General features: G+C 60.4%; 48 protein-coding genes and 1 other RNA gene (2 of these 49 cut by a window edge). 33 read left to right on the forward strand and 16 right to left on the reverse strand.

The features are described 5' to 3' along the window. The 3 genes from ftsH (ABID12_RS17365) to ABID12_RS17375 all read left to right on the forward strand — a co-directional run. Positions 1 to 735 carry the end of an ATP-dependent zinc metalloprotease FtsH gene (gene ftsH, locus ABID12_RS17365; protein ID WP_106301492.1) on the forward strand. Its footprint begins 1215 nt before the window's first position, so only the last 735 of its 1950 coding nucleotides appear in the window; the start codon falls outside the window, past its left edge; the stop codon is at positions 733 to 735. Between the two features lie 235 nt (positions 736 to 970). Then, on the forward strand, positions 971 to 2329 hold the full coding sequence (glmM, locus tag ABID12_RS17370) for a phosphoglucosamine mutase (RefSeq protein ID WP_106301489.1): 1359 nt from the start codon (positions 971 to 973) through the stop codon (positions 2327 to 2329). A gap of 47 nt (positions 2330 to 2376) precedes the next feature. Next, positions 2377 to 3123 carry a hypothetical protein gene (locus tag ABID12_RS17375; protein WP_354435400.1) on the forward strand — a complete coding sequence of 249 codons (747 nt, stop codon included), beginning with the start codon at positions 2377 to 2379 and terminating at the stop codon, positions 3121 to 3123. 135 nt (positions 3124 to 3258) lie between these two features. On the opposite strand, the gene ABID12_RS17380 is transcribed toward ABID12_RS17375, so the two are convergent. Next, positions 3259 to 4020: a hypothetical protein gene (locus tag ABID12_RS17380; RefSeq protein ID WP_354435401.1), complete on the reverse strand. Its 762-nt coding sequence runs from the start codon at positions 4018 to 4020 to the stop codon at positions 3259 to 3261. 268 nt (positions 4021 to 4288) lie between these two features. On the opposite strand from ABID12_RS17380, the gene ABID12_RS17385 reads away from it, so the two are divergent. From ABID12_RS17385 to ABID12_RS17395, 3 genes are all read left to right on the forward strand, one after another. Then, complete coding sequence (locus ABID12_RS17385) at positions 4289 to 5458, forward strand: phosphoserine transaminase (RefSeq protein ID WP_354435402.1); 1170 nt, start codon at positions 4289 to 4291, stop codon at positions 5456 to 5458. A gap of 91 nt (positions 5459 to 5549) precedes the next feature. Then, on the forward strand, positions 5550 to 7145 hold the full coding sequence (serA, locus tag ABID12_RS17390; RefSeq protein WP_354435403.1) for a phosphoglycerate dehydrogenase: 1596 nt from the start codon (positions 5550 to 5552) through the stop codon (positions 7143 to 7145). Between the two features lie 196 nt (positions 7146 to 7341). After that, positions 7342 to 7614 carry a hypothetical protein gene (locus ABID12_RS17395; RefSeq protein WP_354435404.1) on the forward strand — a complete coding sequence of 91 codons (273 nt, stop codon included), beginning with the start codon at positions 7342 to 7344 and terminating at the stop codon, positions 7612 to 7614. Positions 7615 to 7707: 93 nt separating this feature from the next. Here the strand turns inward: ABID12_RS17395 and ABID12_RS17400 are convergent, their stop codons facing one another. Continuing rightward, positions 7708 to 9141, reverse strand: coding sequence for a DUF1254 domain-containing protein (locus ABID12_RS17400; RefSeq protein WP_354435405.1), 1434 nt, complete (start codon positions 9139 to 9141; stop codon positions 7708 to 7710). Positions 9142 to 9257: 116 nt separating this feature from the next. Beyond that, the gene (locus tag ABID12_RS17405; protein ID WP_354435445.1) at positions 9258 to 9515 is read right to left on the reverse strand and encodes a YjhX family toxin; all 258 of its coding nucleotides are present in this window, start codon (positions 9513 to 9515) and stop codon (positions 9258 to 9260) included. Positions 9516 to 9825: 310 nt separating this feature from the next. On the opposite strand from ABID12_RS17405, the gene gatB reads away from it, so the two are divergent. The 6 genes from gatB (at position 9826) to ABID12_RS17435 (ending at position 14751) form a co-directional block, all read left to right on the forward strand. Further along, on the forward strand, positions 9826 to 11328 hold the full coding sequence (gene gatB / locus ABID12_RS17410) for an Asp-tRNA(Asn)/Glu-tRNA(Gln) amidotransferase subunit GatB (RefSeq protein ID WP_354435446.1): 1503 nt from the start codon (positions 9826 to 9828) through the stop codon (positions 11326 to 11328). Positions 11329 to 11332: 4 nt separating this feature from the next. Beyond that, a complete protein-coding gene (locus ABID12_RS17415; RefSeq protein WP_354435406.1) occupies positions 11333 to 11836 on the forward strand; it encodes a GNAT family N-acetyltransferase in 504 nt (167 codons plus the stop codon). Then, complete coding sequence (locus tag ABID12_RS17420) at positions 11829 to 12305, forward strand: GNAT family N-acetyltransferase (protein ID WP_354435407.1); 477 nt, start codon at positions 11829 to 11831, stop codon at positions 12303 to 12305. The genes ABID12_RS17415 and ABID12_RS17420 overlap by 8 nt, the downstream gene beginning before the upstream one ends. Before the next feature lie 101 nt (positions 12306 to 12406). Beyond that, positions 12407 to 12805, forward strand: coding sequence for an NADH:ubiquinone oxidoreductase subunit NDUFA12 (locus ABID12_RS17425; protein WP_106301462.1), 399 nt, complete (start codon positions 12407 to 12409; stop codon positions 12803 to 12805). A 93-nt stretch (positions 12806 to 12898) separates the two neighbouring features. After that, positions 12899 to 13309: a DUF2155 domain-containing protein gene (locus tag ABID12_RS17430; protein WP_106301459.1), complete on the forward strand. Its 411-nt coding sequence runs from the start codon at positions 12899 to 12901 to the stop codon at positions 13307 to 13309. Between the two features lie 26 nt (positions 13310 to 13335). Beyond that, the gene (locus ABID12_RS17435; protein WP_354435408.1) at positions 13336 to 14751 is read left to right on the forward strand and encodes a pectinesterase family protein; all 1416 of its coding nucleotides are present in this window, start codon (positions 13336 to 13338) and stop codon (positions 14749 to 14751) included. A 6-nt stretch (positions 14752 to 14757) separates the two neighbouring features. On the opposite strand, the gene aat is transcribed toward ABID12_RS17435, so the two are convergent. The 5 genes from aat to ABID12_RS17460 all read right to left on the reverse strand — a co-directional run bounded on the left by aat (position 14758) and on the right by ABID12_RS17460 (position 18591). Continuing rightward, entirely contained in the window at positions 14758 to 15375 is a 618-nt protein-coding gene (gene aat / locus ABID12_RS17440) for a leucyl/phenylalanyl-tRNA--protein transferase (RefSeq protein WP_106301453.1), read from the reverse strand. 10 nt (positions 15376 to 15385) lie between these two features. Next, entirely contained in the window at positions 15386 to 16732 is a 1347-nt protein-coding gene (gene accC, locus ABID12_RS17445; RefSeq protein WP_354435409.1) for an acetyl-CoA carboxylase biotin carboxylase subunit, read from the reverse strand. 14 nt (positions 16733 to 16746) lie between these two features. After that, a complete protein-coding gene (accB, locus tag ABID12_RS17450; protein WP_106301448.1) occupies positions 16747 to 17220 on the reverse strand; it encodes an acetyl-CoA carboxylase biotin carboxyl carrier protein in 474 nt (157 codons plus the stop codon). A 22-nt stretch (positions 17221 to 17242) separates the two neighbouring features. Next, positions 17243 to 17680, reverse strand: coding sequence for a type II 3-dehydroquinate dehydratase (gene aroQ, locus ABID12_RS17455; RefSeq protein WP_106301445.1), 438 nt, complete (start codon positions 17678 to 17680; stop codon positions 17243 to 17245). Between the two features lie 107 nt (positions 17681 to 17787). Further along, positions 17788 to 18591: a DsbA family protein gene (locus ABID12_RS17460; RefSeq protein ID WP_354435410.1), complete on the reverse strand. Its 804-nt coding sequence runs from the start codon at positions 18589 to 18591 to the stop codon at positions 17788 to 17790. A gap of 208 nt (positions 18592 to 18799) precedes the next feature. On the opposite strand from ABID12_RS17460, the gene ABID12_RS17465 reads away from it, so the two are divergent. Further along, positions 18800 to 19960 (forward strand): pyridoxal phosphate-dependent aminotransferase, encoded by a 1161-nt coding sequence (locus ABID12_RS17465; protein ID WP_354435411.1) that lies wholly within the window; start codon positions 18800 to 18802, stop codon positions 19958 to 19960. Positions 19961 to 20297: 337 nt separating this feature from the next. Here ABID12_RS17465 and ABID12_RS17470 read toward each other — a convergent pair whose 3' ends face one another. Next, on the reverse strand, positions 20298 to 23390 hold the full coding sequence (locus ABID12_RS17470; protein WP_354435412.1) for an Rne/Rng family ribonuclease: 3093 nt from the start codon (positions 23388 to 23390) through the stop codon (positions 20298 to 20300). 731 nt (positions 23391 to 24121) lie between these two features. Here ABID12_RS17470 and ABID12_RS17475 point away from each other — a divergent pair. The 3 genes from ABID12_RS17475 to prfB all read left to right on the forward strand — a co-directional run bounded on the left by ABID12_RS17475 (position 24122) and on the right by prfB (position 29293). Next, the gene (locus tag ABID12_RS17475) at positions 24122 to 25381 is read left to right on the forward strand and encodes an N-acetylmuramoyl-L-alanine amidase (protein ID WP_354435413.1); all 1260 of its coding nucleotides are present in this window, start codon (positions 24122 to 24124) and stop codon (positions 25379 to 25381) included. Positions 25382 to 25611: 230 nt separating this feature from the next. Further along, positions 25612 to 28062 carry a penicillin-binding protein 1A gene (locus tag ABID12_RS17480; RefSeq protein WP_106301433.1) on the forward strand — a complete coding sequence of 817 codons (2451 nt, stop codon included), beginning with the start codon at positions 25612 to 25614 and terminating at the stop codon, positions 28060 to 28062. 99 nt (positions 28063 to 28161) lie between these two features. Further along, positions 28162 to 29293 (forward strand): peptide chain release factor 2 gene (gene prfB, locus ABID12_RS17485; protein WP_354435414.1). Its coding sequence is split into 2 segments (ribosomal slippage): positions 28162 to 28230 and positions 28232 to 29293, totalling 1131 coding nucleotides; the frame shifts between segments, so codons are not numbered across the junction. 414 nt (positions 29294 to 29707) lie between these two features. Here prfB and ABID12_RS17490 read toward each other — a convergent pair. The 7 genes from ABID12_RS17490 to ftsH (ABID12_RS17520) all read right to left on the reverse strand — a co-directional run bounded on the left by ABID12_RS17490 (position 29708) and on the right by ftsH (ABID12_RS17520) (position 38849). After that, entirely contained in the window at positions 29708 to 30904 is a 1197-nt protein-coding gene (locus tag ABID12_RS17490; RefSeq protein ID WP_106301426.1) for a lytic murein transglycosylase, read from the reverse strand. 87 nt (positions 30905 to 30991) lie between these two features. Beyond that, positions 30992 to 31684 carry a class I SAM-dependent methyltransferase gene (locus ABID12_RS17495; protein ID WP_354435415.1) on the reverse strand — a complete coding sequence of 231 codons (693 nt, stop codon included), beginning with the start codon at positions 31682 to 31684 and terminating at the stop codon, positions 30992 to 30994. Between the two features lies 1 nt (position 31685). Further along, positions 31686 to 32933, reverse strand: coding sequence for a BtaA family protein (locus tag ABID12_RS17500; RefSeq protein ID WP_354435416.1), 1248 nt, complete (start codon positions 32931 to 32933; stop codon positions 31686 to 31688). Positions 32934 to 33055: 122 nt separating this feature from the next. Then, on the reverse strand, positions 33056 to 33691 hold the full coding sequence (locus ABID12_RS17505) for a hypothetical protein (RefSeq protein WP_354435417.1): 636 nt from the start codon (positions 33689 to 33691) through the stop codon (positions 33056 to 33058). A gap of 50 nt (positions 33692 to 33741) precedes the next feature. Beyond that, positions 33742 to 34956, reverse strand: coding sequence for a pyrophosphate--fructose-6-phosphate 1-phosphotransferase (locus ABID12_RS17510; RefSeq protein WP_354435418.1), 1215 nt, complete (start codon positions 34954 to 34956; stop codon positions 33742 to 33744). Positions 34957 to 35157: 201 nt separating this feature from the next. Continuing rightward, complete coding sequence (locus ABID12_RS17515) at positions 35158 to 36540, reverse strand: autotransporter outer membrane beta-barrel domain-containing protein (protein ID WP_354435419.1); 1383 nt, start codon at positions 36538 to 36540, stop codon at positions 35158 to 35160. A gap of 479 nt (positions 36541 to 37019) precedes the next feature. Further along, positions 37020 to 38849, reverse strand: coding sequence for an ATP-dependent zinc metalloprotease FtsH (gene ftsH / locus ABID12_RS17520; protein ID WP_354435420.1), 1830 nt, complete (start codon positions 38847 to 38849; stop codon positions 37020 to 37022). A gap of 240 nt (positions 38850 to 39089) precedes the next feature. On the opposite strand from ftsH (ABID12_RS17520), the gene ABID12_RS17525 reads away from it, so the two are divergent. The 17 genes from ABID12_RS17525 to ABID12_RS17605 all read left to right on the forward strand — a co-directional run. After that, a complete protein-coding gene (locus tag ABID12_RS17525) occupies positions 39090 to 39800 on the forward strand; it encodes a TerB family tellurite resistance protein (protein ID WP_354435421.1) in 711 nt (236 codons plus the stop codon). A 124-nt stretch (positions 39801 to 39924) separates the two neighbouring features. Beyond that, complete coding sequence (locus tag ABID12_RS17530; protein WP_354435422.1) at positions 39925 to 40491, forward strand: DUF1176 domain-containing protein; 567 nt, start codon at positions 39925 to 39927, stop codon at positions 40489 to 40491. A 177-nt stretch (positions 40492 to 40668) separates the two neighbouring features. After that, positions 40669 to 41856 (forward strand): NAD(P)/FAD-dependent oxidoreductase, encoded by a 1188-nt coding sequence (locus tag ABID12_RS17535; protein WP_354435423.1) that lies wholly within the window; start codon positions 40669 to 40671, stop codon positions 41854 to 41856. A gap of 61 nt (positions 41857 to 41917) precedes the next feature. After that, positions 41918 to 42348, forward strand: an RNA gene (gene rnpB, locus ABID12_RS17540) — RNase P RNA component class A. A 367-nt stretch (positions 42349 to 42715) separates the two neighbouring features. Further along, positions 42716 to 43153: a division/cell wall cluster transcriptional repressor MraZ gene (gene mraZ, locus ABID12_RS17545; protein WP_106301406.1), complete on the forward strand. Its 438-nt coding sequence runs from the start codon at positions 42716 to 42718 to the stop codon at positions 43151 to 43153. Positions 43154 to 43170: 17 nt separating this feature from the next. Next, positions 43171 to 44199 (forward strand): 16S rRNA (cytosine(1402)-N(4))-methyltransferase RsmH, encoded by a 1029-nt coding sequence (rsmH, locus tag ABID12_RS17550; RefSeq protein ID WP_354435424.1) that lies wholly within the window; start codon positions 43171 to 43173, stop codon positions 44197 to 44199. After that, entirely contained in the window at positions 44199 to 44576 is a 378-nt protein-coding gene (gene ftsL, locus ABID12_RS17555) for a cell division protein FtsL (protein WP_106301400.1), read from the forward strand. The genes rsmH and ftsL overlap by 1 nt, the downstream gene beginning before the upstream one ends. Further along, entirely contained in the window at positions 44573 to 46318 is a 1746-nt protein-coding gene (locus tag ABID12_RS17560; protein ID WP_354435425.1) for a peptidoglycan D,D-transpeptidase FtsI family protein, read from the forward strand. The genes ftsL and ABID12_RS17560 overlap by 4 nt, the downstream gene beginning before the upstream one ends. 59 nt (positions 46319 to 46377) lie before the next feature. Next, entirely contained in the window at positions 46378 to 47841 is a 1464-nt protein-coding gene (locus ABID12_RS17565; protein WP_354435426.1) for a UDP-N-acetylmuramoyl-L-alanyl-D-glutamate--2,6-diaminopimelate ligase, read from the forward strand. Beyond that, positions 47838 to 49244 (forward strand): UDP-N-acetylmuramoylalanyl-D-glutamyl-2,6-diaminopimelate--D-alanyl-D-alanine ligase, encoded by a 1407-nt coding sequence (locus tag ABID12_RS17570; protein WP_354435427.1) that lies wholly within the window; start codon positions 47838 to 47840, stop codon positions 49242 to 49244. The genes ABID12_RS17565 and ABID12_RS17570 overlap by 4 nt, the downstream gene beginning before the upstream one ends. A gap of 132 nt (positions 49245 to 49376) precedes the next feature. Then, on the forward strand, positions 49377 to 50477 hold the full coding sequence (mraY, locus tag ABID12_RS17575; RefSeq protein ID WP_106301388.1) for a phospho-N-acetylmuramoyl-pentapeptide-transferase: 1101 nt from the start codon (positions 49377 to 49379) through the stop codon (positions 50475 to 50477). 11 nt (positions 50478 to 50488) lie between these two features. Further along, entirely contained in the window at positions 50489 to 51901 is a 1413-nt protein-coding gene (murD, locus tag ABID12_RS17580) for a UDP-N-acetylmuramoyl-L-alanine--D-glutamate ligase (RefSeq protein ID WP_354435428.1), read from the forward strand. A 3-nt stretch (positions 51902 to 51904) separates the two neighbouring features. Continuing rightward, the gene (gene ftsW / locus ABID12_RS17585) at positions 51905 to 53065 is read left to right on the forward strand and encodes a putative lipid II flippase FtsW (protein WP_106301383.1); all 1161 of its coding nucleotides are present in this window, start codon (positions 51905 to 51907) and stop codon (positions 53063 to 53065) included. 3 nt (positions 53066 to 53068) lie between these two features. Beyond that, entirely contained in the window at positions 53069 to 54181 is a 1113-nt protein-coding gene (murG, locus tag ABID12_RS17590) for an undecaprenyldiphospho-muramoylpentapeptide beta-N-acetylglucosaminyltransferase (RefSeq protein WP_354435429.1), read from the forward strand. Beyond that, positions 54178 to 55578 carry a UDP-N-acetylmuramate--L-alanine ligase gene (gene murC / locus ABID12_RS17595; RefSeq protein WP_354435430.1) on the forward strand — a complete coding sequence of 467 codons (1401 nt, stop codon included), beginning with the start codon at positions 54178 to 54180 and terminating at the stop codon, positions 55576 to 55578. The genes murG and murC overlap by 4 nt, the downstream gene beginning before the upstream one ends. Before the next feature lie 13 nt (positions 55579 to 55591). After that, entirely contained in the window at positions 55592 to 56560 is a 969-nt protein-coding gene (gene murB / locus ABID12_RS17600) for a UDP-N-acetylmuramate dehydrogenase (RefSeq protein WP_354435431.1), read from the forward strand. 204 nt (positions 56561 to 56764) lie between these two features. Beyond that, positions 56765 to 57671: the 5' portion of a D-alanine--D-alanine ligase gene (locus tag ABID12_RS17605; protein ID WP_354435432.1), read on the forward strand. It continues 17 nt past the right edge of the window; only the first 907 of its 924 coding nucleotides appear in the window; the start codon lies at positions 56765 to 56767; its stop codon lies beyond the right edge, outside the window.

Consider the following 57671-nt stretch of genomic DNA (forward strand, 5'->3'; position numbering starts at 1 on the left):
CGTTCCTCCGCGATGACCGAGGCGGAAAAGAAGCTGACGGCTTATCACGAGGCCGGTCATGCGATTGTGGCGCTGAAGGTGCCGGTAGCCGATCCCGTCCACAAGGCGACGATCATTCCGCGCGGCCGTGCGCTGGGCATGGTCATGCAGTTGCCCGAGGGTGACCGCTATTCGATGAGCTACAAGTGGATGATCTCGCGGCTGGCGATCATGATGGGCGGCCGTGTTGCCGAGGAACTGACCTTCGGCAAGGACAACATCACCTCCGGCGCTTCGTCCGATATCGAGCAGGCCACCAAGCTTGCCCGGGCGATGGTGACGCAATGGGGCTTTTCCGATGAACTCGGTCAGGTGTCCTATGGCGAAAACCAGCAGGAGGTCTTCCTTGGCCATTCGGTTTCGCAGAGCAAGAATGTCTCCGAATCCACGGCGCAGAAGATCGATTCGGAGGTTCGTCGCCTGATCGACGAGGCCTATGTCGAGGCCACCCGGATTATCAGGGACAACAATGACGGCTTCGTTGCGCTGGCCGAAGGGCTGCTCGAATACGAGACGCTGTCCGGTGACGAGATCAAGTCGATCCTTCAGGGCGAAAAGCCCTCGCGTGATCTGGGTGACGACACACCGCCTTCGCGCGGGTCTGCGGTGCCCTCCATGGGTCCGAAGAAGGATACGCCATCAGGCAAGCCTTCCGACGGAACGGAAGGCGACGGTTTCGAGCCGCAGCCCAACTGAGACAAGGACCGCCGGTTTCCCCGGCGGTTTTTTCTTGTCCGCGTGTGGGTGGTCGGCAAGACAGGGCTCTTTCTTTCGGCCCTTTGCGGCACTGAGGCGCGCTTTCCGGTAACGTCGTGTTAGCGTTGTTGACGTTATTTTAGGTGCCCTGAAGCCGATTTTCTGCCATGAGAGCGCATTGATGGCCCGGCAGAGACACGACCGTCGCCCGCGGGCGGCTGAGATGAGGAACGACATGGCACGCAAGTATTTCGGAACCGACGGTATTCGCGGACAGTCCAACACTTTTCCGATGACGCCCGATCTGGCCATGCGCGTCGGCATCGCTGTGGGGACGATCTTCCGTCGCAATGACCACGCCCGCCGGGTGGTGATCGGCAAGGATACGAGGCTTTCCGGCTATATGCTCGAAAACGCGCTGGTTGCGGGTTTTACGGCGGCCGGCCTCAATGTTTATCTTCTCGGCCCGATCCCGACGCCGGCCGTTGCCATGCTGACGCGCTCGCTCAGAGCCGATGTCGGCGTGATGATTTCGGCGTCCCACAATCCCTATGCCGATAACGGTATCAAGCTTTTCGGCCCCGACGGCTACAAGATGTCGGACGAGATCGAGGCCCGGATCGAGGCGCTGGTAGACCGTCAGGATTTTTATCCCCAGCTTGCCCGTGCCAACGAGATCGGCCGTGCCAGCCGCGTCGAGGGCGACATTTATCGCTATATCGAGTTCGTCAAGCGCACACTTCCCCGGGATGTGACCCTGCACGGCCTGCGCGTCGTGGTCGACTGCGCCAATGGCGCGGCCTACAAGGCGGCTCCGACCGCGCTTTGGGAACTGGGTGCCGATGTGGTGACGATCGGCGCGGAGCCGAACGGCCTCAACATCAACAAGGAATGCGGCTCGACCTATCCGAAGACCTTGCAGGCCAAGGTGCATGAAGTGCGCGCCGATATCGGCATTGCGCTCGATGGCGACGCCGACCGGGTGATCATCGTCGACGAGAAGGGCAACATCATCGACGGCGACCAGCTGATGGCGGTGATTGTCGGCAATATGGCCGATGACGGAGCGTTGAAGGGTAATGGTCTTGTGGCCACCGTCATGTCCAATCTCGGGCTCGAGCGGCATCTCAACAGCAAGGGGCTGGAACTGGCCCGCACCAAGGTCGGCGACCGTTATGTCGTCGAGCACATGCGCCAGCACGGCCACAATGTCGGCGGCGAACAGTCGGGCCACATCGTGCTTTCCGACTTCGGCACGACCGGCGACGGACTGGTGGCGGCTCTGCAGATACTTGCTGCGGTCAAGCGCGCCGGCAAACCGGTGAGTGAAGTCTGCCGCAAGTTCGAACCGGTTCCCCAGCTGCTGCGCAATGTCCGCATTCAGGCGGGCGCCGCGCCGCTGGAGAATGGCAATGTCAAAAAGGCGATTGCCGACGCCGAAGCCGAGCTGAAGGGCAGGGGCCGCCTTGTCATCCGTCCGTCCGGCACGGAACCGCTGATTCGCGTGATGGCCGAAGGTGACGACCCGGCCCAGGTGGAACGTGTCGTCTCGGGTCTCATCGACGTGATATCCAGCGTGCGCGACGCGGCCTGAGGGGGACCGGGGCGACAAAACAGGCGTGCATAGCTGGCAGGGGGCCAATGAAAGTTATCTCTTATTATACCCTCGATACGCCTTATGCGGCCGAGGTTCGGGCGCTTGAGGCAAGTCTCAGGATGCACGGTCTTGACTATGCCATCGAAGGCCTGCCTGCGAGAGCCAGCTGGGTTGAAAACTGCGCGCAGAAATCAGCTTTTGTTCGCGACATGGCGCAGAAGTTTGACGAGGATTTGTGGTGGCTTGATGCCGACGCTGAATTGTGCGGATCACTGCCCGACCTCGGTCGCGAGGGCGTGGATATCGCCGCTTATGCCACGGATGGCTGGAGCCTGAACAGCGGCACGGTGTTTTTTGCCAACACGGATGGGGCGCGCCGGGTCATCGATCTCTGGTGCAGCTATTGTGAGACCTGCCCGTTTGTATGGGACCAGCTGCTTTTGATGATTGCAGTCCACAATGTCCGTTGTGATGGTGATCTTGTTTTCCGGGATCTGCCGGAAACCTACTACAAGCGCACCAAAAGCAGGCCAATGAAACGACTGAAGCACCAGCTTTTTATGGCATTGGGTTTTGAAAAGCGGCCGGTCGTGCGCCAGAATCAGGCATCAAGGCGTTTTAAATCCTCAGCGCAGACAAAGGGTAAGATGCGGGAGTTCTCCAGCGATGATGCCCCGGCTGACGTACGCGCGGCTCTCAGGAACCGTTCATCCGAGAAAATCAGCATGGAAGAACTTCTGCGTGGTTCCGTCTTCGACCTTTCGCGAGAGGAAACTTTGTGTGCGGAGTAAGTGTGCTTTTCCTGTAGGAAACGGCGAGCGTCCTGCCGGAAATCGCTCGGCAGACTTCGTCTGATCTTGCAGAGCAGATGACAGCGCGGCGAATGATATATTTTCTCAAGAGCCCCGGACGCTACCGGCAAAATATCAATCCGCTTTGAAAATGTCTTCAAAACGGATTCGCGCCAGAGCTTCCAGATTCCCACCGCTGCCAGCGTTGAAAATGCGCTGGCCACGCCGTTCTGATCCGGCCCTCAGCCGCGCAAAACCCAGGTTGGTGTTCTGGATCATCTTTTCCTCATCACGCCTGGCGGCGCGGAATTCGTCTTCGCTGACGGCGTAGGCATAGGGCGCCGGCGTGCTGTAATTCAGATCGCAGCCGAGAATGTATATCTCGCTATAGCCCATGAAGAGCGCGATCTGGGTTGCCGACAGCAGCACCGTCTGGCCGCCGGCGATGCTGATCCAGGGGCGTGGCGAGAACCCGCGTTTTTGTGTGCCGCCTCTGGCGCGGGTAAACCAGATGATTCTGGCCTTCTCAGTGAAGCCGACGGGAAGGAGCGGCTTGAATTCCTCTTCAAGGAAATAGACATCCGCTTCAACGGTTGGAGCACCTCCGGCATAGCCGTTGATGGCGCGCTTGTCCGCGGCGATATAAAACGGGTGCTGGCGTCCTTTTACCCAGTCTATTCTGTCGGCGTGATTACACAGAAAATAATCTTCGTCTTCAAGGCAGCTGAGGTCGATCTCGTTGAGCGAGGGGCCGTTGCCGACGATAAAAATCCGCTCTCTGCGTCGGCCTGCAGCAAGTCTCCGGAACTCTGCCTGCCGCTCCCGGTGACCGGTTATGTAGTGCGCATATTCGGAAAGAAAGTGGAGGCTCGCAAAGGCGCGCTTGATCGTGTTCATTTAGCCTCCTGATTGCTTTCCGCAGGTTCCTGGAACCTGCCACCTTATGCCCGGATGTCAAAGATTTGTCGAACCCCTGTCATGTGCCTGACCTGATTCAGGATTAACAACTGCCGGACAGCGCATTGGCATGATGACATGAAAGTGCAAAACCATCTGGCTGCTGAAGTCGGAGCTTTTTTCGCTTGCCAATGTCGGCAGGCTCCCGTATATCCGGCGGCGGGACACCTCTCCCCAACGAGAGGCTACTATCTGAAAGGGTAGAGATATGACAGATATGACCAAGCCGGACGTGCGTCCGGTCAATCCCCGCTTTTCTTCTGGCCCCTGTGCGAAGCGTCCCGGTTGGACGCCCGAAGCGTTGAATGACGCTCCGCTTGGCCGCTCCCACCGCGCAAAAATCGGCAAGGCGAAGCTGAAAGAAGCTATCGACCTGACCCGTGAAGTCCTCGATGTTCCGGGCGATTATCGCATCGGCATCGTGCCGGCTTCGGATACCGGCGCTGTCGAAATGGCGCTGTGGTCGCTGCTCGGCGAACGTGGTGTCGACATGCTGGCCTGGGAAAGCTTCGGCGCCGGCTGGGTCACCGATGTGATCAAGCAGCTGAAGCTGAAGGATGCGCGCAAGCTTGAAGCGCCCTATGGTCAGTTGCCCGACCTTTCCGCTGTCAATTTCGACAACGACGTGGTCTTCACCTGGAACGGAACCACCTCCGGCGTGCGTGTTCCCAATGCCGATTTCATTCCCGCCGACCGCAAGGGACTGACGATCTGCGATGCCACCTCTGCCGTGTTCGCGCAGAAGGTCGATTTCAACAAGCTCGACGTCGTCACCTTCTCCTGGCAGAAGGTTCTGGGCGGCGAGGGCGGTCACGGCATCCTCATCCTGTCGCCGCGTGCTGTGAAACGGCTTGAGACCTATACGCCGGAATGGCCGCTGCCGAAGATCTTCCGCATGACCAAGGGCGGCAAGCTGATCGAAGGCATCTTCGAAGGCGCCACCATCAACACGCCGTCCATGCTGTGCGTCGAAGACTATCTCGATGCGCTGAAATGGGCGAAGACCGTTGGCGGTCTCGACGGGCTGGTGGCCCGCGCCGATGCCAATGCCAAGGTGATCTTCGATTTCGTTGAAGCCAACGATTGGATCGAGAACCTGGCCGAAGTGGCCGACACCCGCTCCAATACGTCCGTCTGCCTGAAGATCGTCGATCCGGACGTCGTCAAGCTTGACGATGCAGCCCAGGCGGCCTTTGCCAAGGCGATCGTCTCCGCGCTCGACAAGGAAGGCGTGGCCTATGACATCGGCGCCTATCGCGATGCGCCGTCCGGCCTTCGCATCTGGGCCGGTTCCACGGTGGAAACCGCCGATATGGAAGCCCTGATGGGCTGGCTCGACTGGGCCTTCAAAACCGAAAAAGCCAAGCTCGCGGCTTAAGCGAGGCGAATTGACAAGGCTCGCGCCGCCTTGAACGGAAAGGCGCGGGCTCATCATTCCCGACAATTATTCTTTTTGATGGAGGCCTATCATGGCACCTCGCGTACTCGTATCCGACGCCCTGTCGGAAGCTGCCGTTCAGATTTTCAAGGATCGCGGCATCGATGTCGACTTTCAGCCGAAGCTCGGCAAGGACAAGGAAAAGCTCCTCGAGATCATCGGCCAGTATGATGGTCTGGCGATCCGTTCGGCCACCAAGGCCACCGAAAAGCTGATCGAAGCCGCCACCAACCTCAAGGTCATCGGCCGCGCCGGTATCGGTGTCGACAATGTCGATATTCCGGCCGCCTCGCGCCGCGGCATCATCGTCATGAACACCCCGTTCGGCAACTCGATCACGACGGCTGAACATGCGGTCTCGCTGATGCTGGCCGTTGCCCGTCAGATCCCCGCCGCCGATACCTCCACCCAGGCCGGCAAATGGGAAAAGTCGAAATTCATGGGTGTCGAAATCACCGGCAAGACGCTTGGCGTCATCGGCGCCGGCAATATCGGCTCCATCGTCTGCGACCGCGCCATCGGCCTGAAGATGAACGTGATCGCCTATGACCCCTTCCTGTCGCAGGAACGCGCTGAAAAGATCGGCGTGACCAAGGTCGAGCTGGATGAACTGCTGGCCAAGGCCGATTTCATCACCCTTCACGTGCCGATGACCGACAAGACCCGCGGCATTTTGAATGCCGCGGCGCTTGCCAAGACCAAGAAGGGCGTTCGCATCATCAACTGCGCCCGCGGCGGTCTTGTTGACGAAGCGGCTCTGGCGGAAGCCATCAAGTCCGGTCAGGTTGCCGGTGCAGGCTTTGACGTGTTCGAAACCGAACCGGCCACCGAAAGCCCGCTTTTCGGCCTGCCGAATGTCGTTTGCACGCCGCATCTCGGCGCGTCGACCACGGAAGCACAGGAGAACGTCGCACTTCAGGTTGCCGACCAGATGTCGGATTACCTGCTGAAGGGCGCTGTCACCAACGCGATCAACATGCCGTCGATTTCGGCCGATGAAGCGCCGCGCCTGAAACCGGTGATCAAGTTGGCGGAAGTGCTTGGCGAATTCGCCGGTCAGGTGACGGAAAACGCGATCAAGGAAGTCGAGGTTCTCTACGACGGCAACTTTGCCCAGATGAACACCACGGCGCTGACGAGCGCGCTTCTGGCCGGTCTGCTGCGCCCGCTGGTCGCCGACGTCAACATGGTGTCCGCACCGATCATGCTGAAGGACAAGGGCATTATCCTGCAGGAAACCAAGCGCGATAAATCGGGTGTCTATGACGGTTACATCAAGCTGACGATCACCACCGAAAAGCAGACCCGTTCGGTTGCCGGTACGGTGTTCTCGGATGGCAAGCCGCGCTTCATCCAGATCAAGGGCATCAACATGGATGCCGATGTCGGCCGCCACATGGTCTACATCTCCAACACCGACGTGCCCGGCATGATCGGCTTCATGGGAACGACGCTCGGTCAGGCCGGTGTCAACATCGCCAACTTCCAGCTTGGTCGCGACAATGAAGGCGGCGATGCGATCGCGCTTCTTTACGTCGATGAGCAGCCTTCTGACGAGGTTCTCGACAAGCTTCTGGCCAATGAGGCCATCAAGCAGGCCAAGCCGCTCGAATTCTCCGTCGAATAAAGACGGTTCCCTCTTGGGTGCACTGGCCCGGTTTCTGTTCGCAGAGCCGGGCCTTTTTTTATTTTGTCTGTCACGCCGAAGCGCGGTTCGTTGTCTCCGATGGGCTGTTTGCCGGGTTGAATAGCAAAGGATTTGCGTTGCGCGGCTTCGTTGGCGTAGCGTGTGTGGCCGGACGATGACAAGGGAGAAGACAAACATGAGCGAGACCCGATTGCAGGCGCTGGACGACGCGCTGTCGCGGCTTTCCGAAGCCGATTTTGTCATGGGGCCGGAATGGGAAGCGGTTCACGAAATCTGTCAGGCCCATGAGGGCGAGAAACCCTTCGATGCGGCTCATGCACTTTGTCATCGCATTGAGGGCGATACCTGGAATGCCGGTTATTGGTACCGGCGGGCCGGCGAGCCTGTCGCCACGGGTTCATTCGGTGAGGAATGTGCGGCGTTGAGGGCAAAGCTCAACGGCTCGTAAATCGCCGTTTCTGGCCGCAGCGGAAACGGGGGACTGAACAGAAAGAGCCCGTGCACTGCTTGTGTAGGCGCACGGGCGCTGTTTCAGTTTATGTCAGCCGTTGACGGGCTCTATGGCGGGCGGGCTCCAGGCTCCGTCAAGAACGGAAAGTTCCGGCCAGTAGATACGCATCGTGAGGCTGAAGGGGCCGCTTTCGGGTGTCGGCAGCCAGTTCGCCTCCTTGTCCTTGCCGGGGGAGTCTCGCTGGATGTAGATGTCGACGGAACCATCTGCATTTTTCTTCAGCGGGCTGTGGCTGCCGAGCGAATGGCGGTCTATCGCGTTTTTGGCGAAATACTGTTTCTGATTATAGAGCGTCACCGACCAGAAGGCCCGGGCGGGCGGAAGCTGGCCCTTGTCGAAATGCAGGACATAGTCCCTGGAACTGTCGAGCGGGTCTCCCTTGGCGTCGACGAACGCGCTCGGATAAACGGCATCGACCGGCTTATTGGCGCCCATTCCGCCAAAAGCGACGCCGGCGCGATGCATATAGTCCGAACCATAGGTGCCAATCCCGGTGAGATTGATCCTCCAGCCATTGACCAGTGTTCCTGAATTCTCCCAGGTCTTTTCGATAAACGGCAGGACCTTCGAGGGCGCGGCGGCGATTGCGTCCTGAACGGCCTTCGGCTGGGCGGAAGGATCATAGCTTTTTCCGGGCACAAGACCGATCCGGGCCATCAGGTCAACGGCCGAATCGTCCATGGCGTGGGGCGGGTTTTTCTTCATCAGTTCGGCGAAGCGCTTGAAGAATGCCGCACCGTCGAGCTTTTCGACCTGGCTGACCGGCGAACTCATGTCGCGCGTCTTGTCGACACTGCCCGCCGGTGCGACATAGTCCTTGCCCCAGGCGCTCAAAGGCACGGCCTTCAGCTTGGACTGAAAGGCGTGAACCGCGTCATAATCGACCGGACCATTGGTTTCGACACGGCCGATCATCCAGCCCTGATCGGTCGGGCTCCTGTAGGCCCGCACGCCGTCGGGCAGTTGGCCCTGCCAATCGGGCCCGACAATCGCGAAACTGTAGGCTTCATCGCCGATGGTGCGCGTTCCCGGCGAGGCATAGACCTCGGTCCACTCGTCCATCAGTTCAAAAAGATAGTAGCGCTCGCCGATATCCGGAACCGAGATGATCAACGGTTCCTTCGAGACATCATAGACAAGGGACGAGTACAGCGTGTCGGCATTGGGACGGACGACGGTATCGAAGGAGGCATCCGGAAAGGCCGCCAGATTGGCGAACTGGTTATAGGGTGCGCTGACGCCGCCGGGCTTCGCGACATTGGTCGAGATGCCGGCGCCGATGTCCATCAGCACCATCGGATATGCCATGACATAGACCGAATCGACGATGGCGCTGGCCTGTTCGTCGGTCAGCGCGTCGCTTGAAAGAATTTGGGTTTGGGCGAAGACCGGACTGCTGCCCACGACCGGTGAAAGTGCCGTTGCGAGGCTGAGTGCGGCAACGGCGAAGGGTTTCAGCTTCATGTGACGTCCTCGGAAGATTTATTCAACCGGGTGAAACTATAGATTGAAGGTGTTTTTGTGACATGTAAACCCATAGTGGCACGGCAAATTTCAGGTGAAATTGCCATGCCTGGTCGTTACCTGTTGTCAGCCTGGCTGCGGACCAGTTCCAGCCCGCGGCCGGTGATCTGGTACGGTTTACCGCCTTTCGAGCGGATGGCGCGTTTTGCCTTCAGCTTGCGAAACAGTGTCAGATCGAGTTCGGGAAACCGCCATCCCTCTCGGGTATAGCATTCGAGCCGTGCGATCTTGCGATTGTCGTCGCGGATGAGTTCTATCCTGCCGCCCTGTGCGAGCAGGTGCAGAATGCGCTGTTCACTGCGCGAAATGTCCATGGTCATGAATTCCGGATTTGCGCCTGTCTGAGGGCGCATGAAAACGGTTTCCGTCGGCAGGGATTGCCGCGGGGCTCATCGTTTTCGGCCGCTGCGCGCATCACATCGCTGCTGCGATATTGCGGGCAGGGCCCTTACCGGGATTCCAGTCGGTTAGACATCAAGTCTCCATTTGACGTGGACGTCATACGCCCGAAAGCGGTTCCGGTCAAGGAATTGCCTTGGTTTCAGGCTGCCATCGCGCTTGCGTCTTTGCCCCATTTGCTCTACCTCACAAACGATATTTCCGTGAATGAACGATGAGCTGATCATGACCATTGTCGATACCCGTACGCCTGACCCGAAACGCATGTTGCCCGGTGTCACCGGTGATTGGGAAATCATTGTCGGCCTGGAGGTGCATGCGCAGGTTACGAGCAATTCAAAGCTCTTCTCCGGCTCGTCGACAGCGTTCGGCAAGGCGCCGAATGCCAATGTCTCGCTGGTGGATGCAGCCATGCCCGGAATGCTGCCCGTCATCAACGAGGAATGCGTCAGGCAGGCGGTGCGCACCGGCCTCGGCCTGAAGGCGCAGATCAACAAGCGCTCGATCTTCGACCGCAAGAACTATTTCTATCCCGACCTGCCGCAGGGCTACCAGATCTCGCAGTACAAGGACCCGATCGTCGGCGAGGGCACAATCACGATTTCGCTGGGCCCTGACAAGAAAGGCAATTTCGAGGATATCGAAATCGGTATCGAGCGCCTGCATCTGGAACAGGATGCTGGCAAGTCGATGCATGACCAGCATCCCACCATGTCGTTTGTCGATCTGAACCGTTCCGGCGTGGCGCTGATGGAAATCGTTTCCAAGCCGGATCTGCGCTCTGCCGACGAAGCCAAGGCCTATCTGACCAAGCTCAGAACCATCGTGCGTTATCTCGGCACCTGCGACGGCAATATGGACGAAGGCTCGATGCGCGCCGACGTCAACGTTTCCGTGCGCAAGCCGGGCGGTGAATTCGGCACGCGCTGCGAGATCAAGAACGTCAACTCCATCCGCTTTGTCGGCATGGCGATTGAAAGCGAGGCCCGCCGCCAGATCGATATTCTGGAAGACGGCGGCGAAATCGATCAGGAAACCCGGCTGTTCGATCCGGTCAAGGGCGAAACGCGGTCGATGCGCTCCAAGGAAGATGCGCACGACTATCGCTATTTCCCCGACCCCGATCTGCTGCCGCTGGAATTCGATGATGCCTTCATCGAGGAGCTGGCCAAGGATTTGCCGGAACTGCCCGACGACAAGAAGGCCCGCTTCATCAGCGATCGCGGCCTTTCCGTTTATGACGCCTCGGTTCTGGTCTCCGACAAGGCGGTTTCCGACTATTATGAGAAACTGGTGGAACTGAGCGAAGCCAAGGCTGCTGCCAACTGGGTCATCAATGATCTGCTCGGCGCACTCAACAAGGCGGGCAAGGGCATTGACGAAACCCCGGTTTCGCCCGAGCAGCTCGGCGCGATCCTGTCGCTGATCAAGGACGGTGTGATTTCCGGCAAGATCGCCAAGGACCTGTTCGAAATCGTCTGGAACGAGGGCGGTGATCCGAAGCAGATTGTCGAAGATCGCGGCATGAAGCAGGTGACGGATACCGGCGCGATCGAGAAGATCGTCGACGAAATCATCGCTGCCAATCCCGAACAGGCCGAAAAGGTCAAGGACAAGCCCTCGCTTGCCGGCTGGTTCGTTGGTCAGGTGATGAAGGCATCCAAGGGCAAGGCCAATCCGCAGGCCGTGCAGGCGCTGGTGAAGGAAAAACTCGGGGTTTCGGAGTAAGCCCTTGTTTTTCGTCCGAACCGCGATGGAAACGGATATTCCGGCGGTCTGCAGCCTGCTGGATGTCACATGGCACGCCACCTATGATCCGATCCTGGGCGTGGAAAAGGTCAGCCAGCTTGTTGCGAGCTGGCATTCTGCGCAGGCGGTCAAGGCGCGTCTCGAGCGCAAGGGCGGTGAGTTCCTGGTGGCCGATGACGGCCGCCGGCTCGGTGGCATGGCCTATGCCGCGCCGTCGAAGACCAAGGCCGATGTGATCAATCTGCACCAGCTCTATATCCATCCGGATTTTTTGCGGCAGGGGATCGGCCGCGATCTGTTTGCCGAAATCGAGACCTGTTTTCCGCATGCGAAAAAGCTCGCGCTGGAAGTGGTGATCGGCAATGACGGGGCATTGGCGTTTTATCAGGCGCATGGCCTGAGCGAGGTCTCGCGGACCGAAAACTGCGGCACCTGCGGCTCCGGCATTCCGGCAATCGTCATGGAAAAGGACCTTCCCGGTGTCTGATCTCGAAGCGCTGCTCATTCGTGAGGCCCGGCCGGGCGACCTTGAGGCGTTGATTGCGATGTTCGCAGGCGATGCGCTCGGCGGTCACGGCGACACCACCGATCCTGAAGTACGTGACGACTATCGCGAGGCTTTTGAGGCGATAGCCGCATCGGCCAATGATACGCTTTATGTCGCGGAGCTCGATGGCGTCGTCGTCGGCACGTTTCAGACCACCTTTACCCGCACGCTGACCGGCCGGGGCAGCGCGGTGCTGACGATCGGTTCCGTGCAGACCCATGCCGATTGGCGCGGTCGTGGTATCGGCGGCAAAATGATCGAGGCGGCCGTTGCCGAAGCCCGGGTGGAGGACTGCCGGCTGGTTCAGCTGATGTCGAACAGCAACCGAGTCGATGCGCACCGGTTTTATGAGCGGCTCGGTTTCACGCCGTCGCATCTCGGCTTCAAAATGAAGCTGAAAGGTCGGTGAGGCCGTTTGCCGCTCTGGACAAGTGCGGCATGACGCGCCATACACAGTGTTGAGAAATCGGAGACAGGCCGCGCCTTGCGGTCCCTGACGAAGGAAAGAGAATGGCTGGCTTTCTGACAAAGATGTTTACCTGGTGGAATGGCTCGACCATTGGCACGGATGTGTTTACCCGCCGCTTCGGCAAGAAGGTTGGCGAGGACCAGTTCGGAAACATTTATTACGAAGGCGGTATGTCCACCTATGGCCTGAAGCGCCGCTGGGTGGTCTACAAGGGCTATGCGGATGCGTCTTCCATTCCGCCCGGCTGGCACGGCTGGATGCATCACCGCACCGATACGCCGCCGACCGAGGCTGCCTACAAGGCGCGTGAGTGGGAAAAGCCGCATAATCCGAACCAGACGGGCACCGTATTGGCCTACCGGCCGAAGGGCTCGCTTGTCGTTCAGGGCGAACGCAACGAGGTCACCGGCGATTACGATGCCTGGACGCCGGGTGCGTAAGGTTTTGCCGCAATCGGACGGTAGGCTGGCGTCAATGTCAGTCTGAAATGAAGCGCGGCATCGGTCGCGCTTTTTGTTATCAAGGGATGTTCCATGGATTTCCGTGCATTGAGCCGTCTTCTTACCGTTTCACTTGGCGTGGCGGTGGCGGGCATGTCCGCCAGCCCGGTCTTTGCCGCGCGGGTTGAAAACCCGGTTGCCGTTTTCGGCGGTATCGACAAGATCACCGGCCGCACCTACACCTTCGATGCCTATGTCGGCGAGACGGTCCAGTTCGGCCGCCTGCAGGTCACGCCGCGCGTGTGCTATTCGCGCGACGATACGGAGGAGCAGCAGGTCGATGCATTCGTGCAGGTGGACAAGGTCTCGCTGCAAAACGAGATGAACCGGATCTTTTCGGGATGGATGTTTGCCGATTCGCCGGCGCTCAATGCCGTGCAGGACCCGATCTACGATGTCTGGCTGACCGACTGCGTTGAAGAGGCCGACGTTCCCGCTCCCTGAGTTTCCGATTTTTTCGAAGGTCTGTCATGTCCGATGCGCGCCCTCAACTTTCGGCCGCCGAAGCCGCGAAGTTTCACTATGCCGAGGTGTTGAAATATACCGGCCGCGCCGGCGCCGAGACCATCGATCCGTGGGACCCGAAAGCCGATACCTTCATGTGCGGCAACGCAAAGGTGCGCGCCGACTATACGGTTGGCCGGACCGGCAGTGATTTCAATTCGATCCAGATGGCCGTCAGCCAGGCGGTGGCTGATGCCGCGACCGGCGGAACGGACGATCGCATCTATATCGCGATCCGGCCCGGCGTCTATGAAGAAACCGTCATCGTCCCGCGGCTGATTGTCGGCGGCCGGACGGTTTCGCTCACGCTTTTCGGCACGGGCAGTGCGCCGCAGGAAACCGTGATCCGCGCCAATATCGATCAGGGTATGAGCGGGGCCGATTTCCTGACTGCCTTTGGCGCCGCCGTTGACCGCTATGCGCCGGAGGTTGCCGAAATCTACCGTGCCAATGCCGCGCTGGACCGCCTGTCCACGGAAAATGCCTGTGTGTTGCGGGTCGAAAATGACGGCTTTCAGGCGAAGAACCTGACGGTTCACAACGCCTATAACTGCGACAGGGAAGACCGGAACTCGAAATGCGAGGACGGCAAGGGCGGGCCGAAGAATGCGGCCGGTCAGTTCGCCAGGGGCTGGCATCAGGCCGTGGCAACGCTGGTGCACAACGCCGACCGGGTTCACTTCGACCATGTGCGGTTTTCAAGCTTTCAGGACACGCTTTATTTCAAGGGCCGCGTGCCCGGTATGACCGTGCGCTCCTATTATTCGAACTGTTATGTCGAGGGGGATATCGACTTCATTTTCGGCCGTTCGACCGCCTTTTTCGAAAGCTGTGAAATCCGCTCGCTGGGGTCGCGGGTCGGCCACACCTATGTGGTGGCGCCTTCGACCAACATGCACACGCCCTATGGCATCGTCTTCAATGATTGCGACTTTACCCATGACGGCAGCGAAGCGGCGCTTGCCGGCACCTTCTCGCTCGGCCGGCAATGGTTCCAGACGGTGCGGGCATCGCCCTATGGCATTGCCAACATCGAAGGCTATCGCACGCAGCTTGCCGAAACCTCGGAATTCGACGATCCGCCCAAGGGGACGATCTCGCTCGACGTACTGGAGGCCGTCGGCAAATGCGTGATCCTCAATTCCCGCATCGGCGCGCATATCAATGCGAGCGCGCCATGGGACGACTGGAGCGGCGGCAGGCGCAATGCCGATGGTGAATTCGTGCCCGGCGAATGGAACACGCGTTATCGCCCCGTTCAGTACAGCTCCGACGACTTCTTCCGCTATCTGGAGGACTGGCTGAAAGGCGAGGGGCTTGCCCTTCAAAAGCCCGATCCGGCCGAACCCTGGCTTGCCGAGTTCAACAACCGCCAGGCATAGCCGCGATCACGGAAACGGCTGGTCGGGCCAGGTCAGCGCTGCATTCAGCAGCGTCATGTATTCTTCCTTGGGAATGTCGATCGCGCCCATGGTCTTCAGGTGTTCCGTGGTGAACTGGGTGTCGAGTAGCAGGAAGTTGTTGGCGCGCAGCCGTTCGACCAGATGCACAAGGCAGATCTTGGAGGCGCTCGGGCGGCGCGAGAACATGCTCTCGCCGAAGAATGCCGCTCTCAGCGATACGCCGTAAAGCCCGCCGACAAGCTCGCCGTCCTGCCAGGCTTCCACCGAATGGGCGTGCCCCATGGCGTGGAGGGATTTATAAAGGGTGCGGATCTCGTCGTTGATCCAGGTCTGCGGCCTGTCGGCAGCGGGTGCTGCGCACCCTGCTATCACGCCTTCGAAATCATGGTTGAAACGGATTTCATAGGGAGACCTGCGCATCAATTTGCGCAGGCTGTGAGAGACGTGGAGGCCGTCCAGCGGAATGATGCCGCGAATTTCCGGTTCAACCCAGAAAAGCTCCGTGTCCTCGGCTGATTCGGACATGGGAAAGAGGCCGATGCTGTAGGCATTCAAAAGCAGTTCCGGCGTTATTCCGCTGCTTTTTCCGGCGTTCTTTTCCATGGCCTTTCAGCTACTTTGCCTTGTCTTCCAGATAGTGTTCCAGCCAATGGATATCGTAGTCGCCATTGGCAATATCCTGATTGGTGACCAGATCCTGAAAAAGCGGCAGGGTCGTGTCAATACCGTCGACGACGAACTCGTCGAGCGCGCGTTTCAGCCGCATCATGCATTCCACGCGGGTGCGCCCGTGAACGATGAGCTTGCCGATCAGACTGTCATAATAGGGCGGAATTTTATAGCCCTGATAAACGCCTGAATCGATGCGCACGCCAAGGCCACCCGGTGCATGAAAATGGGTGATCGTGCCCGGCGACGGACGGAAGGTCTCGGCGTTTTCAGCGTTGATGCGGCACTCGATCGCATGGCCGGAGAAGAAGATATCCTTCTGGCTGACCGAAAGGCCGGCGCCTGCGGCAACCCGGATCTGCTCATGGACCAGATCGATGCCGGTAATGGCCTCGGTGATCGGATGTTCCACCTGCAGACGGGTATTCATCTCGATAAAGTAGAATTCGCCGTTTTCGTACAGGAATTCGATGGTGCCGGCGCCGCGATATTTCATTTTGCGCATGGCGTCGGCGCAGATTTCGCCGATCTCCATCCGCTGCTCGACGTTAAGGGCAGGCGAATTGGCTTCTTCCCAGACCTTCTGGTGGCGGCGCTGCAGCGAGCAGTCGCGTTCCCCCAGATGAATGGCATCGCCTTCACCGTCGCCGAAGACCTGAACCTCGATATGACGCGGCTTGTCGAGATATTTCTCCATATAAACCGAATCATTGCCGAAGGCGGCGGCCGCTTCTCCGCGGGCCGTGCTCCAGGCTTCGAGCAGATCGTCCTTGGTCCGGGCAAGCTTCATCCCGCGCCCGCCGCCGCCGGCGGTTGCCTTGATCAGCACCGGAAAGCCGATTTCATCGGCCGTCCTGATGGCGTCTTCTTCGGTATCGACAGAGCCGCCGGACCCCGGAACGACCGGAATACCGAGGTTTTCGGCCGTGGTCTTGGCGGTGATCTTGTCGCCCATCATGCGGATATGTTCGCTGGTCGGGCCGATGAAGGTGATGCCGTGGGCTTCGAGGATTTCGGCAAACTTGGCGTTTTCCGACAGAAAGCCGTAGCCGGGATGCACCGCATCTGCGCCGGTAATCTCGCAGGCGGCAACGATCTGGTGAATGTTCAGGTAGCTCTCGCGTGAAGACGGCGGGCCGATGCACACGCTCTCGTCGGCAAGGCGCACATGCATGGCATCGGCATCAGCGGTCGAATGTACAGCGACCGTGGCGATGCCCAGTTCCTTGCAGGCGCGCTGCACGCGAAGCGCAATTTCGCCGCGATTGGCGATCAGGATTTTGGAAAACATCTGCTTTTGACCCGTTATTCGATCACGACAAGCGGCTCGTCGAATTCAACCGGCTGGGCGTCATCAACGAGGATTTGGGTGACCTTGCCGCTCTTCGGTGCCGGGATCTGGTTCATGGTCTTCATGGCTTCGATGATCAGCAGGGTCTGGCCTTCCTTGACATTGGCACCGACCTCGATGAACGGACGCGCGCCGGGGGCAGGGGCCAGATAGACCGTGCCGACCATGGGCGCCTTGACGGCCTGGTCGAGATTGTTTGCGGCAGGCGCTGCCGGTGCTTCGGCGGCAGGCGCTGCTGCGGCCGGGGCTGCTGCCGGGGCGGCGTAGGTCATGGCCTGCTGCGGCGCGGCGGTAACCGTTACTTCGCGCGCGACCCGGATATGGAGGCCGTCCTGCTCCACTTCGATTTCCGTCAGGTCGGTCTCGTTGAGGATAACGGCGAGATCGCGCACCAGCTTTGCGTCGACTGCCTTCTTTTGGTCTGCCATGGGTGGTGTTCCTTTGTTCTTTTTATTCCGTGAGTGTCTTGAGCGCACGAAGTGCCAGAAGATAGCTGTCTTGTCCGAAGCCACAGATGACACCCTTGACCGCCGCAGAGGTGAAGGTCTTGTGGCGGAAGGGCTCACGGGTATGAATGTTGGAAATGTGAAGCTCCACGACAGGCACGCTGATGGCGCGTATCGCATCGTGAAGCGCAACGGATGTGTGCCCGTAGGCACCTGGATTGATGGCGACACCGGCCGCCTTGTCATTGGCCTCGTGGAGCCAGTCGACAAGGACGCCTTCATGATTGCTCTGACGGCAGTCGGCACTGAAACCGAGCGTTTCCGCTTCCGTGCGACAGGCCGCCTCAATGGTTTCAAGGGTCAGTGCGCCGTAGATACCCGGCTCGCGCTTTCCCAGCAGATTGAGGTTCGGTCCGTTGAGAACAAAGATTGTGCGTGTCATCCGTCAATTCCAGTTTCGCCCTCACCTATAGACGTTCAGGTCTTTGAGGAAAAGCCCAAAGACCTGTGCATGAAACAGCTTGGTTAAGCTTCGTCGAGGCGGAGGTTTCAAGTGCAGGTGCCCGATCCGCAATCACGGACGTTGTCGATAACCTGCTGTATGCGGTCGACGCCGACTGCGCCGTGAAGCATGGTGTCGCCAACGATATAGGCCGGCGTCCCGGTCACACCGACCGCCTGCGCCAGAGCGAAGTGCTCGGCAAGGGCTTCTTCGGCCGGATACTCTTCCATGGCCTGGTCGATTGCGGCATTGTCGACGCCGAATGCGGCGGCTACGGCGCGCGCGGTCTGGTCCGTGGCGCGGTTGCCCGAGCCCATCAGCGCGCGGTGGAAATCTGCGTATTTTTCCGGTGCGACTTTGAAGAAGGCATAGGAAACGCGCTGTGCGGCTTCCGATTCCGGTCCCAGAACGGGAATTTCCTTGAGAATGAAGCGGACATCGTTGTTGTCGGCAATGATCTCGTCCATGTCGGACAATGCGCGACGGCAATAGCCGCAATTGTAGTCGAAGAACTCGACCACGGTGATCGCGCCATCGGGATTGCCGAGCTCGGCGTCATAGGCCGGCTGGTAGATCTTGTCCTGGTTTTCGGCAAGGGCCGCGGATGCGGCCTTTTGCTGTTCTTCAGCCTGTTTTCTCTGAAGCGCCACCTGCACATCCAGCAGCACTTCCGGATTTTCCACCAGATAGTCATGGACCTTCGTGCCGAAATCGTCACCGGCCGGGGCGGCAGCTTGTTCCTGGCTCTCAGGCTGGGCGAACCCGTAAATGGCGGCTGTGGTTGCGGCAGCGGACGCAATCGCCGTCGCGAAGACTGCGGCAACCGCAAGCGTCATTCCCTTTGAAGACATGTTTTCCCCTTCCGGCACGACAAGATCAATGTAGCTAGGAACCAATTGTGCGTAAAAGGCGGCATTGTCCATAGCCCGGGCCGCAATTGTCACCGGTTGTGATCAAAATTCCGTTTTTTGGGCCTCAAGCATTGCAGCCGGAAGGCGAATGGTCCAAGCCCGAAGAAACGCCCGTATATTCCGGGTCTTGTGACAAGGAAGAAAAACAATGCCGTCAAAGCGCAGCGAAATTGACTCGTTTCTGGCCATGGATGTTCTGGCGGAGGCCAATCGCCGGAAGACGGCCGGCCATCCCGTGCTGTCGCTGGCCGTCGGCCAGCCATCCCATCCAGCACCCGACAAGGCGCTTGCGGCGGCCCGCGCCGCGCTCGAGCATGGCCATCTCGGCTATACCGATGCTTTCGGCCTTTCCAGTCTGCGCGAGGCCATTTCGAATGACTATCGCGCCCGCATGGGCGTCGAGATCGATCCGGCGCGCATTGCGGTGACGACCGGCTCATCGGCCGGTTTCAACCTGGCCTTTCTGGCGCTGTTCGATGCCGGCGACAGCGTGGCGATCGCGCGGCCGGGCTATCCGGCCTACCGCAATATCCTGCGCGCGCTCGACCTCAATGTGGTCGAGGTCGAGGCCAGTGCTGCTCACGACTTCACGCTGACGCCGGAGGCGCTGGAAGAGGCGGAGCGGGAGCAGGGCGTTACGATCAGGGGCGTGCTGCTGGCAAGCCCCGCAAACCCGACGGGGACGGTGACGGGACGTGCCGCGCTCAAGCGTCTGGCCGACTGGTGCGCGGCGCGTAAAACCGCATTTATCTCGGACGAGATCTATCACGGTCTGGTTTTTTCGGGCGAGGAGACGACGGCGCTCGCTTTTACCGACGAAGCAGTGGTCATCAATTCATTCTCGAAATATTACTGCATGACCGGCTGGCGCGTCGGCTGGATGGTGCTGCCGGAAAAGCTGGTGCGCGTGTTCGAGCAGCTGGCGCAGAACATCTATATCAGCGCGCCCGAACTGTCGCAGATCGCCGCCGAAGCCGCACTCGATGCGCGCCCGCAGCTCGATGGCTACCGTGAAATCTATCGCGCCAACCGCGCGTTTCTGATCAACGCACTGCCGGATATCGGCCTGCCGGTTGTCTCGCCGATGGACGGCGCCTTCTATGCCTATGTGGATGTCAGCGGCCATTCCAATGACAGCGTTGAGTTTTCGCGCCGGATGCTGGCCGAGATCGATGTTGCGGCCACACCCGGCGCCGATTTCGACCCGCTGACCGGCGGGCGCTATCTGAGACTTTCCTATGCGGGCACCGAGGCCGAAATCCGCCAGGCGGTGGAGCGCATCGGCAACTGGCTGCCGAAAAAAGGGTGAGGCAGCGGCGGTCTCGTTTTTCGAAACCGTTTTTGCCGACAGAGAAAAAACGCCGCCGTTATCGAAACGGCGTCGTCGGTTCGTTGACAAAGCCGCCCCTCACTCAGAGGCATCCTCGGGCTTGACCCGAGGATCCAGGGCCACACGATATGCGTTTAATTGAAACCCTTTCTTATCAAAGGGTTGAGTGGAATGGATGCTCGGATCGAGTCCGAGCATGACACCTGTGGGAACGGCTGGTAGAGGCAACAACCCGCACGTCTTCGGGATTGCCAACAAACAAAAACGCCGCCGTTATCGAAGCGGCGGCGTTTTTATTTCAGATATTTCCCTCGGCTCAGAAGAAGCCGCGGCGCTGCCACCAGCCGCGTTTCGGCTTGGACGGCTCGTCGTCGTTTTCGCTGCCGTTGGATGTTACCACCGGTTCCGACGAGGCGACGTCCGCGCCTCGGTTGGCGCGTTTTGTACCATCGTCTTCCGTTTCAGCCTCGACCGACGCTTCCGCAGGCTCCGGTTCGGCTTCCGCGCTGACCACGGCCGTCTCCTCGACGGCAGGAGCCTCGGTCTTCGGCGCGGTCTCTTCCGCGGCCTCCGGCTTGGCGTCTGCCGTTGCTTCGGACTTCTCGGCCTCCTGCGTCACGGCCTCTGCCTTCTCGGCCTTCGGCTTGCGGCGACGGCGCGGCTTGCGGCCTTCGATTTCGGCCATGGCCTCGTCTTCCGCCGCGACAACCGGCTGGCTGGCACTGGCTTCGGCCGTTTCCTCGTCCGGCTGCAGGTTCACTTCAGCTGCTTCTTCGGAAAAGCCCGATGTCTTGCCGGCTTCCGTCTCGTTTGCGTCGGACGGCGCCTCAGCTTCGGCCACCTGTTTTTCAGGTGTCTGAGAAACCGCAGTATCGTTTTCAGTGCCCTCGACGGCAGCCGCAGCAGGCGCTTCTTCTTTTCGGGATTCGGTTTCGTTGTCCGATTCGGTCTGCTGTGCGTTGTCATCGCTGCGGTTGCGGCGTCCGCCACGCTTGCCACGGCGACGCTTGCGACGCGGCTTGTCGCTGTCGTCATCATCGTCATTCGATGCAACGTCCTGAGTGTTGTCCTCCGAACCGCTGTCGTCATCCTGCGCGTTATTGCCATTGTTCTGCTGGCCGTTGCGGCCGCGCCGGCGACGCCTCTTGCGGCGCGAACGGCCGCCGTCTTCGTCGGCGTTGTTGTCACCGTTATTGCTGTCGCTGTCGTCGGTCGAAGGCGCATTGTCGGAAACGTCAGCTGCGTCGACATCCGCTGCCGTTGCGGTATCTTCTTCCTGCTCTTCGATCAGATTGAACAGGGCTTCAATCTTCACCGGGTTTTCAACCGGATCGCGGCGGTCAATCTCGAAATGGGTGTTTTCGAGGTCGGCGTCGGCCTCGACGATGATCTCGACGCCAAACCGATTCTCGTAATCGACAATCGTGTTGCGCTTCTGGTTCAGCAGATAGGGCGCGATCTCCGGCGTCGTGCGCACGGTAATGTTATGCGTGGTGTTCTTCAGCAGGTATTCCTCGACGCCGCGCAACACATGCAGTGCGACGGAGGACTGAGACAGAACATGGCCGGTGCCGCCGCAATGGCTGCAGACCTGGGTGGTCGATTCCAGAACGGATGCACGAATGCGCTGACGCGACATTTCCAGAAGACCGAAATGCGAAATCCGGCCGACCTGAATGCGGGCGCGGTCGTTTTTCAGACACTCCTTGAGCTTCTTTTCAACGGCGCGGTTGTTGCGCTTTTCCTCCATGTCGATGAAGTCGACGACCACAAGGCCGGCAAGGTCGCGCAGCCGCAGCTGGCGCGCCACTTCTTCCGCCGCTTCCAGATTGGTCTGAAGCGCCGTGTCTTCGATCGAATGCTCGCGGGTTGAGCGCCCGGAGTTGACGTCGATGGCGACCAGCGCCTCGGTCTGGTTGATGATCAGATAGCCGCCCGATTTCAGCGTGACCTGCGGCTGCAGCATGCGGTCGAGCTGTGCTTCGATGCCGGAGCGCGAATAGATCGGGTGAATGTCACGATAACGCTGAACCACCTTGGCGTGGCTCGGCATCAGCATCTTCATGAAGTCCTTGGCTTCGCGGTAACCCTCGTCGCCGGAAACGATGACCTCGTTGATGTCCTTGTTGTAAAGGTCGCGGATGGAGCGCTTGATCAGGCTGCCTTCCTCGTAAACGAGGCAGGGCGCCGTCGATGTCAGCGTCTTGGAGCGGACATTTTCCCAAAGCCGCATCAGGTATTCGAAGTCGCGCTTGACCTCGGCCTTGGTGCGGTTGGCACCGGCGGTGCGCAGGATCACGCCCATGCCCTGCGGCACTTCGAGACCCTTGGCCACTTCCTTCAGCCGCTTGCGGTCTGCCGGGTTGGTGATTTTGCGGGAAATGCCGCCGCCGCGGGCCGTGTTCGGCATCAGCACCGAATAACGGCCGGCAAGCGAGAGATAGGTGGTCAGTGCTGCGCCCTTGTTGCCGCGCTCTTCCTTGGCAACCTGCACCAGCAGGATCTGACGGCGCTTGATGACTTCCTGAATGCGGTACTGTTTGCGCATCCGGCGGTGGCCGTTGTCGGGCACCTCTTCCATGGCGTCTTCGGCGCCGACGGATTCGACATCATCGTCGCTGTCGTCGTCGACATCTTCGGAAACCGTGTCGGCATCGACTTCGGCCGCCATATGCGTCGGGCCGCCGTTATCCTTGTTGTCGGAACCTTCGCCGTCGCCGCTGTTGTCGCTCTGTGCGTCGTCGGAAGCCGCGTCCGCGGTGTTCTCGTCTTCGGCCTTCGCCTCTTTCTTGGCAGCCGGCTTGCGGCGCCTGCGAGGCTTGGCCTTCTTGGTTTCCTCGGGCGCGTCTTCAGCGGCTGCCGCTTCGGCAGGGGCTTCCGTCACGGCGTTCCCGTCGGTCTCGGCCGCCGCGCTGTCGTCACCTGTCTTGGCTTCGGCGTCTGCCTTGGCTTCGGCGGATTGCTCGTTGTCGGTCGTTTCTTTTGTGTCGTCGGTCTTCTTCGAGCGCGACTTGGCGCGGCCGCGGCGGGTCCGGGGCTTCGGCTTGCCCTCGGCCTCTGCAGCCTTTTCCGAGGCTTCCGCAGGTTCGCTGACGGCGGCTTCGTTGTCGTCGCCGTCCTCGTCCTCGCTGGTTTCCTTCAGAAGCGCTTCGCGGTCGGCAAGCGGGATCTGGTAATAGTCGGGATGGATTTCCGAAAAGGCGAGAAAACCGTGACGGTTGCCGCCATAATCCACAAACGCGGCCTGAAGAGAAGGCTCGACCCGCGTGACCTTTGCAAGATAGATGTTGCCGCGCAGCTGTTTCTTGTGCTGCGATTCGAAATCGAACTCCTCTATACGATTTCCACGAACAACGACGACGCGCGTCTCTTCTTCATGAGAGGCGTCGATGAGCATTTTGTCTGCCATTTATGATGAGCTCCTCGGCCCAGCCGCTCGCCGGTTCCCGCACGGGCATGTGCCCTGCTGCGGAAACGGTTATCTGCGGGTGCGCCGGATGAATTTGCGTTCGACCGTTGCAACGAAACGCGGGCGGCTGCTTCTCGAATCAGTCTGTCGCCGTCTTGGGGCGTACAGGCCGAGGGAAGAAATGGACGCTTCGTTCTCATATTAAACCAGTCGAAACCAACATTAACGAGCCTCTCTTGAGAGGCGATGAATATGCTCAGCGGGGATTGCCCGAAAAGCATTGACCCTTACGCCGCAACGATTTTTGTGAAACACGTATACCGGCGAAGATATTCTGTTCAGTGGTGGAAAGGGCGGCGGACGATCCATCGCTCTTTTTTGGCGCCAATCAATTGAGACCGGCTGCCCTTGCGCGCATTCGCCCCGTCATAAATCTCCACCTAAATCACATTAGTATGTATTCCATGCTGCAATAGCAAGAAAAAACCAATCACCTGTTATATTTGAGCCGGTTCCAAAATAAGGCCGAATTAAGCTTCAATGAAGACAACGGCTGAAGGGATGGGCTGTGGCGCCACGCAGAAGCCGCCATGTGGGCCGCCCGGGCCACGTTTTCGCCATGCCTATGGCGTTATACCAAGGATCGGGCCTGGCCGGATGGCTTGCACTTGCATCCGTACACGAATTAATTGTAATTCGCGCGGGTTTTCTGCATTCAATTGAGAGGTGGCATGACGGAAAGGGATGGAACCGGCATCGTAAATCTGCGCGATCACGCATTTGCCGTTCTTGTTGCAGCGATCGGTTCGTTCCTGTTTTTCGCGGCGCTGATTGCGGCTTCGCCTGCGTTTGCCAGTGCCGAAGACGAAGACAGCGCTGCGCCGCTGATCGCCTATAATGCGCTGCTGGTGGGCGATGATGCGCGTGCGCGTCTTATCGTTGATTTCGACCGCGAACCCGAATTCAGCTATCACTATCTCAAGGACCCGGCCCGTCTGGTGATCACGCTGCCCAGCACGGCCTTCGGTTTTTCCGCCGATGCGCTCGAGCCGCGCGGCATCGTCAGCAATGTGCGTTATGGCGCCACAGGTCCCGGCCAGTCGCGCATCGTGCTGTCGGCGCGTGAGCCGATCCAGATGACGCTCGGGGAAGTCCGCCAGGAGGAAAGTTCCGGCGCGCGGCTGGTGATCGATCTGGCGATTGCCGACGATGACCGCTTCGAAGCGCTGCTGGCAAGCCAGGCCCCGGAACCGGACAACAGTTTCACCGACAGGCTTTCAATGCCCGATAGCGACGGCACCTATGTTGTGGCCGTCGATGCCGGCCATGGCGGTATCGATACCGGAGCGATCGGTGAGGATACCAAGACGCTCGAAAAGACGATTACGCTTGATTTTGCCCGCGCCTTTGCAAAACGGCTGGCAGAAGAACCGGGCTTCGAACCGTTCCTGACGCGGGATTCCGATGTCTATCTTTCGCTTTCGAAGCGGGTGGAGCTTGCCCGCCAGCATGGCGCGGACCTGTTTATCTCGTTTCACGCGGATTCGCTCAACCAGTCCAACATTTCCGGCGCCACCGTCTATACGCTTTCCGACCGGGCTTCCGACCGGCTGGCCGCAGCCCTTGCCCGGCGCGAAAACCTGTCGAACGAGATCATGGGAATCAAGGCCGATGACGAGCCGGAGGAGGTGACCGACATTCTCCTCGATCTGACGCGCCGCGAAACCCAGAGTTTTTCGATTTCTCTTGCCGATACGGTGGTGTCCTCCTTCGAAGGACAGATCGGGCTGATCAACAATCCCCACCGGTTTGCAGGCTTCATGGTGCTGCGGGCGCCCGACATTCCGTCGATCCTGCTGGAGATCGGTTTTCTCTCCAATCCCGAGGACGAGAAACGCATGCTCGATCCTGAATGGCGTGACCGGCTGGTCGACAGGCTGGTGGAGGCGGTGCGCCGTTATCGCAGTCCGCTCGTCTCGGGTGGCAAATGAGCAACGTTGCTGCCGGAATAGGCCGAAGGGCAGAAGGATATTCAAGGGGCGTCGCAAAAAGCGCACATTCATTGTAAAAAGGTGACCTGGGTGTTTCCATTCCGGCCTTTGAGCGGTATCTGCGGTCAACTGAAGATTTGGCCGCAGGCGCCACGAAGGCCGAAGCAGAACCGTGCGCATAACGTGCAGACTGCCAGCCTCGCCAGAGACAGGGTTCAATAAACGTGAATTTGATCAAGCTCATCGGATATCTTTTCGGTCTCGCCTGCGCTCTTTTCGTCGTGGTGGCGATCGGTGTCGGAATTTATCTGAACAATGTCGCCAAGGACCTGCCGGATTACGAGGTGCTTGCCCAGTACACCCCGCCCGTCACCACACGCATCTATGCCGGCAATGGCGAGCTGATGGCCGAATACGCCCATGAACGCCGCCTGTTCCTGCCCATCGATGCGGTGCCGATGCGGGTGCGCGGCGCGTTCTTGTCGGCGGAAGACAAGAATTTCTATTCCCATCCCGGCGTCGATGTTGTCGGTCTTGGCCGCGCGATCATCACCAATGTCCGCAACATGGGCACCGGCCGCCGTCCCGTCGGCGCCTCGACGATCACACAGCAGGTTGCCAAGAACTTCCTCCTGAGTTCCGATCAGACCATCGAGCGCAAGGTCAAGGAAGCCATCCTGTCTTTCCGCATTGAGCGGGCTTATTCGAAGGACACCATCCTCGAACTCTACCTCAACGAGGTCTATTTCGGCCTGAATGCCTATGGCATCGCCGATGCGGCGCTCACCTATTTCGACAAGCCGGTTTCCGATCTGACGATTTCCGAAAGCGCCTATCTGGCGGCCGTGCTCAAGGGACCGGCCAATTACGACCCGTATCGTCACCCCGAAGCGGCCACCGAACGCCGCAACTGGGTTATCAGCCGGATGGCCGAAAACGGCTATATCACCGCCGAAGAGGCCGAGGTGGCGCGCGCCGAACCGCTCGGCGTCGTTTCCACCCATCGCAGCCGGCCGATTGCCGGTGACGAATATTTTGCCGAAGCGGTTCGTCGTGAGCTGAAGGACGATTACGGCGAGGAAATGCTGTATGAGGGCGGGCTTTCGGTGCGCACTTCGCTGGATCCGAAGATGCAGCTCTACGCACAAAAGGCGCTGCGCGACGGCCTGATCAAGTATGACGAGGCTGCCGGCTTCCGTGGACCCATCGACGAGATTTCGATGTCCGGCGACTGGGGCCCGGCGCTCTCCAAGATTCAACCGCTCTGGGATGTGCAGAACTGGAAGGTCGCGGTTGTGCTGGGCGTCAGCGCCGATGGCGCCGAGATCGGTATCCGTCCGCAGATCGATGCCGGTGGCAATGTCGACAGTGCGCGCAATACCGGCTTCATCCCGGCCGACAACATGAAATGGGCTTATCGCTTTCTTGAGAAGGGCAAGCCCAACGCGAAAAGCCCGGAAGGCGTTCTGAAGCCCGGCGACGTCGTCTATGTGGAAGAAACGGATGAGGGCGATACCTACCGCTTGCGCCAGGTGCCGAAAGTGCAGGGCGGCCTCGTTGCCATGGACCCGCAGACCGGCCGTGTGCTGGCGATGGTCGGCGGCTTTGCCTTCTCCCAGAGCCAGTTCAACCGGGCGACACAGGCCTATCGCCAGCCCGGCTCCTCGTTCAAGCCGTTCGTCTATGCCGCGGCGCTGGACAATGGCTACACCCCGGCCTCGGTGGTGATGGATGCCCCGATCGAGATCCAGTCCGGCGGTGAGCTTTGGAAGCCACAGAACTACGCCGGCGGATTTTCCGGTCCGCAGACGCTCAGAACCGGTATCGAAAAATCCAAGAACCTGATGACCGTGCGTCTGGCCAATGACCTCGGCATGGATGTCGTCGCCGACTATGCCGACCGTTTCGGCATCTACGATCATATGGACCCGGTGCTGGCCATGGCCCTTGGCTCCGGCGAGACCTCGGTGATGCGTATGGTGTCTGCCTATGCGGTGATCGCCAATGGCGGCAAGCAGGTCAATCCGACGCTGATCGACCGTATTCAGGATCGCTACGGCGAAACGATCTTCAAGCATGAGGAACGCATCTGCGAGAATTGCAACGCGCCGGAATGGACCGGTCAGGCCGAACCGATCCTGATCGATGATCGTCAGCAGGTGCTCGATCCGATGACGGCCTACCAGATCACCTCGATGATGGAAGGTGTCGTCCAGCGCGGTACGGCGGCAAGCGCCGTGAACCTGGATCGTCCCGTTGCCGGCAAGACCGGCACCACCAATGACGAGAAGGATGCCTGGTTCGTCGGCTTTACCCCGAACCTCGTTGCCGGGCTTTATGTCGGCTTCGACCAGCCGGCGACCCTTGGCCATCACGGGACCGGCGGCGGCCTTGCCGCACCGATCTTCAACGAATTCATGACCGATGCGCTGAAGCAGTTGCCGAAGGAAAACTTCATCGAGCCGGAAGGCATGACCAATGTTCTGGTCAATCGCTCGACCGGCATGCGGGCCAGCGGTTCCGGCGCCGGCGTGATCGTCGAGGCCTTCAAGCCCGGTACCGGTCCGGCCGAGGCGCTCGATATCATCGATATGGACGGCTATGTGCCGCCAGCGCAGATCCTCAGGGATTCCTCTCAGGCCAACAAGGCGATCTCGACCGGTTCGAGCGGCCTCTACTAAGCATAGGCTTGAAAGGCAGGGCGGGGTTTACATCCGCGCCTTGCCCGCTTATTCACCGGCTTCATCACAGAACCGATTTTTCAAGAAGCAGAAAGAACCATGCGCGCGGAAATCGAATCCATCGTCGACGAAACCAAGCAGGCCGTAACCCTGCTGAGGAGGCATCTTTGACTGGGATCAGGCAATCAAACGGCTGGACTGGCTGAACAACAGGGCTGAAGACCCCAATATCTGGAACGATGCCAGCGAGGCGCAGAAGCTGATGCGCGAACGCCAGCTTCTGGATGACGGTATCTCATCGGTGCGCCGCATCGAAACCGAGCTTTCCGACAATATCGAGCTGATCGAGCTTGGCGAGGAGGAAGGCGACGACGAGGTGGTGAAGGATGCCGAGGAAAGCCTGAAGAAGCTTCTTGCCGAGGCCGAGCGCCAGCAGGTCGAGGCCATGCTCTCGGGCGAAGCGGATTCCAACGACACCTATCTCGAAGTCCATTCCGGCGCCGGCGGTACGGAAAGCCAGGACTGGGCCAACATGCTGTTGCGCATGTATATCCGCTGGGCCGAGCGCCAGGGGTTCAAGGTCGAGGTGATGGAAGTTCATGACGGGGAAGAGGCCGGCATCAAGTCGGCGACCATCCACGTCAAGGGGCACAATGCCTATGGCTGGCTGAAGACCGAATCGGGCGTTCATCGTCTGGTCCGCATCTCGCCCTATGACAGCAATGCGCGTCGCCACACATCGTTCTCCTCGGTCTGGGTTTATCCGGTGATCGATGATTCCATCGATATCGAAGTGAATGAAAGCGACTGCCGGATCGATACCTATCGCGCCTCCGGTGCCGGCGGACAGCACGTCAACACCACGGACTCTGCCGTGCGCATCACCCACATTCCGACCGGGATTGTGGTGCAGTGCCAGCAGGAACGCTCCCAGCACAAGAACCGGGCCAAGGCCTGGGACATGCTGCGTGCCCGTCTTTACGAGGCGGAGCTGCAAAAGCGCGAGGAAGCGGCAAGCCAGGAAGCGGCCTCCAAGACCGATATCGGCTGGGGCCACCAGATCCGCTCCTATGTTCTCCAGCCCTATCAGCTGGTGAAGGACCTCAGAACCGGCGTTGAAAGCACATCGCCGTCGGATGTTCTCGATGGCGCGCTGAGCCCGTTCATGGAAGCAGCCCTTGCACATCGCATCGAGGGCGGCGCAGGAGCGGCGGTCGAGGATATCGACTGAGTGCCGGCTGGTGTTTGGCGAAGAGCTGACCGTGGCTAACGCGTTGGTCTTTCGAACCGGCTCTAAACGCTGACGGAAGATTCATATCGGCGTCGTCAAAGCCCGATTGTCCCGAATAAAAAACAGGCCGCCCCGGACCCGGGAGCGGTCTTTCTGTTTGTTGACAGACCCGCCCACACACACCGCGTCATCCTCCGGCTTGACCGGAGGATCCAGGGCCATACGACGAGCGTCTGCGAAAAATATTCACGATCAATGGTTTGGGTGAATTGGATGCTCGGGTCGAGCCCGAGCATGACACCCCGTGGGAGGGCAGGTTCACGTATAAACCTCTTCGTCCGGCGCATTGCCGGCAAATAAAAAAGACCGCCCCGGAACCCCGGAGCGGTCTTTTGTTGTTATTGCTCTGCGGCTTTATCGCAAAGCCTGCAGCAATTGCGGCGTGGGCCAGCCATCGGCCGGAATGCCGAGCTGCATCTGGACCGAACGGACTGCATCGCGGGTGCCGGCGCCGAGAATGCCGTCGACCTTGCCAACATCGAAGCCCTTGCGCGACAGGATCGTCTGAAGCTGCTTCATCTGGCTGTCGGAAAGGCCCGGCTCGGGCTTGCCCTTGTCATAGGCCGGCGCGCCTTCAAACCGTGTTGCGAAATAGGCGACCGATGTCGTGTAGATGAAGGACTGGTTCCACTCCAGATAAACGTTGAAATTCGGATAGGCGAGGAAAGCCGGTCCGAAACGGCCCTGCGGCAGCAGAAGCGATGCCGGCAGTCTGGAGAAGCGGGTATTGCCGTCGCGCGGCTGAACGCCGAGATTGAACCACTGGCCGGCTGTCATGCCGCCGCCGAAACCGGTTTTGTCCCAGGGCAGGTCCTGCGGCAGGCGGACTTCCTGAATCCAGGGTTCGCCGGCGCGCCAGCCAAGGCTGCGGATGAAGTTTGCCGCCGTCAGAAGGGCGTCGGGCGAGCTCTTCTTGACGCGCACATGGCCGTCGCCATCGCCGTCGACGCCGTAGCGGATGATATCTTCGGGCAGCATCTGTACCTGGCCGAGTTCACCGGCCCAGGCGCCGGTTTCCGTTGCCGGGTCGAAGTCGCCGTGCTGGGTCATTTCGATCAGCGCCAGCAGCTGCGGACGGAAGATGTGCGGGCGGCGGCAGTCATAGGAAAGCGTCACCAGCGCATTGCGGGTGTTGAAATTGCCCTGAACGGCGCCGAAATCGGTTTCCATCGCCCAGAACGCGGTCAGCACACCGGCCGGCACGCCGAATTCGCGGCGCGCGCGGTCGAACGTGCTGGAATATTGCTGAATTTTCCGCTTGCCGGTGTTGAGGCGGGAGCTGCTGCCGGTGCGCTGCGAGAATTCCAGGAATGTCTGTTTGAAAACGCCCTGCGCGCGGTCCATCTGCAACACCTTGTTGCTGACGGAGGCGCCGGAGAGAACGGCGTCTGCGGCGCTTGCCGAAAGGCCGCGCTGTACGGCCTCGGATTTCACGCCCGACAGGAAGCGCGAAAAATCGCCGCCACATTGCTGTGCCGCAACGGCGGAGCCGGCGAAGAGTGATGTGAGACCGGCGGCCACCACAACCGCGCGGATGGTCCTTGAAATCATGGGCGTCTCCTTAAAAACTGTCAGCCAGCCACAAGCAGCGGGCTGCAAAATTGCCCCGCAACCTATACCGAACCGCCTAAACTTTCATTAAGACGGCACTGAAGCAAGCCTTGCTGACGGTTGAAGACGCCTGATCTGGCCATGCCAGGCATAGCCGCGGCCAATGGTTTCAAAGTGAAAGCTACAGCCGGTGCGGGTTGCAGCTTCCGCCTGAAGCACGGCGTGAAGTCTGGCGCGCGGGGTGACGTGAAAGCGCCCGAGCCACCGGTGCAGGCCGGACTTCAGCCAGTGCGGCAAGCCCTCCTGCTGGCCGAAATCGACAACATGAAGCGATCCCCCGTCATTCAGCGCATCAAGGGCTGCGGCAACAGCCAGACGCCATTGCGGGATCATCGAAAGCGCATAGGAGATCACGATCCGGTCAAATCCCTCGACACCGAAACAGCCGGCGCGGAAGTGACAGGCATCAGCGGCGAGAAACACCGGCGGGTCGGGCCGGTGCGCGAACCCGGCGCGCGCCGAGATCAGCATCTCCTCGGAAATGTCGAGGCCGTAGAGCCGCGCATCGGGATAGCGGGCGGCAATCTTTTTCAGGTTGCGCCCGGTGCCGCAGGCAATTTCGAGCACCGAACCGCCGGGCGGCACGGCAAGGCCGTTGATCATCCGGTCGCGGCCGAAAAGATAGTATTTCCGGGTGAGGTCGTAGATGTGCCGCTGATGGCGATACATTGCATCCATGGCCGCAGCCTGATTGCCGGCCGTTTGCTGCTGATCGGCCATCTCAGACTTTCTCATAGATGTGGAAGCCGCCGTAAATCGCCGAGCGGTCCATGATCGCAAGTTCGCGCGATGTCGCCTCCAGATAGCGCCATGCGGCTCCGGTTTCGGGCGTCAGGCGGCCTTCAATGACGGAGGGCTCGGCGGCCGTGCGGAAAATCACGCGTGCCTGCGGGCGGGCCGTGCGGGTGATCTGGCGCCAGAGATCGTTCAACTGGCCGTCATTCATCCAGTCCTGGGCATCAAGCAGCACATAACGGTCGACGCTTGCCGCAGGCTTTTCACAAAGCAGTTCGGTGACGCTTGTGTGATGGACCGTGGCACGGCCTGCATTGTCGCGGATCATCGGGAAGGCCTGCGCCTGCAGATAGGTCGGCAAAGGTCCCGCGCCATCGCTCGGATAGCTGCGGGCAAAGGCCTGCCACGCGAAATAATTGTCCTTCAGGGAAAAATGGCAGGCGAGCTTTTCCAACCGGTGGCACAGAACGGAGGCGAGCGTCCCGTCGGTGCTGGCACTGGCCAGCTCCTCATACTGGCGGGGCGGGATGCCGAGCCCAAACAGCGAAGATTTGCGCGACGTGGTCCAGCGGATCAGCGGCTTGTCGAACAGCGGCGCGATCTTTTCCTGAAAGAACCGTCTCTGCTCGCGCAGCGACTGCGCCTCGGTCAGTTCGGAAATCTTCACGCCGTGCAGACGGGCAACCATATGGCCTGCGCCGATGAAATGACCGAGCAGGCCGGTGCGGTAGATATTGCGCTCGAACACCGTGATGCGTCTGCGGCCGAGACTGTCGCGACTTTCCCAGTATCGGCGCGTTGCCGGATCGAGATGCGGAGCGATATGGGTGTCATAGTCGCGTATGCTGCCTTTGACCCCATTGCCGAAGAGGCGCAGCACGGCGGCATGATCGGGCAGGTGGGCAAAGGCGTTGAGTTTCAGCCGGTTAAGCGCAATGTGATGGGTGTTGAGGTCAACGACATCGATATGTTCGGGCGCACGGGTGAGGTAGGCGAGCACGTTGCAGCCGCCGGAACCGATTGTCACGACCCGGTGTTGCGGGCCGAGCGCCATTGCCGCGATGTCGATATCCGGGTCCTCCCAGATCTGAGGATAGACCAGACCGGAAAACAGCAGGCCGAACAACCGTTCGGAAAGCCCTTCCTTGGAAAACGCCTTGTGCTGCAGCAGGGCTGCATTGAGACGGCCCGTAGCTGTGGTGGTGTTGGGAAGATTTTCCTCGGCTGCGCTCATCTGCGGCTCCGTCATTGCCGGTGTTTCCGGCAAAGGCGCCGGTCCCCTTCAGTCTGACGGGTAGAGATGTTCTGCTAAGTTTTGATGACGGCGGGCCGCAATCCACAGGCCGGCGGTGGTGTTTACGCGGCGTCCTGGCGAAAACGGGCGGAAACACGCGGCAGGCCGGAGCGCAGCAGTTTGGCGATCCGTGCCTGCCGCGAACGATCAAGCCGCCGGTTGACGCGGGCAAGCAGAGCGCGGGCAAACACGGCGTAGACCACCAGCGCCAGCAGGCTTGCGCCAATATGGGCAAATGCAAACATCCCGAGTGTTTCTTGGCCGGGCAATTGCGCCGGCACAAAGAAGATCGCCGTTGCTGCCGCCAGCAGGATATCGGTCACGGGACGGGTATCGAAACGGATACCGAACCAGAGGCGGGAAAAAACGGTCTTTGCGGGGAGGTTGTCGTTGCCGGCAAGCGGCGAGGGCTGTCTCAGCGCCAAGACCCGCCGTGCCGCAAAGAGCGCCAGAAAGATGCAGGCCGCGACCGCGGCAAGCGCGCGACCGTCCGGCATCGTGTAGACAAGAGCAATCGCCGCGCCAAGTCCGGCCGCAAAGAATACGGCCCTGACGGCGATGATGCCCATTCCCATCGACAGGCTTGCTTTCAGACCGCGCTGACACTGCCACTTCGCAAATTCAAGCATCCGGCTTGAAGGAACGAGAAAGGTCGCGAAAGCCAGCACGGCATAGAGAGCCGCGTTTTCTACAGTCACTCGGGATCCTCCATCCGCAGCACCCATAAAAGCCCTGCGGTATGAAAAGGTCAATCGGCAGGCGCGAAATCCTGGCCGATTTCTTCCATGACGCCCGCAAACCAGGGGGTCGAGAGGTCGAAATGACCGCCGCCCTCGATCCGGTCGAACTCGATCGTGCGCAGCTGACCGTTGCGCTCGACATCATGGCCCGTGACGCCGGAAACGCCGTCAAGCGCGCTTTCAACGGCAAGGTCCACCATCGAATGGATGAGCCTGAGATCGTCGCCATTGGCCGGCGCCGAGCGCGCGTAATAGCCGGATTTCTGCACCAGTGCGCGCTCTGCACCCAGCAGGTCGGCGAACTGCTTGGCAAACCAGTTGCCGACATTGATGGTATCGAGTTTCACATGGCCGAAGGCATCGCGGGCAACATCGGCGCCTGCCGCTTCACGTTCGGCGATGATGGCATCGAGGCATGCGCCTTCGGAGACGAAAAGCGAGACGGTGCCGTTGCGGCTCATGACCGCTTTCAGCCGCTCGGTTTCCGCCTCGAGGTCGAAAGCGGCCTCGGGCAGGTAAACGCCGTCTATCATCTCCATGGCCGGGTTCATCAGCATGCCGTCGACATATTCGACGGTTTTCAACCGCTCCAGATAGGCACGCGCGGTTGCAGCCGTCAGCCATCCGCAATTGCGGCCCATCACCTCGTGGACGATCAGCGTGCGCGGGGAAGCGCTCTGCTCGTTCGAGATATTGTCGAAAAAGGCGGCGCCGTATTCGGCTGCCGTCAGCGCGCCAAGGGTCTGGCGGATCGGCTTGACGTCGTTATCGACGGTCTTGGGCAGCCCGACCACGGTGAGATCGTAGCCATTGCTCTTGAGATAGGCCGCCAGATCGGCTGCGGTGGTGTTGGTGTCGTCGCCGCCAATGGTGTGGAGAATGGTGACGCCGTCTTCGGTCAACCGTTCGGCCGCGACCTTGAGCGGATCCTCGCCTGCGCCCACCAGACCGCGCTTTTCGCAATCCTTCTGGTTTGTCAGCTTCACCCGGCTGTTGCCGATGGGCGAGCCGCCAAAGCGGTGCAGCAGATGGGCCTTCTCGCGGATCGCCGGCGTGATCGGCATGCTGTCGCCGGTCAGAAGCCCGGTATAGCCCGAACGATAGGCGATGATTTCGGCTTCGGGCGCGATATCGGAGTAACGCTCTATCAGTCCGCCCACGGCGGAGGAAAGACAGGGAGCAAGCCCCCCGGCGGTGAGCATTGCAACCTTCTGGCTCGACATATCAATCCTTCCATCAAATCGGGTGGGAGTATCAACTGAATATGCGACATGGATGCGACAGGAGAGGGCGGCCTGTAAAGCCTGAAAACGAATAAAATCGGGGATTTGCGGCCACTGGTGAACAAGATCGGGACTAAACCGATTGAACCGGCAATGGCGCGGCAACCCGGAACAGGGGGCGTTTTTTCCCGCTGTAGCTCGCTAGAATCTGAGCCTCAGACCGACATTGCCGCCATAGCCGTGAGAACCGGTATTGAAACCGGAGAAGGTGGTGACTTCACCGAAGGCCGAGACCTGACGTTTGCCGACCTGCAATTTGATTGAGCCGCCAATGCCGAGCTCGCCGGTGATGTCGCTCGGCTCGGAGGAGAAATCATGCAGGTTGCCGGAGCTTTCGAGAAACTCGTTCCGCAGGTTGATCAGCCCGTAGACGCTGGCGGAGCGGGCCTCGCCGTTTGTGTTTTTCCAGCTGCTTTGCTTCTCAATCGTCAGTCCGGCCCGTCCGGAAAGGCTTTTGCCGCCCGACAGCCCGTCGGCTTCACCAAGCGGGCCGGAGAAACGTTCGATATCAAGGGCGGAAAACAGCAATTGCGCCTGGGGAACCAGCGACCATTCATCGGTAATGCCGATGGCCTGCCCGACCTCCAGCGAAAGCGCATAGCCCAGGGCGTGATTTTGATGATGCGCCTTGAACGGGCCAGATGACTGCAGCGTAGTGGAATAGCGGGTGTGGGAGAGATGCGTATCTGCATAAAACCCGTTCGATCCCAGCCAGAGAACGGTGGCGCCGATCCCGTAGGCGTCGGACTGCATCGTCGTCAGGCCGAGGCGCGAGCTGATTTTGCTCTCTCCGGACTGATAATGCGCACTGAGGCCGGCAATCAGCACACCCGATTCATGATCGAGAAACAGGCCATCGATCCCGCCCTGCATGATGAAGCTGGACATCTTGTAGCTGACATCCGGATTGCCGGGGCGTGGTTCGAATATGTAGCGTTCGCCGGCGAACCGGCCCCAGACGGCATCAAGCGCCGGGCTTGAGGCAAGCGCGCCGGTGTCGTCATAACGTCCGCCGGTGCGCACCTTGAACGAGGGTAAGCGGGTCATGGCCATCAGCATGGAGGGGTAGGCCTGGAAATGCGGCAAGACCGGTGATCGTTCGGCCACCGGGTTGAGCCGCGCCACATCCAGTGTCGTCGATCTTCTGGACAAGGGGCCAAGCTGCGAGCCCGGGGGCATGACATCCGGATTGTTGATATCGCTGAACGGACCCGTGCCGGGCGGACGTCTCTTGAAAACCCGATTGATCTGGTAGGCGCCCATCAAGAATCCGCCGGATGTGATCTGTGGCGCGCGGGCGCCCTTGATGGCGGTGGCGGCGGCCGGTGCCGGATCGTCAGCGACTGCGCAGACATTGCTGCCGGAACCGGCATTCGGACAGTCGTCATTTGCCTGTGCTAAGCCGGGGAAAACGGCGCCGGCCATGGCGAGAGCGCCGGTCAGTGCGATTGGCCGCAGGCGGCCGAACCGGCGCAACGGCCACATATCTTCATCAGTTTTTCCGTGCCCCGATACCTTTCGCATTGTTTGCCCTTTATCCGTAACTAGGAATAGAGAGGCATATAAGTTTAAATTGCAATATAACTTGTATAATTTGATTTATGTTTATGTAAAAATTGTAATTCTGGAATTTAAGTTACATATAAATAGAAATATATAAAAGTATACTACGTATTTTACATCTGTTTTTACACGAAAATGCCAACGGGCGGCATGAGGGTTGCCGCCCGTCATACTGCCTACAAAGCTCGCCCCGCTCTCCTTCGTCACCCTCGGGCTTGACCCGAGGGTCTAAGCACGCATGAACGCGACAAGCGTATCGGAAAAAATAAATTTAAAACAATCTATTATGGACCACCAACGCCGCTCGTGCTGAGCGGTGATTAGATCCTCGGGTCAAGCCCGAGGATGACGTCCGTAAAAAGGATAGCTTTGTCAGCAGTCTGAACGGGCGGCATGAAAGGTGCCGCCCGTTTCAGATCTATCGGTTTGAAATCAGACGCTCAGGAGAAGAAACGCGCCTGCGCCAGCGGCTGCTGGACCAATGGCGGGAAATCATCAGGGGTGATGGTTTCCTTGTCGAGCAGCATGCGGGCGCCGTCGTCGAGGTCCTTGCGGCGTTGGCTGAGAACCGCCTTGGCGCGTTCATAGGCCTCGTCGATCAGTTTGCGGATGGCAAGGTCGACCTCGCGGGCCGTGACGTCGGAATAGTCCTTCGGCTTGCCCATGGCGGGGCCGCTTTCCAGATATTGCGCGCGCTGCTGTTCCAGCGCCGTCTGGCCGATATCGGGGTCCATGCCGAAGCTCATCACGTATTGCTTGGCGATGTCGGTGACGCGGGCGAGGTCATCGGAAGCGCCGGTGGAGATTTCGCCATAGACGAGGTCTTCGGCCGCGCGGCCGGCCAGCAGCACCACCATGCGGTCGCGCAATTCGCCCGCGGTGATCAGGAACCGGTCCTCGGTCGGCCGCTGCATGGTGTAGCCGAGCGCGCCGATCGAGCGGGGAATGATCGAGATCTTGTGCACCGGATCGGTCTTGGGCAGGGCGGCGGCGGCCAGCGCATGGCCCATTTCGTGGAAAGCGACGCGCTCGCGCTCATCGGGGTTCAGCAGCCGGCCCCGGCGTTCGGAGCCGGCGACAATGCGCTCGACGGCCAGGGTGAAGTCGTCCATGGTCACATATTCGCCGTCGCGCCGGGTGGCGAAGATCGCGGCCTCGTTGACCAGATTGGCCAGATCGGCGCCGGAAAAGCCGGGTGTCAGAGCCGCGACTTCATCGGCGCTGACTTCTTCGGTCAGCTTCACCTTCTTCATGTGAACGGCGAGAATGGCCGCGCGGCCTTCCCGGTCCGGTCGGTCCATCACCACCTGACGGTCGAAACGGCCTGCGCGGGTGAGCGCCGGGTCGAGTACTTCCGGGCGGTTGGTGGCGGCCAGAATGACGATGCCGGCGGAGGGATCGAAACCATCCAGCTCCACCAGAAGCTGGTTCAGCGTCTGTTCCTTCTCGTCATTTCCACCGCCGCCGAAGGAATTGCGTGCGCGGCCAAGCGCATCGAGTTCGTCGATGAAGATGATGCAGGGGGCCATTTCGCGGGCCTGCTTGAACAGGTCGCGCACGCGCGCCGCGCCGACGCCGACGAACATTTCGACGAATTCCGAGCCGGAAATCGAGAAGAATGTCACGTCCGCCTCACCGGCCACCGCCTTGGCAATCAGCGTCTTGCCGGTGCCGGGCGGGCCGACAAGCAGCAGACCCTTGGGGATGCGCGCGCCGAGCCGGCCGAACTTGTCGCGCTCGGTCAGAAACGAGACGACCTCTTTCAACTCTGTCTTGGCCTCGTCGGCGCCGGCGACATCGTCGAAGGTGACGCCGGTTCTGCGCTCGACATAGATTTTCGCCTTGGACTTGCCGACATTCATCATGCCGCCAAGGCCCATGCCCTGCTTTTCCGCGAATTTGCGGAAGAACCATGCCCAGATCGCGAAGAAGATGACGATCGGCAGCACCCAGGACAGGATCTTCGTCAGCATGCTGTGATCGGGAACGCCGGTCACGTCTACCTTGTACTTGTCGAAATCGACCGCGAGTTCCTGGGGAACGCGGTAGGTGACGAAGTATTCCTTGCCGTCGATGGCGCTCTTGAACTGGCCCTGGATGGTGTTGTCGGCGATCGCGACGGACTGAACCTGGCCCTTCTCGATATAATTGATCATTTCGGAATAACTGATCTGGGCGACGTCGCGCGACGTAAACCACATCTGGAAGCCGATGATGACCAGAAAGGCCAACAGAAAATAGCCAATATTGAATGTATTCTTGCGTTCCATCGGTCAAACTCCCCTGCGGCACGTCCTTGCGGCCTAGTCTATAGCCGCGGCTTTGCGTTGCAGGCAATTGCAAAACGCACGCGCTATGCGGTCACCGCAGGTCCGCGGGGCGTTGGATGGTATCGAAGCCGTCGCGAAAAAGTGAGATTGAACCGATCGGTTCGACTTGCGCCGGCGATGTTTTTTGTTCAATCTGTCAGGACGTGAAAAGGCGGTGATTCAACGCCGGGAGACTGTCGAATGTCATTTTGGGAAAAGCTGGTCAATTTCGTCAGTCAATCCGCCGGCAATGTGCTGACGAGCGTTGTCGAAGCCGTGCGGACTCTGTTCGAAGGCGACCCCGAAACACGCCGGCAGGTTGCCTTCTCGGTCTCGCTCATTGCGCTTTCGGCCAAGATGGCCAAGGCCGACGGTTTCGTGACCATCGAGGAAGTTGACGCTTTTCACGAGATTTTCGAAATCCCGGAAGGCGAGCGGGACAATGTTGCCCGTCTCTACAATCTGGCGCGTCAGGATATTGCCGGTTACGAGGCTTATGCCCAAAAGCTGAAGCACCTTTGTGCCGAAGGCGATGAAGGTTGCCCGCTTCTGGAGGAAATCGTCGACGGGCTGTTCCACATCGCCAAGGCGGATGGCGCCGTACATGAAAAGGAACTCGCCTTTCTGGCGCGTGTTGCCGAGATTTTCGGCATCAGCGAAGCGCGGTTCACCGCGATCTGCGCCCGTCATATGGAGATGGGCGACCGTGACCCCTATGGTGTTCTCGGGGTTTCGCGCAGTGATGATTTCAAGACCATCCGCTCGCGTTACCGGGCGCTGGTGGCTGAAAATCATCCCGACCGGCTGATCGCGCGCGGTGTTCCGAAGGAGTTCCATGCCGCCGCCAATGACCGGATGGCGCGCATCAACGCGGCCTATGAGGAAATCGAGCGTGAACGCAAGGCGGCCTGAGGTGGCTCTGCGCACCTTCTGTGCCTTGCCTCTGGCGTTTGCCGTTTTCGCAAGTGCTGCTGCGGGGAATGCTGCCGAAAAGAATGCGGACGAAAAGGGAGCGGACGACGCGCGGGCGTTGGTCATGGCCCTGCATCCTGAATATTGCGATGCCGATCTGAGCACCCGTTTTGATGGGCTCGACGTTATCGCCTATCCGGTTGCCTGGAGCGAGGCTGACTATCAGGGCACGCCGGTGGCGCATTCCGGCACGCTTTATCAGGTCAATTGTTATGTCGGCGCCTATAATCTGGTCGTCGCCTTCGTCATGAACCTTGACGACAGTGATGGCGACGGGTTGCAGCCGGTGTCCTTTGCTGTTCCGGATTTCACGCTGGACTATGCCGAAGATGACGAAACCCGCACGCAGCTTGCGCAGGCGCCTGTCGTGAATGGTTTCGCCACCGAGGCTCTGCTCATCAATCCCGACTTCGACCCCGACACCAACACCATTTCGATATTCGAGAAATGGCGCGGGCTGGGGGATGCCTATTCAGCGGGTAAGTGGACCCTGGAAAACGGCCGCTTCGTGCTGAAGCATTATGTGATCGATCCGATCTACGAGGCCAATCTCGATAATCCGCCCGAGGAACTGTCTGAGCAGAACTTCGTTCTCTATGATGCAGGGCAGGGCACGGCGCACCGTCCTTGAGCGAGCGCAAACGGCTAGCATCGGCGCTGTGCTACTGACACCGCAGCCACGGAGCGGGACAAGGTTTTTCTTGCAAATGTCCCGGTCCTTGCTCAAGCTTCCGCAACCTTGCTCAAAAGCGACCTGGCGCGCGGCGAAACGGACCTGTTCGCCGGGCAGCGGGATACAGAGGGGTCTATGACTGCACATTTCAGGACGATGATCGTCGGGCGTGGCCTGATGGGTTCGGCTGCCGCGCGCCATCTGGCGGGCCTGCAGGACGGCGTTGCCGTGATCGGGCCGGACGAGCCCGCCGACAAGGCAAACCACACCGGCGTTTTCGCCAGCCATTACGACGAGGGGCGGATTACCCGGACCATTGACCGCGATCCCGTCTGGGCGCGTCTGGCCAATCGCTCGATTGCGCGTTACCGCGATATCGAACGCGAAAGCGGCATTGAGGTGTTCAACGAGGTCGGGGCGCTGATTGTCGGACCGGGGCGCTCGCGCGGGAAATACGTGGAAACGATCATGGCGGCGGCTGACAGCTGCGGCGCCGCCGCGGAGATCGTCGATGCCGGGGGACTGGTCGAGAAATTCCCTTACTTCGAATTTGCAAAGAAGACGGAAGGTGTCCTTGAGGCCTCCGGGGCCGGCTTCATTTCGCCGCGCCGCATGGTGGCCGCGCAGACCATCCTGGCCAAAAAGGCCGGTGCGACGGTGATCAAGGCGACCGTGACGAAGGTGCGCGAAAACGGCAATGGCGTCCGCGTCGAAACCGCTGACGGCGCGGTCTATACCGCAGATCAGGTGCTGGTTGCAGCCGGCGGTTTTTCCATCAACCCGGACCTGCTGCCGGGCCATCTCGACCTGACCGTTTTTGCCCGCACGGTCGCCTATTTCGAGGTCGGCGAGGAAGAAGCTGAAACGCTTTCGGCCATGCCCAGCCTGATCTACAAGCCGGAATTCGATGTCGATGGTGTCTATCTTCTGCCGCCGATCCGCTATCCCGATGGCCGTTTCTACATCAAGATCGGCGGCGATCCGGACGACGTGCCGCTTGAAACCGAGGCGGATGTGCGCGCCTGGTTCAAGTCGCGCGGCACCAATGCCACCCGCGAGCATCTGACCCGCATTCTGTGTGACCTGATGCCGGGCATTCGCGTGCTGGAATCAACGACGGGCACCTGCGTCACGTCCTATTCGCCGTCGGGCTATCCGATGATCGGCTTTTCGCCGTCGGACAGGATTGCGGTGCTGACGGCCGGTTGCGGGGCAGGCGCCAAGAGTTCGGATGAAATCGGCCGGCTCGGTGCCGTTTTGATGGCAGGCGGGCAGCTTGCCGACGAGGGCTACGGCGTCGATTTCGCGCCCTCCTTTTCCTGATTGATCGTCACGGCAGCGAAACGGCTTCCCTTCTGCGGCAAAACCCATTAGGACGTCCGCACCAGTTGGCCGGGCGGCCGCGCTGTGCCAATGCCGAAAGGCGGCACGGTGAGGAAAGTCCGGGCTCCACGGAAACACGGTGCCGGAGAAAGTCCGGCGGGGGCGACCCCAGGGACAGTGCCACAGAAAGCAAACCGCCCCGCTTTCAGACCGCTTGTGAAAGATACGCAAGCGGTCTGATGGCGGGGTAAGGGTGAAAGGGTGGGGTAAGAGCCCACCGCGCCGGCGGCAACGTCAGGCGGCACGGTAAACCCCACCGGGAGCAAAACCGAATAGGGATGACGCGGCGCTTGTCGCCAGCCTGTTTCCAGGCCGGTCATCCGGGTGGGTTGCGAGAGGCAGTGCGCAAGTGCTGTCCCAGATGAATGGCCGCCACGTTCTGCGGGAAACTGCAGAGCCTTACAGAACCCGGCTTACAGGCCAACTGGTCCATTTTTCTTTGTTCTGGCCCGTTTTGGGACCAGCCGCCACGTCTCGTTTCCGAGGCGTGGCGTTTTTTATTTCCATAATATTTTCAGTCTTTTGCAGGCGAAAGCTTTCGTTAATAGCCGGTTGGTAGAATCGACGTTTGAAAAGCGTTTCCGACGTGGTTAATAGCAGGTTGTCCCATTGACGCCCAATTCTGCCCATGTTATCCCATTTACCAAGAGTTCGCCGCCTGCGGCATATGGGTGGCAAATCAGTTCTAAGTCTTTGCATTTCGTGCTGAATTCGCCCTTTGGGCGAAGCGGGTTTCTTGTGTCTTTTTGGGGAAGGGCTGTCGGACGAAGGCTGCCAAAGTCTTCGGTGGTTTTGCGTCATGAACCGGTTTCTTTCCAATGCGACCAAGAAGATCGATGCGAAGGGGAGGGTCTCTGTGCCTGCGGTTTTCCGCACGGTTCTGGCCGAAAGAAAGATTGCGGAGCTCTACTGCTTCCAGGATTTCATCTTCCCCGCCATTTCCATCGGTGGTCCCGATCTTCTCGACCGCTTCGAGCGGCAGATCGATCAGGAGGACCCGTTTTCGGCAGACGCGAACAGCATGTCGCTGCTGATCCATGGTGGCGGTGTGTTTGCGAAACTCGATGCCGAGGGACGGTTGATGATCACGGATTTCATCCGCGACTTCACCGGCATCGACAAGGAGGTCACTTTCGTGGGTCGGGCGGACCACTTCCAGCTTTGGGAGCCGCAGGCCTTTCAGGAGGCGCAGGCCGAGGCGCGCAGGGCGCGTTTTCAGCAACGCGCAGGCGGTTGAATAAACGAGGGAACGGAATGTCGGGGACATTTGGCATGGCGGATGCCAATGGCGGACCGGTTCGCCACATTCCGGTGATGCTTGCCGAGGTGCGGGGCGCACTTGCCCCGGCACCCGGCAAGATTATTCTGGACGGAACCTTCGGCGCCGGCGGTTATTCGAAAGCGCTGCTTGATGCCGGGGCAACCGTCATCGGTCTCGACCGGGACCCAAACGCCATCGCGGCGGCAGCCGAAATGCGGGCTGCCTATGGCGATCGCCTGCAGCTTCACCACACCCAATTTTCTGTGCTCGATCAGTTTGCGCCGGCAGAAGGCCTCGACGGTGTCGTGCTCGATATTGGCGTCTCCTCGATGCAGATCGATGAGGCCGAACGCGGGTTTTCGTTCCAGAAGAACGGGCCGCTCGACATGCGCATGTCGGGTGAGGGCGTTTCGGCGGCCGACGTCGTCAACCGCGCCAAGGTGAATGACCTGACCCGGATCTTCGGCATTCTCGGCGAGGAAAAGAACGCCGGCCGCATCGCCCGCGCCATCGAAAAACGCCGTCAGGAAGAGCCGTTTGCCACCACCCGCGATCTGGCCGGTCTGATCGAAATCGTCACGCCACGCCGCGCCAAGGACAAGATCCATCCGGCAACCCGCGTGTTCCAGGCCCTTCGTGTTTATGTGAATGACGAGCTTGGCGAACTGGCCGGCGCACTGCTTGCCGCAGAGCGCAGCCTGAAGCCCGGCGGCGTGCTGGCCGTCGTCACCTTTCATTCGCTGGAAGACCGGATCGTCAAGCAGTTCATCGCGGCGCGCCTCGGCAAGGCCGGCGGTTCGCGTCACCTGCCGGCAGTCGAACCGGCGCCGGCTCTTTTCAGTCAGCCGGGCAAGGCGATGATCTCTGCCAGCGAGGCCGAGGCCGCCGAAAACCCGCGTGCGCGCTCCGCCAAGCTCAGGGCCGCGATCCGCACGGATGTTCCCGCACCGGCAACCGGGCTTGATGCTTTCGGTCTGCCGGCTCTTGCCGATCTTTCCTGCCTTGGAGGTTACGAGAACTGATGCTGCGTCCGCTCGATCTCATTCTCATTCTGGCCATGGTGGTGACGGCGACCGTCACCTACACGATCAAATACAGCGCCGAGGCGACGCTCGACGAGGTGCGCAGTCTCGATGACCAGATCGCGCTTGAGGAAAACACGATCGACCTTCTGAAGGCCGATGAGGCCCTGTTGACGCAGCCCGCGCGCATGGCGCGGCTGTCGGAATATTTTTCCGCCGAGCTTGGCCTTGAACCCGCCGAGCCCGAGCAGATCGCAACCCTCGATCAGCTTCCGCCGATTGCGCCCGAACCTCAGCCGGAAGACCTTCCGCCGCTGATGGCCGGGGATGCGCCCGACGGCACGGATCTCGTCATAACCGGATCGGTGAACCCATGATGAAACTTGCCAGCATCTTCAAGAAAAAGACCGAAGCGAAGCGCGCCGATGCCAGCGAGGCAGCCACCCCGCAGACCGATGTGTTCCAGGGAACGGCCAAGAAGCGCGTCAGTCTTGCGCGCAGCCGCGTCGCTTTCGTCACGGTCGCCTTTGTTGCCGTCTATGCCGTGATCGGCGGCAGGCTGGTGCATTATTCGCTGGCCAAGGAAGACGGAACCGTGGCGCGCGCGGCCGCACCGCTGACGCTTGCCCGCCGTCCCGATATCGTCGACCGCAACGGCGCCATCATGGCAACCGACGTGCGGATGATGTCGCTTTATGCTGACCCCTCGATGATCACCAGTGCGGACGATGTCCTGGAAGCGCTGAAGCCGATCTTTCCCGATCTCGATGTCAAGCGCGCCTACCGTCTGCTGCGGTCCAGAGGCGAATTCGTCTGGCTGAAGCGTCAGATCACGCCCAGACAGCAGAGCCAGGTGCTGGCAGCCGGCGTGCCGGGTGTCGGTTTCCGTCCCGAAGTGCGCCGCTTTTATCCGGGTGGCCCCGAGGCGGCTCATATTCTGGGGCTTGTCGATATCGACAACAGGGGGCTGTCCGGCATCGAACGCTACATGGACAAGACCGACGGCATTTCCGGCCTGATGGGCCTTGGCCTGACCGGGTCGATGGGGCTGAAGCCCTTCGAGGTCTCGCTTGATCTGAGGGCGGAAAGCATTGTCCGCGATACGCTGGTTCGCGGCGTTGAAAAATTCGAGGCGCTGGGCGCGACCGGGATCATCCTGAGGGCCGATACCGGCGAAGTCGTGGCGCTGGCGTCATACCCGGATTTCGACCCCAATAACCCGCCGCCGGCCAGCGACAAGCGGATGCTCAACCACGCGATTACCGGCGTTTACGAGATGGGCTCGACCTTCAAGCTGTTCACGCTTGCGATGGGGCTGGAATCCGGAAAGTTTAACCTGCAGAGCATGGTTGACGCCAAGACCCCGCTTTATTTCGGTTCGTCGCGTATCGGTGACGACCACGCCCAGAACCGGATCCTGACCTATCCGGAGGTCTTCACCTATTCCTCCAATATCGGCGCTTCGCGCATTGCCGGCGCCGTCGGGCCCGACTACCAGAAGAATTTCCTCGAAAAGCTTGGCCTGCTGGACCGCATCGAAACCGAGATAGGCGGTTCGGGCACGCCGCAGAAGCCGCAGAAATGGGGCGGCGTTTTCTCCGCGACCGTTTCCTTTGGTCAGGGCATCACCACCACGCCGTTGCAGACGGCAGCTGCTGCGGCCGCCATCATCAACGGTGGCAAGCTGATGCCGCCGACCTTCCTGCCGCGCACGCCGGAAGAGGCCGACCGCGCCGCCACGCGGGTGATTTCCGAGGACACCAGCGACAAGATGCGCTACCTGCTGCGCCTGAACGGAACCGAGGGTTCCGGCCGCAACGGACAGGTGCCCGGCTATCGCGTCGGCGCCAAGACCGGAACGGCGGAAAAGATTATCGACGGCAAATATGCCCACGACCATAATTTCAACGCCTTTCTTGCCGCATTTCCGATGGACGATCCCGAATATGTCGTTCTCGTCACCATCGATGATCCGAAGAAGGTCGAAGGTGTTCCCGGCCGGACGGCCGCCTGGAATGCCGGTCCGATGACGGGCGAGATCATCCGCCGCACGGCCCCGATTCTCGGCGTCGACCCCGATTTCGGGGAAGACGGCAATGCCCGGCTTGCGGCATACTGAGGTATGATTCCGGTCGGTGCGGTTTTCGAATCGGCCGGACAGAACGGAAGAGATTGAAAATGCTGATGCGCGCGCTGGCCGGAACGGCCTTTCCCGAACTGAATGCGGCTCTGGCCGGGCGCGCCGGTGCAATCGAGATCACCGGGATTGCTGCCGACAGCCGCAAGGTTGAACCCGGCATGCTGTTCGTTGCCGTTGCCGGCACCAGGGCCGATGGCGCTGCCTTCATAAACGATGCGGCTGAAAAGGGCGCTGTAGTCGCCGTCAGCGCCTCAAATGTCGACAATGCGAGCATTCCCGTTCTGCAGGTCGAAAACCCGCGCCTGTTTCTGGCGCTTGCCGCCGCGCGGTTTTACGGGGCGCAGCCGAAGACCATGGTGGCTGTCACGGGCACGGCCGGCAAGACCTCCGTTGCGTCGTTCACCCGTCAGATCTGGGCCTTTGCCGGACATCCCGCTGCGATGATCGGAACCACCGGCGTGATCGCGCCCGGCCGCAAGGATTACGGCGCGCTGACCACGCCCGATCCGGTCGTGCTGCACGCGCTTCTGGCCGAGCTTGCCGAAAACGGTGTGACCCATGCGGCAATGGAGGCCTCCAGTCACGGCCTCGACCAGTACCGCCTTGACGGTGTGACGCTTGCCGCCGCCGGTTTCACCAATCTCGGCCGCGATCACATGGATTACCACCCGACGGTGGAGAGCTATTTCGGTGCCAAGATGCACCTCTTCGACCGGGTCCTGCCGCGCGGCGCGCCGGCGGTCATCAATGCCGATGACGAATGGTCGATGCGCGCTGCCGAAGCCGCGAAGGCGGCCGGTCACAAGGTGCTGACGGTTGGGCGCAACGGCGATTTTCTGACGCTCAAACGCGTCGAGCAGAAGCGCGATAGCCAGTTTGCCGAAGTTCTGCACGAGGGCACGATCCACGAGGTGCGGTTGCCGCTTGCCGGTGAATTTCAGATTTCCAACGCGCTTGTCGCTGCCGGCCTTGCGATCGCCACCGGTGTTTCGGCGAAGGACGCGCTTGCCGCCCTTGAAAAGCTTGAGGGCGCCGATGGCCGTCTGCAGCTTGCCGGCAAGGCGAAAAACGGCGCGCTGGCCTATGTCGATTATGCCCACAAGCCGGATGCGCTGGAAAAGGTTCTGGCCGCAGTCCGCCCGTTTACCACCGGGCGTGTCGTGGTGGTGTTCGGTTGCGGCGGTGACCGGGACAAGGGCAAGCGACCGATCATGGGCGAGATCGCCACGCGGCTGGCCGATATCGTGATTGTCACCGATGACAATCCGCGTTCGGAGGAACCGGCGGTGATCCGTTCGGAAATCATGGCTGCCGCGCCCGTCGCCGTCGAGATCGGCGATCGCCGTGAAGCCATCATCCATGCAGCCGGTCTGTTGAAACAGGGCGACACGCTGATTGTCGCCGGCAAGGGCCATGAGGAAGGGCAGACGGCCGGTGGCATCACCCGCCCGTTCTCCGATCTGGCTGAAGTGAAAAAGGCACTGGAGGGTACGCAATCGTGAGTTTGCTATGGACATCAGCCGAAATGGTCACGGCCATGGACGGCCGTCCCGTCGGTGAACTGCCGGAAGGCGTGAACGGAATTTCAATCGACAGCCGCACGATCGCGCCCGGTGAAGCGTTCTTCGCCATTACCGGCGACAGGGTGGACGGTCATTCCTTTGCAGGCCACGCTGCGGCCAATGGCGCGGGCATGCTGGTGATCTCGGAAGCGAAACTGCCCGCTCTGGGACGTCTGACCTGCCCGATGATCGTGGTTGACGACGTGCTGGAGGCGATGGTGCGCCTTGCCGCGGCCTCAAGGGCACGCGTTGCCGGCCGGATCATTGCCGTCACCGGCTCGGTCGGCAAGACCAGCACCAAGGAAATGATTGCGCGCGGGCTGAAGGCCTCGGGCAAGGTTCATGCGGCGGTGGCCTCGTTCAACAATCACTGGGGCGTGCCGCTGACACTGGCGCGCATGCCGGCCGATACCGAATTCGGCGTGTTCGAAATCGGCATGAACCATTCCGGCGAAATCCGTCCGCTGACCAAGCTGGTTCGCCCGCATGTGGCGGTGGTGACCACGGTTGCGCCGGTCCATATCGGCAATTTTTCCGGCATCCGCGAAATAGCAGCCGCCAAGGCGGAGATTTTCGAGGGACTGGAGCCCGATGGCGCTGCCATTATCAACCGCGATATCGATGAATTCGAACATCTGGCGCGGGCGGCGAAAAACTGCGGCGCGCAGATCGTTTCCTTCGGCGAGCACGCCAAGGCGCTGTTCCGTCTTCTCGACTACCGCACCATTGGCGACAAGGGGCATGTGCAGGCGCTGCTGGGAACCGAGGAACCGGTTGCCTTCAATCTGGGCCTTGCCGGCCAGCATATGGCGGAAAACGCGCTGGCGGCACTTGCTGCGATCTCGATGGCGGGCGGCGATGCCCATGCCGCGCTCGAAGCGCTTGAAACCGCAGAACAGTTGAAGGGGCGGGGGCTGCGCCAGCAGCTGGCCATCGGCGATGGTACCGTCACCCTGATCGATGAAAGCTATAACGCCAATCCGGCGTCGATGCGGGCCGCACTTGAACTGCTGGGGGCGGGAAACCAGGGCGGCCGCAGGATCGCCATACTCGGCGATATGCTCGAACTCGGCGATTATGCCGAAGACGCGCATGAGGCGCTTGCCGGGCCGGTGGTATCCTCCGGTGTCACGGATGTCTGGCTTGCCGGAGAGCATGTGAAGGCGCTGCGCGATGCCCTGCCGGAAAGCATTGTTGTGGAATATCGGGAGAATGCCGAAGAACTGGCCGAATTCGCCGCCGGTGCGCTCGCGGCCGGTGATACGGTGATGGTAAAGTCGTCCAATGGTTCGGGATTCGGCAAGATTGTCGCGAAACTGGTCGATACCTATCCCGCACGGTGATAAACCGCGCATAAACATTTTCGTGGTAAACAGACGTTTGAGATACCGCGCAAAACGCAATTCTGAGACGCCGGTTGCGGCCCGTTCAGGGCCTGACCCGGCGTATTTCGCCGTCGCTGGAAAGGGGCGTTCATGCTGATTTGGCTTGTGGAGTTGTCCGACAGGTTCCAGTTTTTCAATCTGTTCCGCTATATCACGTTTCGCTCCGGCGCGGCCGTCTTTACCTCGGCGCTGATCGTCTTTCTGTTCGGACCCCGGATTATCGCCGCGCTGCGCATCCGCCAGGGCAAGGGGCAGCCGATTCGCGCCGACGGGCCGCAGACCCATTTCAAGAAGGCAGGCACGCCGACCATGGGCGGGCTGATGATTCTTGCCGGCATTGTCGGCTCCGCACTTTTGTGGGCCGATCTGTCCAATGCCTATGTGGTCGCGACCCTGCTGGTAACGCTGGGTTTCGGCGCGATCGGCTTTTATGACGACTACCTCAAGGTCACCAAGCAGTCGGACAAGGGATTTTCCGGCCGGCGCCGGCTGTTTTTCGAATTCGTCATTGCCGGTGTTGCGGTCGCCTTCATGATGTATGCCGCCAATCTGGCTTCGATTGACGGGGCGACGCTGGGCTCCGCGCTGACCTTCCCCTTCTTCAAGGATGTGATCATCGATCTTGGCTGGTTCTTCATTCCCTTCGGCGCTTTCGTGATCGTCGCCGCCGGCAATTCGGTGAACCTGACCGACGGTCTCGACGGATTGGCGACCGTGCCGGTGATCATTGCCTCCGGTTCGTTTGCGCTGATCGCCTATGTCGTCGGCAACTCCGTGTTCGCAAGCTACCTGCAGATCAATTACGTGCCGGGCACCGGCGAACTCGTGGTGCTGCTGTCGGCTGTGATCGGCGCCTGCATGGGCTTTTTGTGGTTCAACGCCCCGCCGGCCGCCATCTTCATGGGCGATACCGGCTCGCTGGCGCTTGGCGGGCTGATCGGCTCGGTCGCTGTTGCCACCAAGCATGAAATCGTGATGGCGATCATCTGCGGTCTGTTCGTGCTCGAGGCGCTGTCCGTCATCATTCAGGTGGCGGTGTACAAGAAGACCGCCAAACGGGTGTTCCTGATGGCGCCGATCCACCACCATTTCGAAAAGCTCGGCTGGACCGAAAGCCAGGTGGTGATCCGGTTCTGGATCATTTCCTTCGGTCTGGCCATGATCGGCCTTTCGACCCTGAAACTGCGATAGGAAAATAATCCGTGATTCCGGTCTCCGTCTTTTCCGGCAAAAAAATCGCTCTTTTCGGGCTTGGCGGTTCGGGGCTTGCGAGCGCACGCGCACTCGTTGCCGGTGGCGCGGAGGTCTCCGCCTTCGACGATCGCGCGGAAAGCCGTGCGGCAGCCGCTGCCGCCGGGATCCCGGTGGTCGATCTCAAAGAAGCGGACTGGAGCGCCTTCGAGGCGCTGGTTCTGGCGCCGGGCGTGCCGCTGACCCATCCCAAACCGCACTGGAGCGTGGAACTGGCGAGCGCGGCGGGCGTCGAGATCATCGGCGATGTCGAGCTGTTTGCGCGTGAGTGTCGCGCCACATGCCCGGATGCAAAGCTGATCGCGATTACCGGCACCAACGGCAAATCGACGACCACGGCGCTGATCGGCCATATTCTGGCAGAGGCCGGACGCGATGCGCAGATCGGCGGCAATATCGGCCGGGCGGTGCTCGATCTCGACCCGCTTGTGCCCGAACGCTTTTACGTGGTGGAGTGCTCCTCCTACCAGATCGATCTGGCCCCGACGCTGGATGCCGATGTCGGCCTGCTCCTGAACCTCACACCGGACCATCTCGACCGTCATGGCGACATGGACCGCTATGCGGCGATCAAGGAACGGCTGGTGGCGGGGGCGAAAAACGCCGTTATCGGCGCCGATGACCAATATTGCTGCGATATCGCCGCGCGCCTGCGCCGCGCCGGTCACAGCGTGACGGATATTTCCGCCGACCGTGGTCATATCGAGGCCGGTCTGGCGTTTGACGGGAAGGCGATCGTCTCCGTGGGCAAGGGGGGCGATCATATGGTGGCCGACCTGTCCGCCCACACCGTGCTGCGCGGGGCGCATAATGGCCAGAACGTCGCCGCCGCCATCGCGGCCTGCCGCGTGGTCGGCCTTTCGGACACCGAAATCCTGTCCGGTATCGCCACGTTCAAAGGTCTGTCGCATCGCATGCAGCCGATCGCGCGGCGCGGCAAGGTGTTGTTCGTCAATGATTCCAAGGCGACCAATGCCGAAGCGGCAGCGCCTGCGCTGAAAACCTTCGACACTATCTACTGGATTGCGGGTGGGCGGCCAAAACAGGGCGGCATTGCTGCTTTGGAGACGTTCTTTCCCAAAATCAGCAAGGCCTATCTGATTGGCGAAGCGGCGGACGCCTTTGCCGGGACGCTGCAGGGCAAGACCGAAATCGTCATGTCCGGCACGCTGGAAAAGGCCGTCGGCGATGCCGCGCGAGACGCAGAGGCCGGGGGCGGGGAGACGCCTGTGGTGCTGCTGTCACCCGCCTGCGCCAGCTTCGATCAGTTCACAAGTTTTGAAAAGCGGGGCGATGCCTTCGTCAGCGCCGTCATGGCGCTTGATGGCATCATGCCGCCCGATGAAACCGGCAGGGAGAAATAAGCCATGGTCTCTCGTGTCCAACGCGGACCGATCGCGGACTGGTTCTGGACCATCGACAGATGGCTGCTTGCAGCCTTTATCGCGTTGATGGGCATCGGCTTCATGCTGTCATTTGCCGCATCGCCCGCCGTTGCCGACCGTCTTGGCTATGACAGTTTTCACTTTGTCCGCCGCCATGCGATCTTCATCTTTCCCTCGCTTGCGGTGATGATCGGCCTGTCCTTCTGTTCGCCGCGGATGATCCGGCGGCTGGCGGTGATCATTCTGGTCGGTTCACTGCTGATGATGGTCGCCGCGCTTTTCATCGGTACGGCCAATAACGGTTCCAGGCGCTGGATCGTGCTGGCCGGGTTTTCCGTGCAGCCGTCGGAGTTTCTGAAGCCCGCCTTTGCGGTGGTCTGTGCCTGGCTTTTTGCCGAACATCAGCGCTATCCCGAAATTCCGGGCAATCTCTTTGCCGGCATTCTGTTCATCATTTCCGCCGTGCTTCTGATTGCCCAGCCCGACTTCGGCCAGACCGTGCTTTTGGGCATCGTCTGGGGCGGTATCTTCTTCATGGCGGGCATGTCGTGGGTGTGGATTGCCGGTCTTGGCGGCATCGGCATGGCCGGCATTCTGGCGGCCTATACCTGGCTGCCGCATGTGACCTCGCGTATCGACCGGTTCTTGACCGGCGAGGGCGATAACCTGCAGGTGGAGCTGGCCGCAAAGGCGATCCAGCATGGCGGTCTGTTCGGCCTCGGGCCGGGCGAGGGGATCGTCAAACGCCGGCTTCCCGACAGCCATACGGACTTCGTGTTTTCGGTGGCGGCGGAGGAATTCGGCATTCTGTTCTGCATGTTCATCGTCTCGATCTTCGCCTTTATCGTGTTGCGAGGGCTGACCCATGCCTATCGCGAGCGCGATGATTTCGCCCGTTTTGCCGTAGCCGGCCTCGTGCTCCAGATCGGCATGCAGTCGGTCATCAATATCGGCGTTGCACTGCAGCTGATGCCGGCAAAGGGCATGACCCTGCCGCTGATTTCTGCCGGCGGATCGTCGATGATCGCGACCTGCATCGGTGCGGGCTTCATTCTGGCACTGACACGCCACCGGCCCGAAAAGCGTGCCCGTCAAGACCATTTCTTTGAACCGGGCAGGCCGCGCGGCGTGGCGGCGGAGTAGACTATGGACAGTTTTTGTTTCTTTCTGTCTGCGGGCGGAACCGGCGGCCATCTGTTCCCGGCCGAATCGCTGGCGCATGAATTGATCGCGCGCGGCCACACCGTGCATCTCATTACCGATCACCGTGCAGAGCGTTTCGCCGGCACTTTTCCCGCTGAAATCCACATCGTGCCGTCGGCGACGTTCGGATCGAAAAATCCGGTCGCGGTGATCAAGGCGGCATGGAAACTGTTTTCCGGCACCCGCAAGGCGCGGGCCCTGTTTCAAAAATACCGGCCTGCCGCGGTTGTCGGCTTTGGTGGTTATCCGACCGTTCCGCCGCTGATGGCGTCCACCAGTATCGGCATACCGTCGATGGTGCACGAGGCCAATGCCGTTATGGGCCGCGCAAACCGCATGCTGGCCCCGCGGGTGAAGGTCATCGCCGGTGGTTTCCTGCCCAAGGACGATGCGAAGTTCGGTGGAAAGATCGTCGAAACCGGCAATCCGGTGCGTCAGGCGGTGATGGCAGCTGCGAACACGCCTTATCGCAAACGGTCTGCATCCGATCCCTTTCACCTTCTCGTTTTCGGCGGCTCGCAGGGCGCTCATTTCTTTGCCGGTGCCATTCCTTCCGCGCTGGCTGCGCTTGAGGATGATGTGCGGGCGCGCCTTGTCGTTACCCAGCAGGCGCGGCCGGAAGATCTCGATGATGTGCGCGAACGTTTTGCAGCCCTTGGCGTGACGGCAAATGTCGCTTCCTTTTTCGACAACATGCCGGAACTGATCGCAGATGCCGATCTGGTTGTCGCGCGCTCGGGCGCCTCGACCGTGACCGAGCTTTCCGTGATCGGCCGGCCGGGGGTATTCGTGCCGCTGCCGCATGCGCTCGATCAGGATCAGGCGGCAAATGCGGCGCTGCTGGCGAAGAATGGCGGGGCCGAGGTCGTGCGCCAGTCGGAGCTGACGACCGAGCGGTTCGTCAAAATCCTGACGGACGCGGTCGAGCAACCCGAAAGACTTGAAACGGCCGCAGCCGCCGCGCGCGCTGCCGGCAAACCGGATGCAACGGCAAGACTGGCCGATCTGGCCGAGGCGCTGGCATCCGGAAAGACGATCGAAGGAACAAGCGAATGAAAATGCCTGAGGCGATCGGTGTCGTTCATTTCGTCGGCATCGGCGGTATCGGCATGAGCGGCATTGCCGAAGTGCTGATGAATCTCGGTTACAAGGTGCAGGGCTCCGACCAGGCAGAAAGTGCCAATGTCGCAAGGCTGCGCGAAAAGGGGATTGTCGTTTCCATCGGCCACCGGCCCGAAAATCTGGGCGAGGCGGAAGTGGTCGTGGTGTCGTCGGCAATCAAGCGCACCAATCCCGAACTCGTTGCCGCGCGTGAAAAACATCTGCCGGTGGTGCGCCGTGCGGAAATGCTGGCCGAGCTGATGCGCTTCCGCGATGCAATCGCCATCGGTGGCACTCATGGCAAGACCACCACCACATCGATGGTCGCCACCCTGCTGGAGGCAGGCGGGCTCGACCCGACGGTCATCAACGGCGGCATCATCAATGCCTATGGCACCAATGCGCGCATGGGCGAGGGCGAGTGGATGGTGGTCGAGGCGGACGAATCCGACGGTACCTTCCTGAAGCTGCCCGCCGAAATCGCCGTGGTCACCAATATCGATCCCGAACATCTCGATCATTACGGCACGTTTGACGGCGTGCGCGCGGCCTTCCGCCAGTTTGTCGAGAACGTGCCGTTTTACGGCTGCGGCGTGCTGTGTCTCGATCACCCGGAAGTGCAGTCGCTTGTCGGCCAGATCGAGGACCGGCGGATCGTCACCTATGGCGAAAACCGTCAGGCCGATGTGCGCTTTTCCAATATTCGCAATGACGGCATCCGTACGATTTTCGACGTCGATATCCGTCGCCGCCGGCGGCCGTCGGTCAAACTGGAAAATCTGACCCTGCCGATGCCGGGGCGGCATAATGTTTCCAATGCGACGGCCGCGATTGCCGTTGCCGACCGGCTGCATATTTCCGAGGACGATATCCGCAAGGGGCTTGCAGCCTTCGGCGGCGTCAAGCGGCGGTTCACGCTGGTGGGCGAGTGGAACGGCGTGCAGATTTTCGACGATTACGGTCATCACCCCGTCGAAATCCGCTCGGTGCTGGGCGCGGCGCGAGCGGCATGCAACGGGCGCATCATCGCCGTCCATCAGCCGCATCGTTATTCGCGGCTTGAAAGCCTGTTCGACGATTTCACCAATTGCTTCAACGATGCCGATACGGTGTTCATCGCGCCGGTCTATGCGGCCGGCGAAGACCCGCGCGAAGGCTATGACGCCGAGACGCTTGTGTCCGGCATCAATGCCGCCGGTCACCGTGATGCGCAATATCTGGCCGGCGAGGACGAACTGGCGACGAGGATTGCACAGATTGCCGAGCCGGGGGATTTTGTTGTCATGCTCGGAGCGGGTAGTATTACCGCCTGGGCTGCTCGGCTTCCGGTTGAGCTGAACGGAATGTCCTGAAGGGACCACGTCAATGCTCGACGGCAAGAAACTGATGAAAAGACTGGGCGCGGCTGCGTCGCAACTGAGGGGGCGGCTTGCGCCCGACAGCGGCATGGACCGGGTCACCTGGCTGCGCGCCGGCGGTCCGGCCGAACTGCTGTTTCACCCACTCGACGAGGACGATCTTCAGCTTTTCCTGCATGCGCTGCCAGAGGATGTGCCGCTGACCGTTATCGGCTTCGGCTCCAATCTTCTGGTGCGCGATGGCGGGCTTGAAGGCGCTGTCGTGCGCCTGTCGGCCAAGGGTTTCGGCCAGCAGGAAGCGGTGGGCGATAACCGGATTGTCGCCGGTGCGATTTCGCCGGACAAGCATATCGCCGGCTTCGCCATGGATCAGGGCATTGGCGGATTTTCCTTTCTTTACGGCATTCCGGGTTCGCTTGGCGGCGCCCTGGCGATGAATGCCGGCGCGCATGGCTGCGAGATTGGCGACCGCGTCGTCGAAATTTATGGCCTGAACCGCAAGGGCGAGAAGGTGACCATTCCGCGCGAAGCCATGCGCTATGGCGATCGGTCGGCGCGCATGCCGGACGATGTGATTATCACCGGGGCATTGCTGGAAGGGTTTGCAAAAGACCGCGCGGCAATCCGCGAGGAGATGGAGGTGGTGCGCAACCACCGCGAAACTGTTCAGCCGGTTCAGAAAAAGACCGGCGGATCGACCTTCAGAAACCCGGACGGCCACGCCGCCTGGCGGCTGATCGATGAGGCGGGCTGCCGTGGTCTGATGATCGGCGGGGCGCAGATGTCGCCGGTGAATTGCAATTCGATGATCAATCTCGGCCACGCTTCGGCCTATGATCTGGAATATCTCGGCGAAACCGTTCGCGAGCGCGTTTATAACCACACCGGAATTTTGCTGGAATGGGAAATCCGGCGCCTTGGAAAATACCCCGAGGGCCGCGAACTTTACGCCTTCGTTCCGCAGGAACTCGACTGAGGGCAAAAGCCTTTCTTTCCGGGGCATCAGGCGTAGTCGCTACCTGTTAAGCCCTTATCGGGAACAGGTTTTTCTCAATCGGTTAACCAAAGTAAACACTTCATTAACCATCCTCCGTCACAAATGGGGATACGAAACGCTTTCCACAAAAAAGCGGTATTCCGAATGTTTGTTCCGGCTTTTGCCGGCAAGATGGGGACGGGCATGAGTTCCGGACATGTGGCTGTGTTAATGGGCGGTTTTTCCTCCGAGCGTCAGGTCAGCCTGGCGACGGGAAAATCCTGTGCCGATGCGCTGGAGGCGGAAGGCTTCCGCGTCAGCCGTATCGACGTGACCCGTGATGTCGCCACAGTTTTGTCCGATCTGAAGCCCGATGTCGCCTTCAATGCGCTCCACGGCCCCTTCGGCGAAGACGGCAAGGTGCAGGGTATTCTCGAATATCTGCAAATCCCCTATACCCATTCCGGCGTGCTTGCCTCGGCGCTTGCCATGGACAAGGCGCAGGCCAAGCGCGTGGCTGCGGCCTGTGGTGTTCAGGTCGCCGACAGCATTCTTCTCAAGCGTGGCGAAATCGGCAATGACCATCCCATGGCGCCGCCCTATGTGATGAAGCCCGCCAGCGAGGGGTCGTCCTTCGGCGTGCTGATCGTTGATGAAGGGCAGGCCGCGCCGCCGCAGTCGATTGCCTCGACTGAATGGAGCTTCGGCGAACAGGTAATGGTCGAGCGCTTCGTCAAGGGCCGCGAATTTACCTGCGGTGTGATGGACGGCACGGCACTGTGCGTGACCGAAATCGTGACGGTCGGTCAGAAATTCTACGATTATGACGCCAAATATCGTCCGGGCGGATCGAAACACATTCTTCCGGCCGAAATTAAACCGAATATTTACCAAAAGATTCAATCATTGGCCGTTCAGGCGCATCAGGCAATCGGGTGCCGCGGTGTCTCGCGTTCGGATTTCCGTTTCGATGAGACGCTCGGAGAGGACGGGATTATCTGGCTGGAAGTCAATACCCAGCCCGGCATGACCGAAACCTCTCTGGTTCCCGAGATGGCCGCCGATGCAGGTTATGATTTTGGTGCATTTCTTCGGTGGATTGTGGAGGACG

The organism is Martelella mangrovi, from assembly GCF_040545495.1.
Lineage (GTDB): Bacteria > Pseudomonadota > Alphaproteobacteria > Rhizobiales > Rhizobiaceae > Martelella > Martelella mangrovi.

Excerpts from the sequence above, each read along its gene's own strand:
- glmM (WP_106301489.1), top strand. The coding sequence starts at position 971 with ATGGCACGCAAGTATTTCGGAACCGACGGTATTCGCGGACAGTCCAAC.
- ABID12_RS17375 (WP_354435400.1), top strand. The coding sequence starts at position 2,377 with ATGAAAGTTATCTCTTATTATACCCTCGATACGCCTTATGCGGCCGAG.
- ABID12_RS17380 (WP_354435401.1), bottom strand. The coding sequence starts at position 4,020 with ATGAACACGATCAAGCGCGCCTTTGCGAGCCTCCACTTTCTTTCCGAA.
- ABID12_RS17385 (WP_354435402.1), top strand. The coding sequence starts at position 4,289 with ATGACAGATATGACCAAGCCGGACGTGCGTCCGGTCAATCCCCGCTTT.
- serA (WP_354435403.1), top strand. The coding sequence starts at position 5,550 with ATGGCACCTCGCGTACTCGTATCCGACGCCCTGTCGGAAGCTGCCGTT.
- ABID12_RS17395 (WP_354435404.1), top strand. The coding sequence starts at position 7,342 with ATGAGCGAGACCCGATTGCAGGCGCTGGACGACGCGCTGTCGCGGCTT.
- ABID12_RS17400 (WP_354435405.1), bottom strand. The coding sequence starts at position 9,141 with ATGAAGCTGAAACCCTTCGCCGTTGCCGCACTCAGCCTCGCAACGGCA.
- ABID12_RS17405 (WP_354435445.1), bottom strand. The coding sequence starts at position 9,515 with ATGGACATTTCGCGCAGTGAACAGCGCATTCTGCACCTGCTCGCACAG.
- gatB (WP_354435446.1), top strand. The coding sequence starts at position 9,826 with ATGACCATTGTCGATACCCGTACGCCTGACCCGAAACGCATGTTGCCC.
- ABID12_RS17425 (WP_106301462.1), top strand. The coding sequence starts at position 12,407 with ATGGCTGGCTTTCTGACAAAGATGTTTACCTGGTGGAATGGCTCGACC.
- ABID12_RS17430 (WP_106301459.1), top strand. The coding sequence starts at position 12,899 with ATGGATTTCCGTGCATTGAGCCGTCTTCTTACCGTTTCACTTGGCGTG.
- ABID12_RS17435 (WP_354435408.1), top strand. The coding sequence starts at position 13,336 with ATGTCCGATGCGCGCCCTCAACTTTCGGCCGCCGAAGCCGCGAAGTTT.
- aat (WP_106301453.1), bottom strand. The coding sequence starts at position 15,375 with ATGGAAAAGAACGCCGGAAAAAGCAGCGGAATAACGCCGGAACTGCTT.
- accC (WP_354435409.1), bottom strand. The coding sequence starts at position 16,732 with ATGTTTTCCAAAATCCTGATCGCCAATCGCGGCGAAATTGCGCTTCGC.
- accB (WP_106301448.1), bottom strand. The coding sequence starts at position 17,220 with ATGGCAGACCAAAAGAAGGCAGTCGACGCAAAGCTGGTGCGCGATCTC.
- aroQ (WP_106301445.1), bottom strand. The coding sequence starts at position 17,680 with ATGACACGCACAATCTTTGTTCTCAACGGACCGAACCTCAATCTGCTG.
- ABID12_RS17460 (WP_354435410.1), bottom strand. The coding sequence starts at position 18,591 with ATGTCTTCAAAGGGAATGACGCTTGCGGTTGCCGCAGTCTTCGCGACG.
- ABID12_RS17465 (WP_354435411.1), top strand. The coding sequence starts at position 18,800 with ATGCCGTCAAAGCGCAGCGAAATTGACTCGTTTCTGGCCATGGATGTT.
- ABID12_RS17470 (WP_354435412.1), bottom strand. The coding sequence starts at position 23,390 with ATGGCAGACAAAATGCTCATCGACGCCTCTCATGAAGAAGAGACGCGC.
- ABID12_RS17475 (WP_354435413.1), top strand. The coding sequence starts at position 24,122 with ATGACGGAAAGGGATGGAACCGGCATCGTAAATCTGCGCGATCACGCA.
- ABID12_RS17490 (WP_106301426.1), bottom strand. The coding sequence starts at position 30,904 with ATGATTTCAAGGACCATCCGCGCGGTTGTGGTGGCCGCCGGTCTCACA.
- ABID12_RS17495 (WP_354435415.1), bottom strand. The coding sequence starts at position 31,684 with ATGGCCGATCAGCAGCAAACGGCCGGCAATCAGGCTGCGGCCATGGAT.
- ABID12_RS17500 (WP_354435416.1), bottom strand. The coding sequence starts at position 32,933 with ATGAGCGCAGCCGAGGAAAATCTTCCCAACACCACCACAGCTACGGGC.
- ABID12_RS17510 (WP_354435418.1), bottom strand. The coding sequence starts at position 34,956 with ATGTCGAGCCAGAAGGTTGCAATGCTCACCGCCGGGGGGCTTGCTCCC.
- ABID12_RS17515 (WP_354435419.1), bottom strand. The coding sequence starts at position 36,540 with ATGCGAAAGGTATCGGGGCACGGAAAAACTGATGAAGATATGTGGCCG.
- ftsH (WP_354435420.1), bottom strand. The coding sequence starts at position 38,849 with ATGGAACGCAAGAATACATTCAATATTGGCTATTTTCTGTTGGCCTTT.
- ABID12_RS17525 (WP_354435421.1), top strand. The coding sequence starts at position 39,090 with ATGTCATTTTGGGAAAAGCTGGTCAATTTCGTCAGTCAATCCGCCGGC.
- ABID12_RS17530 (WP_354435422.1), top strand. The coding sequence starts at position 39,925 with ATGGCCCTGCATCCTGAATATTGCGATGCCGATCTGAGCACCCGTTTT.
- ABID12_RS17535 (WP_354435423.1), top strand. The coding sequence starts at position 40,669 with ATGACTGCACATTTCAGGACGATGATCGTCGGGCGTGGCCTGATGGGT.
- mraZ (WP_106301406.1), top strand. The coding sequence starts at position 42,716 with ATGAACCGGTTTCTTTCCAATGCGACCAAGAAGATCGATGCGAAGGGG.
- rsmH (WP_354435424.1), top strand. The coding sequence starts at position 43,171 with ATGTCGGGGACATTTGGCATGGCGGATGCCAATGGCGGACCGGTTCGC.
- ftsL (WP_106301400.1), top strand. The coding sequence starts at position 44,199 with ATGCTGCGTCCGCTCGATCTCATTCTCATTCTGGCCATGGTGGTGACG.
- ABID12_RS17560 (WP_354435425.1), top strand. The coding sequence starts at position 44,573 with ATGATGAAACTTGCCAGCATCTTCAAGAAAAAGACCGAAGCGAAGCGC.
- ABID12_RS17565 (WP_354435426.1), top strand. The coding sequence starts at position 46,378 with ATGCTGATGCGCGCGCTGGCCGGAACGGCCTTTCCCGAACTGAATGCG.
- mraY (WP_106301388.1), top strand. The coding sequence starts at position 49,377 with ATGCTGATTTGGCTTGTGGAGTTGTCCGACAGGTTCCAGTTTTTCAAT.
- ftsW (WP_106301383.1), top strand. The coding sequence starts at position 51,905 with ATGGTCTCTCGTGTCCAACGCGGACCGATCGCGGACTGGTTCTGGACC.
- murG (WP_354435429.1), top strand. The coding sequence starts at position 53,069 with ATGGACAGTTTTTGTTTCTTTCTGTCTGCGGGCGGAACCGGCGGCCAT.
- murC (WP_354435430.1), top strand. The coding sequence starts at position 54,178 with ATGAAAATGCCTGAGGCGATCGGTGTCGTTCATTTCGTCGGCATCGGC.
- murB (WP_354435431.1), top strand. The coding sequence starts at position 55,592 with ATGCTCGACGGCAAGAAACTGATGAAAAGACTGGGCGCGGCTGCGTCG.